52 protein-coding genes and 1 tRNA gene (1 of these 53 running past the window's edge) are annotated in these 57671 nt (G+C 65.9%); 47 read left to right on the forward strand and 6 right to left on the reverse strand.

Going from position 1 to position 57671, the window contains the following annotated elements:
- Window positions 1–153: 153 nt before the first annotated feature.
- Window positions 154–1146, forward strand: coding sequence for an LLM class flavin-dependent oxidoreductase (locus QMX83_RS00005; protein ID WP_282294676.1), 993 nt, complete (start codon window positions 154–156; stop codon window positions 1144–1146).
- A gap of 67 nt (window positions 1147–1213) precedes the next feature.
- Complete coding sequence (locus tag QMX83_RS00010) at window positions 1214–1714, forward strand: pyridoxamine 5'-phosphate oxidase family protein (protein WP_282294677.1); 501 nt, start codon at window positions 1214–1216, stop codon at window positions 1712–1714.
- Here the strand turns inward: QMX83_RS00010 and QMX83_RS00015 are convergent, their stop codons facing one another.
- Together QMX83_RS00015 and QMX83_RS00020 are read right to left on the reverse strand one after the other, a co-directional pair.
- Entirely contained in the window at window positions 1715–2368 is a 654-nt protein-coding gene (locus QMX83_RS00015; protein WP_282294678.1) for an exopolysaccharide biosynthesis protein, read from the reverse strand.
- Complete coding sequence (locus QMX83_RS00020) at window positions 2352–3695, reverse strand: hemolysin family protein (RefSeq protein ID WP_282294679.1); 1344 nt, start codon at window positions 3693–3695, stop codon at window positions 2352–2354. The genes QMX83_RS00015 and QMX83_RS00020 overlap by 17 nt, the downstream gene beginning before the upstream one ends.
- Window positions 3696–3978: 283 nt before the next feature.
- Between QMX83_RS00020 and QMX83_RS00025 the strand changes: the two genes are divergently transcribed.
- Entirely contained in the window at window positions 3979–4605 is a 627-nt protein-coding gene (locus tag QMX83_RS00025) for a DUF47 family protein (protein ID WP_282294680.1), read from the forward strand.
- A 12-nt stretch (window positions 4606–4617) separates the two neighbouring features.
- Window positions 4618–5739, forward strand: coding sequence for an inorganic phosphate transporter (locus tag QMX83_RS00030; RefSeq protein WP_282294681.1), 1122 nt, complete (start codon window positions 4618–4620; stop codon window positions 5737–5739).
- A 367-nt stretch (window positions 5740–6106) separates the two neighbouring features.
- On the opposite strand, the gene parE is transcribed toward QMX83_RS00030, so the two are convergent.
- On the reverse strand, window positions 6107–7996 hold the full coding sequence (gene parE / locus QMX83_RS00035; RefSeq protein WP_282294682.1) for a DNA topoisomerase IV subunit B: 1890 nt from the start codon (window positions 7994–7996) through the stop codon (window positions 6107–6109).
- A gap of 163 nt (window positions 7997–8159) precedes the next feature.
- Between parE and QMX83_RS00040 the strand changes: the two genes are divergently transcribed.
- The 7 genes from QMX83_RS00040 to truD all read left to right on the forward strand — a co-directional run bounded on the left by QMX83_RS00040 (window position 8160) and on the right by truD (window position 14455).
- Window positions 8160–8399 (forward strand): hypothetical protein, encoded by a 240-nt coding sequence (locus QMX83_RS00040; protein ID WP_282294683.1) that lies wholly within the window; start codon window positions 8160–8162, stop codon window positions 8397–8399.
- Between the two features lie 378 nt (window positions 8400–8777).
- A complete protein-coding gene (locus tag QMX83_RS00045) occupies window positions 8778–10418 on the forward strand; it encodes a CTP synthase (protein WP_282294684.1) in 1641 nt (546 codons plus the stop codon).
- Between the two features lie 113 nt (window positions 10419–10531).
- The gene (gene eno, locus QMX83_RS00050; RefSeq protein WP_282294685.1) at window positions 10532–11818 is read left to right on the forward strand and encodes a phosphopyruvate hydratase; all 1287 of its coding nucleotides are present in this window, start codon (window positions 10532–10534) and stop codon (window positions 11816–11818) included.
- A 4-nt stretch (window positions 11819–11822) separates the two neighbouring features.
- Window positions 11823–12167 carry a cell division protein FtsB gene (gene ftsB / locus QMX83_RS00055; RefSeq protein WP_282294686.1) on the forward strand — a complete coding sequence of 115 codons (345 nt, stop codon included), beginning with the start codon at window positions 11823–11825 and terminating at the stop codon, window positions 12165–12167.
- Entirely contained in the window at window positions 12164–12862 is a 699-nt protein-coding gene (gene ispD, locus QMX83_RS00060; protein WP_282294736.1) for a 2-C-methyl-D-erythritol 4-phosphate cytidylyltransferase, read from the forward strand. Before ftsB ends, ispD begins: the two co-directional genes overlap by 4 nt.
- 55 nt (window positions 12863–12917) lie before the next feature.
- The gene (ispF, locus tag QMX83_RS00065; RefSeq protein WP_282294687.1) at window positions 12918–13415 is read left to right on the forward strand and encodes a 2-C-methyl-D-erythritol 2,4-cyclodiphosphate synthase; all 498 of its coding nucleotides are present in this window, start codon (window positions 12918–12920) and stop codon (window positions 13413–13415) included.
- A complete protein-coding gene (gene truD / locus QMX83_RS00070) occupies window positions 13412–14455 on the forward strand; it encodes a tRNA pseudouridine(13) synthase TruD (RefSeq protein ID WP_282294688.1) in 1044 nt (347 codons plus the stop codon). Before ispF ends, truD begins: the two co-directional genes overlap by 4 nt.
- A 1-nt stretch (window position 14456) precedes the next feature.
- On the opposite strand, the gene QMX83_RS00075 is transcribed toward truD, so the two are convergent.
- Window positions 14457–14996, reverse strand: a complete 540-nt coding sequence (locus tag QMX83_RS00075) for a Smr/MutS family protein (RefSeq protein WP_282294689.1) — start codon at window positions 14994–14996, stop codon at window positions 14457–14459.
- Between the two features lie 187 nt (window positions 14997–15183).
- Between QMX83_RS00075 and surE the strand changes: the two genes are divergently transcribed.
- The 6 genes from surE to QMX83_RS00105 all read left to right on the forward strand — a co-directional run bounded on the left by surE (window position 15184) and on the right by QMX83_RS00105 (window position 20021).
- Window positions 15184–15963 (forward strand): 5'/3'-nucleotidase SurE, encoded by a 780-nt coding sequence (gene surE / locus QMX83_RS00080; protein ID WP_282294690.1) that lies wholly within the window; start codon window positions 15184–15186, stop codon window positions 15961–15963.
- Window positions 15960–16637 carry a protein-L-isoaspartate(D-aspartate) O-methyltransferase gene (locus tag QMX83_RS00085; protein ID WP_282294691.1) on the forward strand — a complete coding sequence of 226 codons (678 nt, stop codon included), beginning with the start codon at window positions 15960–15962 and terminating at the stop codon, window positions 16635–16637. Before surE ends, QMX83_RS00085 begins: the two co-directional genes overlap by 4 nt.
- A 19-nt stretch (window positions 16638–16656) precedes the next feature.
- Window positions 16657–17271, forward strand: a complete 615-nt coding sequence (locus QMX83_RS00090) for a DedA family protein (protein ID WP_282294692.1) — start codon at window positions 16657–16659, stop codon at window positions 17269–17271.
- A complete protein-coding gene (locus QMX83_RS00095) occupies window positions 17268–18056 on the forward strand; it encodes a peptidoglycan DD-metalloendopeptidase family protein (protein ID WP_282294693.1) in 789 nt (262 codons plus the stop codon). The genes QMX83_RS00090 and QMX83_RS00095 overlap by 4 nt, the downstream gene beginning before the upstream one ends.
- Before the next feature lie 219 nt (window positions 18057–18275).
- Window positions 18276–19346 (forward strand): DUF262 domain-containing protein, encoded by a 1071-nt coding sequence (locus tag QMX83_RS00100; protein WP_282294694.1) that lies wholly within the window; start codon window positions 18276–18278, stop codon window positions 19344–19346.
- A 3-nt stretch (window positions 19347–19349) separates the two neighbouring features.
- Window positions 19350–20021: an MAE_28990/MAE_18760 family HEPN-like nuclease gene (locus tag QMX83_RS00105; protein WP_282294695.1), complete on the forward strand. Its 672-nt coding sequence runs from the start codon at window positions 19350–19352 to the stop codon at window positions 20019–20021.
- A 129-nt stretch (window positions 20022–20150) separates the two neighbouring features.
- Here QMX83_RS00105 and QMX83_RS00110 read toward each other — a convergent pair whose 3' ends face one another.
- Both QMX83_RS00110 and yhbY read right to left on the reverse strand, forming a co-directional pair.
- Window positions 20151–20528: an Mth938-like domain-containing protein gene (locus QMX83_RS00110; RefSeq protein ID WP_282294696.1), complete on the reverse strand. Its 378-nt coding sequence runs from the start codon at window positions 20526–20528 to the stop codon at window positions 20151–20153.
- Between the two features lie 7 nt (window positions 20529–20535).
- Window positions 20536–20841: a ribosome assembly RNA-binding protein YhbY gene (yhbY, locus tag QMX83_RS00115; protein WP_282294697.1), complete on the reverse strand. Its 306-nt coding sequence runs from the start codon at window positions 20839–20841 to the stop codon at window positions 20536–20538.
- A gap of 65 nt (window positions 20842–20906) precedes the next feature.
- Between yhbY and rlmE the strand changes: the two genes are divergently transcribed.
- The 30 genes from rlmE to QMX83_RS00265 all read left to right on the forward strand — a co-directional run.
- Window positions 20907–21539 carry a 23S rRNA (uridine(2552)-2'-O)-methyltransferase RlmE gene (gene rlmE, locus QMX83_RS00120; protein WP_282294698.1) on the forward strand — a complete coding sequence of 211 codons (633 nt, stop codon included), beginning with the start codon at window positions 20907–20909 and terminating at the stop codon, window positions 21537–21539.
- A 53-nt stretch (window positions 21540–21592) separates the two neighbouring features.
- Window positions 21593–23536: an ATP-dependent zinc metalloprotease FtsH gene (ftsH, locus tag QMX83_RS00125; protein ID WP_282294699.1), complete on the forward strand. Its 1944-nt coding sequence runs from the start codon at window positions 21593–21595 to the stop codon at window positions 23534–23536.
- Between the two features lie 60 nt (window positions 23537–23596).
- A complete protein-coding gene (locus QMX83_RS00130; RefSeq protein ID WP_282294700.1) occupies window positions 23597–23779 on the forward strand; it encodes a hypothetical protein in 183 nt (60 codons plus the stop codon).
- An 89-nt stretch (window positions 23780–23868) separates the two neighbouring features.
- Window positions 23869–24366, forward strand: coding sequence for a hypothetical protein (locus QMX83_RS00135; protein WP_282294701.1), 498 nt, complete (start codon window positions 23869–23871; stop codon window positions 24364–24366).
- A 57-nt stretch (window positions 24367–24423) separates the two neighbouring features.
- The gene (gene folP, locus QMX83_RS00140; protein ID WP_282294702.1) at window positions 24424–25323 is read left to right on the forward strand and encodes a dihydropteroate synthase; all 900 of its coding nucleotides are present in this window, start codon (window positions 24424–24426) and stop codon (window positions 25321–25323) included.
- Complete coding sequence (gene miaA, locus QMX83_RS00145; RefSeq protein WP_282294703.1) at window positions 25323–26276, forward strand: tRNA (adenosine(37)-N6)-dimethylallyltransferase MiaA; 954 nt, start codon at window positions 25323–25325, stop codon at window positions 26274–26276. The genes folP and miaA overlap by 1 nt, the downstream gene beginning before the upstream one ends.
- A gap of 108 nt (window positions 26277–26384) precedes the next feature.
- Window positions 26385–26669: an RNA chaperone Hfq gene (hfq, locus tag QMX83_RS00150; RefSeq protein WP_282294704.1), complete on the forward strand. Its 285-nt coding sequence runs from the start codon at window positions 26385–26387 to the stop codon at window positions 26667–26669.
- 23 nt (window positions 26670–26692) lie between these two features.
- A complete protein-coding gene (gene hflX, locus QMX83_RS00155) occupies window positions 26693–28003 on the forward strand; it encodes a ribosome rescue GTPase HflX (RefSeq protein WP_282294705.1) in 1311 nt (436 codons plus the stop codon).
- A 4-nt stretch (window positions 28004–28007) separates the two neighbouring features.
- Window positions 28008–28502: a CinA family protein gene (locus tag QMX83_RS00160; protein WP_282294706.1), complete on the forward strand. Its 495-nt coding sequence runs from the start codon at window positions 28008–28010 to the stop codon at window positions 28500–28502.
- A 36-nt stretch (window positions 28503–28538) separates the two neighbouring features.
- Complete coding sequence (gene ubiB, locus QMX83_RS00165) at window positions 28539–30209, forward strand: 2-polyprenylphenol 6-hydroxylase (RefSeq protein ID WP_282294707.1); 1671 nt, start codon at window positions 28539–28541, stop codon at window positions 30207–30209.
- Between the two features lie 71 nt (window positions 30210–30280).
- Window positions 30281–30931 carry a transcriptional repressor LexA gene (gene lexA / locus QMX83_RS00170; RefSeq protein ID WP_282294708.1) on the forward strand — a complete coding sequence of 217 codons (651 nt, stop codon included), beginning with the start codon at window positions 30281–30283 and terminating at the stop codon, window positions 30929–30931.
- Between the two features lie 202 nt (window positions 30932–31133).
- A complete protein-coding gene (gene recA / locus QMX83_RS00175; protein WP_125361455.1) occupies window positions 31134–32171 on the forward strand; it encodes a recombinase RecA in 1038 nt (345 codons plus the stop codon).
- Window positions 32172–32292: 121 nt separating this feature from the next.
- A complete protein-coding gene (gene recX / locus QMX83_RS00180; RefSeq protein WP_282294709.1) occupies window positions 32293–32787 on the forward strand; it encodes a recombination regulator RecX in 495 nt (164 codons plus the stop codon).
- Between the two features lie 118 nt (window positions 32788–32905).
- Window positions 32906–35554, forward strand: a complete 2649-nt coding sequence (gene alaS / locus QMX83_RS00185; protein WP_282294710.1) for an alanine--tRNA ligase — start codon at window positions 32906–32908, stop codon at window positions 35552–35554.
- 139 nt (window positions 35555–35693) lie between these two features.
- Window positions 35694–35897 carry a carbon storage regulator CsrA gene (gene csrA, locus QMX83_RS00190; RefSeq protein ID WP_282294711.1) on the forward strand — a complete coding sequence of 68 codons (204 nt, stop codon included), beginning with the start codon at window positions 35694–35696 and terminating at the stop codon, window positions 35895–35897.
- An 82-nt stretch (window positions 35898–35979) separates the two neighbouring features.
- Window positions 35980–36072: transfer RNA gene (locus QMX83_RS00195), tRNA-Ser, on the forward strand.
- Window positions 36073–36110: 38 nt separating this feature from the next.
- The gene (locus QMX83_RS00200) at window positions 36111–36938 is read left to right on the forward strand and encodes a TonB-dependent receptor (RefSeq protein WP_282294712.1); all 828 of its coding nucleotides are present in this window, start codon (window positions 36111–36113) and stop codon (window positions 36936–36938) included.
- A 16-nt stretch (window positions 36939–36954) separates the two neighbouring features.
- Window positions 36955–37485 (forward strand): sigma-70 family RNA polymerase sigma factor, encoded by a 531-nt coding sequence (locus QMX83_RS00205; protein ID WP_282294713.1) that lies wholly within the window; start codon window positions 36955–36957, stop codon window positions 37483–37485.
- A 71-nt stretch (window positions 37486–37556) separates the two neighbouring features.
- Window positions 37557–38534: a DUF4880 domain-containing protein gene (locus QMX83_RS00210; protein WP_282294714.1), complete on the forward strand. Its 978-nt coding sequence runs from the start codon at window positions 37557–37559 to the stop codon at window positions 38532–38534.
- A gap of 49 nt (window positions 38535–38583) precedes the next feature.
- On the forward strand, window positions 38584–39132 hold the full coding sequence (locus tag QMX83_RS00215; RefSeq protein WP_282294715.1) for a hypothetical protein: 549 nt from the start codon (window positions 38584–38586) through the stop codon (window positions 39130–39132).
- Between the two features lie 117 nt (window positions 39133–39249).
- On the forward strand, window positions 39250–39792 hold the full coding sequence (locus QMX83_RS00220) for a hypothetical protein (protein ID WP_282294716.1): 543 nt from the start codon (window positions 39250–39252) through the stop codon (window positions 39790–39792).
- 58 nt (window positions 39793–39850) lie between these two features.
- Entirely contained in the window at window positions 39851–40288 is a 438-nt protein-coding gene (gspG, locus tag QMX83_RS00225; protein ID WP_282294717.1) for a type II secretion system major pseudopilin GspG, read from the forward strand.
- Window positions 40289–40299: 11 nt separating this feature from the next.
- On the forward strand, window positions 40300–41202 hold the full coding sequence (gspK, locus tag QMX83_RS00230) for a type II secretion system minor pseudopilin GspK (protein ID WP_282294718.1): 903 nt from the start codon (window positions 40300–40302) through the stop codon (window positions 41200–41202).
- Window positions 41199–42365 (forward strand): type II secretion system protein GspL, encoded by a 1167-nt coding sequence (gene gspL, locus QMX83_RS00235; RefSeq protein WP_282294719.1) that lies wholly within the window; start codon window positions 41199–41201, stop codon window positions 42363–42365. The genes gspK and gspL overlap by 4 nt, the downstream gene beginning before the upstream one ends.
- Complete coding sequence (gene gspM / locus QMX83_RS00240) at window positions 42365–42910, forward strand: type II secretion system protein GspM (protein ID WP_282294720.1); 546 nt, start codon at window positions 42365–42367, stop codon at window positions 42908–42910. Before gspL ends, gspM begins: the two co-directional genes overlap by 1 nt.
- Before the next feature lie 5 nt (window positions 42911–42915).
- Window positions 42916–45021: a type II secretion system secretin GspD gene (gspD, locus tag QMX83_RS00245; RefSeq protein WP_336618939.1), complete on the forward strand. Its 2106-nt coding sequence runs from the start codon at window positions 42916–42918 to the stop codon at window positions 45019–45021.
- Entirely contained in the window at window positions 45018–46460 is a 1443-nt protein-coding gene (gene gspE / locus QMX83_RS00250; RefSeq protein ID WP_282294722.1) for a type II secretion system ATPase GspE, read from the forward strand. Before gspD ends, gspE begins: the two co-directional genes overlap by 4 nt.
- Before the next feature lie 10 nt (window positions 46461–46470).
- Window positions 46471–47670: a type II secretion system inner membrane protein GspF gene (gene gspF, locus QMX83_RS00255; RefSeq protein WP_282294723.1), complete on the forward strand. Its 1200-nt coding sequence runs from the start codon at window positions 46471–46473 to the stop codon at window positions 47668–47670.
- Window positions 47671–47896: 226 nt separating this feature from the next.
- A complete protein-coding gene (locus QMX83_RS00260; protein ID WP_282294724.1) occupies window positions 47897–49111 on the forward strand; it encodes a substrate-binding domain-containing protein in 1215 nt (404 codons plus the stop codon).
- 194 nt (window positions 49112–49305) lie between these two features.
- Window positions 49306–57671, forward strand: partial view of a filamentous hemagglutinin family protein gene (locus QMX83_RS00265; protein ID WP_282294725.1) — the 5' portion only. It continues 4000 nt past the right edge of the window; the window shows 8366 of its 12366 coding nt (coding positions 1–8366); the start codon lies at window positions 49306–49308; its stop codon lies beyond the right edge, outside the window.

Consider the following 57671-nt stretch of genomic DNA (forward strand, 5'->3'; position numbering starts at 1 on the left):
GCCAACGGCCGGCGCTACCGGGTCTGAAGCATTGGTAGCGCCGGCCGTTGGCCGGCCCAGGCGGTCCGCGCAGGAATCAGCATTCCGCCAGCGCCCCTGTCCCTACCCAAAACCGCCCCCATCACGGTGGAATACCCCTGATGGAACGGTTTCATGCAACTGTCGATTCTTGACCTGGCCCCGGTCTGCGAGGGCAGCGACACCACGCAGGCGTTCGCCAACATGCTCGACCTGGCCCAGCACGCCGAAGGCTGGGGCTACCACCGCTACTGGCTGGCCGAACACCACAACATGCCGGGCATCGCCAGCGCCGCCACCGCCGTGCTGATCGGCCACGTGGCCGGCGGCACCCAGCGGATCCGGGTGGGGTCGGGCGGCATCATGCTGCCCAACCATTCGCCGCTGCAGGTGGCCGAACAGTTCGGCACGCTGGCCTCGCTGTACCCGGACCGCATCGACCTGGGCCTGGGCCGTGCGCCCGGCACCGACCAGCCTACCGCCCGCGCGCTGCGCCGCTACTTCGACAGCGCCGACCAGTTCCCTCAGGACGTGCGCGAACTGCTGCATTACTTTGAACCGGCGCAGGCCGGGCAGGCGGTCCGCGCAGTGCCCGGAGCCGGCATTCCGGTGCCAGTGTGGCTGCTCGGTTCCAGTTTGTTCGGTGCGCGCCTGGCCGCCGCACTGGGCCTGCCGTATGCGTTCGCCTCGCACTTCGCGCCCGACGCGATGGACCAGGCGCTGGCGGTGTACCGCAGCGAGTTCCGCCCGTCGCCGTACCTCACCGCGCCCTATGCGGCGCTGGGCTTGAACGTGGTGGCGGCCGAGAGCGAGGCTGAAGCCAAGCGGCTGTTCACCACCCAGCAGCAGAGCTTCGTCAATCTGCGGCGGGGCAAGCCGGGCCTGATTCCGCCGCCGATCGATGACATCGAGGACTTCTGGGAGCCGCATGAAAAGATCGGCGTGCAGAGCGCGCTGGCCTGCGCGGTGGTGGGTGACCAGCGCCAGGTGCGCGAAGGACTGGAAGCGTTCGTGGCCCGGCACAAGCCGGATGAGCTCATCCTCACCGCCAACATCTATGACCACGCCGCGCGCAAGCGTTCGTTCGGCCTGGCCATGCAGGCGTGGCGCGACGCGAAGATTGCGTGACTGTGCGGTCACGCTGTCGTTGACCACCATCGGGTCTGATCAGGGCTCCCGCAACAGGAGCCCTGCCATGACCCGTCACACCCACACCGAGCAGATCGAACAGCTGGCCGAGCTGATCCGCGATGTCGACATCGCGATGTTCACCACCACCGGCGTGGATGGTCGCCTCTACAGCCGCCCACTGGGCACCCAGCAGGTCGCCTTCGATGGTGACCTGTGGTTTGCCACCTCCGCCGACAGCCCGAAGGTGGCGGAAATCTCGCTCAATCCGCAGGTCAACGTGGCCTACGCGTCGCCGTCGAAGAACACCTACGTTTCGGTGGCGGGCACCGCGCGCATCGTCGATGACCGCGCCAAAGTCGAAGAGCTGTGGTCGCCAGCGATGAAGCTGTTTTTCCCGGGCGGCAAGGATGATCCGAATCTGCGCCTGATCCACGTGCGTGCCGAATCGGCCGAGTACTGGGACGGCCCGGGCACGCTGCTGGGCAAGGCGTTGAGTTTCGTGTTGTCGGCGGTCAGTGATGAGCCGGCGGCGTTGGCCGACACCGGCAAGGTCGACCTGCGGTGATCAGAACCACTTCTGCAGCAGGTCACCGACGTACTGCACCAGCTGCCCGGAACTGAAGCCGAAGAACAACACGGCGGCGATGGCGGCGATCCAGTTGACCGCCATCAGCACGCCGTCGCGTTCCAGCAGCGCCAGCGAGAACAGCAGCAGCTGGAAGCCGAACAGGAAGTTGGTGAAGGGAATTGGCAGCGACAGCAGCAGGCCGACCAGGATCAGCAGCAGGCCGGTGAAGGCATGCGCGGGCAGGGGGATCAGCAGGGCAGAATTGCGCGGCTTGAGCAGCCGGTCCAGCCGACGCAGCGCCCCGTCGATGCGGGCCAGGAAGCGGTGCATGGTGCCGCGGCGCGGCCCGCGGTTGGCGATGAAGCCGGGCAGCCAGGGCCGGCGCATGCCGCACAGCATCTGCGCGCCGATCAGGATCACCAGCGGTCCACTGACCGCACCGCCGATGCCGGGAATGGGAATGAACGAAGGCAGGATGGCCACGAACAGGAACACGCCGAAGGCGCTCTGCTGCAGGTTCTGCAGGATCTGGCCGAGCTTGAGGTGCTCGTCCGGGTCGCCGTGGTCGAACATCGCCAGCAGGGTACGGATACCCTCGTTCTGATACTCGGGCCGGCTCTGGTCCGGCGTCGGGTCAGCCGGTGAGCTCATCGGTTTCCTCTTCGGCCAGCGTGCGCAGCAACAGCTTGTCCACGCGCGCGCCGTCCAGGTCGACGATCTCGATACGCCAGCCGGCCCAGTCGAAGTACTCGCCGGCATGCGGAATGCGGCCGAAGTAGTGGATGCACATGCCGGCCAGGGTGTAGTAATCGCCTTCCTCGGCGTCGGGCAGTTCCACATTGCCCATCAGTTCGCGCAGGTCCTCGATCGACAGCGAACCATCGACCAGGAACGAGCCGTCCTCGCGGGTCACCACCAGCGCGTCCTCGTCGACGTTCTCCACCGACTGCAGGCGGCCGACCACGGCCCCCATCAGGTCGCTGATGGTCACCAGGCCCTGGATCTCACCGTACTCGTCGACCACCAGCGCCATGGACTGCTGCTCCTCGCGGAATATCTCCAGCAGCTTCATCGCGTGGGTGGACTCGGACACATACAGCGGCTCGCGCAGCTGCTGGAACAGCGACTGGTCGGCGCGCGCCAGGCGGGTGACCAGGCTCTTCACTTCCAGCACGCCGACGATGTCCTGGTCGTTGTCGCGGTACACCGGATAGCGCGAGAACTCATGCTCGCGCATGGCGGCCAGGTTCTTCTCGGCGCTGGCCGCGGTGTCCAGCCAGGCAATGCGGTTGCGCGGGGTCATCAGGCTGTCGGCGGTGCGGTCGCCCAAGCGCATCACGCGGTTCATCATGTCGCGTTCGTGGGCGTCGATGACCCCGGCCTCGTGGCTTTCGGCCACCAGCATGCGGATTTCTTCTTCGGTGACCTGGGCGGCTTCGTCCTTGCCCAGCCCCAGCAGGCGCAGCACCAGACGCGTGGAATGCGAAAGCAGCCACACGAACGGGAAGGCGATACGGGCCAAGCCGCTCATGGGCAGGGCGACCAGACCGGCGATGTCCTCCGACCGGGTGATAGCGAGGCGCTTGGGTACCAGTTCGCCGAAGATCAGCGTCAAAAACGTGATCAGGGCGACGGCGAGGGTCTTGCCGATCACCTCCGACCAGGGCTGAGGGTCGTTGAACAGCGGGAAATTGGCCGACAGCGCCGGGAACATGTTCTGCAGGTGCTGGGCGATGGCGCTGCCGATGGCATCGCCGCCGTACACACCGGTCAGGATGCCGATCAGGGTGATGCCGATCTGCACCGTGGACAGGAAGGCCTCGGGCTTCTCGGACAGCTCCAGGGCCTTGGCGGCGCGCTTGGAGGTGGAGGCCATCTGCTTGAGGCGGCTCTTGCGCGACGTCATGACCGACATTTCGGACATGGCGAAGAAGCCGTTGAGCAGGATCAGGGCCAGGACAATAAAAAGTTCAAACACGGGCGTCGTCCCCGGTTGGTGGCAGGGAGGGCGTGTTCAAGCTGGAGCGGCTACCGGAGGGCGCGCAGGCGCGGCGGTGCGGCGGGGGGTAAGGGTCGTCGTCCATAGAGTGCACCCGAGGGTGCCTGCGCATCTTAACAAAAAGGCCGGGGGAGGGGTGTAGACAGGGTCGTTCAGGAGCCCCGGAGCCGGCGTGAAGATGACGGGAGTACCCGGAATGGACATCAAACCGTCATAATTCCGCCCGGTGCCGTCCTTCCTCGACGGCGAATCAGGTTTCCCCATGTTCTCTCTGCAGACCATTTTTGGCTCCGGCAAGCAGTTCTACACCCTGCTCGACGAGGCCGCCCAGGCCGCTTCTGACAGCGCCAAAGCCCTCCACGCCATGCTGCGCGCCGCTGACCGCCAGCCGGCGCTGGACGCCTTCAAGCTGGCCCGCCTGCGCGAACGCGCGGCCTCGGACAAGATCAGCCAGGCGCTGGTGGACAGCTTCATGACCCCGATCGAGCGCGAGGACATCGAAGCGCTGGGTTCGGCGCTGTACAAGATTCCGAAGCAGATCGAGAAGTTCGCGGATCGCTACTCGCTGGCGACCACGCACCTGGAGCACATCGACTTCGCGCCGCGCGCGGCGATGCTGGAGCAGGCCGCCAACGTGGTGGTGGAGATGGTGGCCGACCTGCGCCACATGAACCTGGACCGGATGACCGCGCTCAATGAGAAGCTGCGTTCGCTGGAAAACGAAGCCGACCGCCTGATGCTCGAGCTGTACCGCGACATCTACTCCGGTCGCCTGGACAACCTGCAGATGTTCCTGCTCAAGGAATTCTTCGAGATCCTGGAAAAGGCCATCGACCGCTGCCGCGAAGCCGGCGTGGTGGCTTACCAGATCGTGCTCAAGAACAGCTGACGGGCCTCCAGCATGCTGACCCTCGTTCTGGTCGTGATCCTGGCTGCGCTCGTCTTCGAGTTCATCAACGGCTTCCACGACACTGCCAACTCCATTGCCACGGTGGTGGCGACCAAAGTGCTCTCGCCCGGCTGGGCGGTGATGCTGGCCGCCTTCATGAACCTCATCGGCGCGCTGACCGGCACGGCGGTGGCGTTGACCATCGCCTCGGGCCTGCTCAACACCAACGTGGTCGACGTGACCCCGCAGGTGATCCTGTGCGCGCTGCTGGGCGGCATCATCTGGAACCTGATCACCTGGTGGAAGGGCCTGCCGTCTTCGTCCTCGCACGCGCTGATCGGCGGCCTGTGCGGTGCCGGCCTCGCGGCCGCGCACAACAACTGGGACGCGCTGATCTGGTCCGAGCGCATCGGCACCTGGGCCCAGAACAAGGGCCTGCTGTGGAAGGTGTTCCTGCCGATGATCACCTCGCCGATCGCCGGCTTCCTGCTGGGCATCGTGGTGATGATGCTGCTGTGGGCGATCATCGCCGGCATGGCCAAGGTGGGCGGCTGGCTGGGTCGTCTGGCCCGTCCGCGCATCGTCAATGCGTTCTTCGGCAAGGCGCAGATTGTCTCGGCGGCCTACATGGGCTTCGCCCACGGTCACAATGACGCGCAGAAGACCATGGGCATCATCGCGATGACCCTGATCGGTGCTGAAGCCACGGGCGCATTGAACGACCTGCCGTCGTGGCTGGCCTTCCTGCACCCCGACGCGAGCGCAGGCGAGGGCATCGCGATGTGGATCGTGCTGACCTGTGCGGTGGTGATGGCTGCCGGTACCGCCTCGGGCGGCTGGAAGATCATCAAGACGCTGGGCCACAAGATGGTGAAGCTGCACCCGATCCACGGCTTCGCGGCGGAAACCAGCTCGGCGACGATCCTGACGCTTGCCGCACACTTCGGCATGCCGGTCTCGACCACGCACAGCATCTCGACCGCGATCATGGGCGTGGGCTACGCCAAGAACCCGCGTTCGCTGCGTTTCGGCGTGATCGAACGCATCATCTGGGCCTGGATCCTGACCATCCCGGCGGCCGGTGGCTGCGCCTACCTCATCCTCAAGCTGTTCGAGCTGGTCGGCTGGGCGTGATCGCCGCGTAGAGCCGGGCTTGCCCGGCTGCTGTTGGATTCATGCAAAAAACCCGGCTCCGGCCGGGTTTTTTGTTGGCTGCGGAAATGTCGGGGGCCATGGAAAATGCCAAATCAACGGCGATGCCGATCCCGGGTCATGCGTTACCGGATGTTGGGTGTTTCACTGCAGTCGACCAACGGTCGACTCTACCGGGGATACGTGCTTTTGATTTCCGATGGCCGCCAACACAGGGAGCCGATGAACACCGGCTGTTCGCCCAAATCCAACAGCAGCCGGGCAAGCCCGGCTCTACGCAGCCTGTCGAATGCCGACGCAATCGCGCAGGCAAGAAAAACCCCGCCGGAGCGGGGTTTTTTGCGAGAACTCAGACCTCTAGCGAGGCCAGATCGCCCTTGTTTTCCAGCCATTGCTTGCGGTCGCCCGCGCGCTTCTTGGCCAGCAGCATGTCCATCAGTGCGCTCGTCTGCTCGTCGTCGTCCACAGTCAGCTGCACCAGGCGGCGCGTGTCCGGATGGATGGTCGACTCGCGCAGCTGTTCCGGGTTCATTTCGCCCAGACCCTTGAAGCGGGTCACGCTGACCTGGCCCTTGATCTTCTCGCGCTCGATCTTGTCCAGTAGCGAGCGCTTTTCTTCTTCGTCCAGCGCGTAGAACACCTGCTTGCCCACGTCCACGCGGAACAGCGGCGGCATCGCCACGAATACGTGGCCGGCCGCTACCAGTGCCGGGAAGTGCTTCAGGAACAGCGCCGTCAGCAGCGTCGCGATGTGCAGGCCGTCGGAGTCCGCGTCGGCCAGGATCACCACCTTGCCGTAACGCAGACCGCTGATGTCGTCCTTGCCCGGGTCGCAGCCGATGGCAATCGCCAGGTTGTGCACTTCCTCCGAGGCCAGCACGCTGCCCGAGGCCACTTCCCAGGTGTTCAGGATCTTGCCGCGCAGCGGCATGATCGCCTGGAAGTCCTTGTCGCGTGCCTGCTTGGCACTGCCGCCGGCCGAGTCGCCTTCCACCAGGAACAGCTCGGTGCGCGAGAGGTCCTGGCTGATGCAGTCGGCCAGCTTGCCGGGCAGGGCAGGGCCCTGGGTGATCTTCTTGCGGACCACCAGCTTTTCGGTCTTCAGGCGCGCACTCGCGCGCTCGATCGCCAGCTGCGCGATCTGCTCGCCCAGCGCCACGTTCTGGTTCAGTAGCAGGCTGAAAGCGTCATGTGCCGCGCCTTCGACGAAGCCTGCGGCCTGGCGGGAAGACAGTCGCTCCTTGGTCTGGCCGCTGAACTGCGGGTCGGTCATTTTCAGCGACAGCACGAACGACACGCGGTCCCACACGTCTTCCGGTGCCAGCTTGACGCCGCGCGGCAGCAGGTTGCGGAAGTCGCAGAACTCGCGCAGCGCCTCGGTCAGGCCGGTGCGCAGGCCGTTGGCATGGGTGCCGTGCTGTGCGGTCGGAATCAGGTTGACGTAGCTTTCCTGCACCAGCTCGCCGTCCGGCAGCCAGGCCACGGCCCAGTCCACCACCTCGGTGTCCTTCTTCAGCGAACCCACGAACAGGTTCGCCGGCAGCATTTCGCGTTCGCCCAGCTCGACCTTCAGGTAGTCGCTCAGGCCGTCCTCGAAGTACCAGCTGTCCTGCTCGCCGGTGGCTTCGTCGAGCAGCTTGACGGTCAGGCCCGGGCAGAGCACGGCCTTGGCACGCAGCAGGTGGCGCAGTGCCCGCAGGTTGTACTTGGGTGTGTCGAAGTACTTCGGGTCGGCCCAGAAGCGCACGCGGGTACCGGTGTTCTTCTTGCCGACGCTGCCCACCACTTCCAGCGGCGTGGCGCGGTCGCCATTGCGGAAGGTGATGCGGTGTTCGCTGCCTTCGCGCTTGATGTGCACTTCCACCAGCGTGGACAGCGCATTCACCACGCTCACGCCCACGCCGTGCAGGCCGCCGGAGAAGGTGTAGTTCTTGTTGCTGAACTTGCCGCCCGCGTGCAGGCGGGTCAGGATCAGCTCCACGCCCGGGATCTTCTCTTCCGGGTGGATGTCCACCGGCATGCCACGGCCGTCGTCGCTGACCTCGCAGCTGCCATCCTTGTACAGGGTGACTTCGATGGTGTGGGCGTGACCGGCCAGGGCCTCGTCGACGGCGTTGTCGATGACTTCCTGGGCCAGATGGTTCGGGCGCGCAGTGTCGGTGTACATGCCGGGACGGCGCTTGACCGGGTCCAGGCCGGACAGGACTTCAATATCGGCGGCGTTATAGCGGGCGTTCATCTGTCTTCATAAAGCGCAAAGCGACGGCGAAGTGTGCGGTCTGGGCAGGTTTTTTGCACGCCATACGTTCAGGGGGCGGCCGAAATCGGCGCGATACACTGTGCACGGTGGATTTCCGGGTGTTCCGGAAGCCCCGAACCGAGCCATATCGCGAGGAGACCCCATGAAGAAGTTGCTGACCATCGTTGCCATTGCCGCCGCCGTCGTGGCCGTGCCGCTGGCACTGGCCCAGAACGCCGGACAGGGCCAGCCCGCACCGCAGCAGGGCGAGCAGGCCGACCGGGCGCAGGCTGAAGCCGACGCCAAGGCCAAGCGCCGCGCGGCTGCCACCGCCGAAATGAAGGCCAAGGGCCAGCAGGCCCCGCAGAAGGAAGAAGAAGAGGAAGCGCGCAAGAAGAAGTAAGCGCTCCGCTTCGTTGTCACCGAGCCCCGGCCCCTGGCCGGGGCTCTTTTTTGTGTGAAGGCCACACGCCCCCCTTGGGCTGGAGGCCTTCAATCTGTAAACTATGGCTTTCCGGGAGTAGTGTGTGTCCTCGATCAGCGAATCGGCTGGGTCGGCCCTGTGCGGCCACCAGTCAGGCAGCCAGGAGGTGACGGTCCGTATGACCGGCACGGCGGCCCCGACCTCGCTGTGGACATGCCCTCCGGTGCCGGCTCCGCGCCTGCGCACCACCTCCCTCGCTTCCTCGGCGAACCGGAAAACCCCCTTCCTGCCCACCACCCGCCTTCCGGGATGGGGTGGTGCGGCCGTTTTCCATTTCCAGACAGGATGCTTGCAGCCATGACTCCCTTGATTTTCGTAACCGGCGGCGTGGTGTCCTCGCTCGGCAAAGGCATTGCCGCCGCGTCACTGGCCTCCATTCTTGAAGCCCGTGGCCTGCGGGTCACGATGATGAAGCTCGATCCGTACATCAACGTCGACCCGGGCACCATGAGCCCGTTCCAGCACGGCGAGGTGTACGTCACCGACGATGGTGCCGAGACCGACCTCGACCTGGGGCATTACGAGCGTTTCGTGCGCACCCGCCTGAGCCGCAAGAACTCGGTCACCACCGGTCGCATCTACGAGAACGTCATCCGCAAGGAGCGCCGTGGTGACTACCTCGGTGCCACCGTGCAGGTCATTCCGCACATCACCGATGAGATCCGCCACTGCATGGACGAGGCCACCGAAGGCTTCGACGTGGCCCTGGTCGAAATCGGCGGCACCGTCGGTGACATCGAGTCGCTGCCGTTCCTGGAAGCCATCCGCCAGGTGCGCACCGAGCGTGGCCCGGAAAAGGCGCTGTTCATGCACCTCACCCTGGTGCCGTACATCGCCGCGGCCGGTGAACTGAAAACCAAGCCGACCCAGCACTCGGTCAAGGAACTGCGTTCGATCGGCATCCAGCCCGACGTGCTGCTGTGCCGTTCGGAACAGCCGGTGCCGGACTCGGAGCGCCGCAAGATCGCGCAGTTCACCAACGTCTCCGAACGTGCCGTGATCAGCGTGCCGGACGTCGACGTGCTGTACCGCATTCCGTTCGGCCTGCACGAGCAGGGCCTGGACGAGATCGTCATCAACCAGCTCAAGCTGGGTGACAAGGCCGGCCCGGCCGACCTGCACGAATGGCAGGCCGCGCTGGATGCCACCCTCAATCCGCAGGACGAAGTCACCATCGCCGTGGTCGGCAAGTACGTGGACCACCAGGACGCCTACAAGTCGGTCGGTGAGGCGCTCAAGCACGGCGGCCTGCGCCAGCGCACCAAGGTCAACCTGAAGTGGCTGGAAGCGCAGGATCTGGAAGGCACCGACATGGCCGCCCTGCGGGACGTGGACGGCATCCTGGTGCCCGGCGGCTTCGGCGACCGTGGCTTTGAAGGCAAGGTGCTGACCTCGAAGTTCGCCCGCGAGCAGCAGGTGCCGTACTTCGGCATCTGCTATGGCATGCAGGCCGCGGTGGTCGACTACGCCCGTCACGTGGCCGGGCTGGAAGGGGCCAACAGCACCGAAAACGACCGCCAGTCGCCGAACCCGGTGATCGGCCTGATCACCGAATGGCGCACCGCCACCGGCGATGTGGAAAAGCGCGACGACAAGAGCGACCTCGGCGGCACCATGCGCCTGGGCCTGCAGGAGCAGCGTCTCAAGCCCGGCACGCTGGCCCGCGAGCTGTACGGCAAGGACGTGGTCGCCGAGCGTCACCGCCACCGTTACGAGTTCAACAACCGCTACCGCACCCAGCTGGAAGACGCCGGGCTGGTCATCGCCGGCAAGTCGATGGACGACACCCTGGTCGAAGTGGTCGAGCTGCCGAAGGACCAGCACCCGTGGTTCCTGGCCTGCCAGGCCCACCCGGAGTTCCTGTCCACCCCGCGCGACGGCCACCCGCTGTTCATCGGTTTCATCAGCGCTGCCCGCCAGCGCAAAGCCGCGCGCTGAAGCGCTGCCACGCCGTGCGTGGCTTCGCGCGCGCGGCTGGGTAATAATCACGCGGACGTTTCACGCGCCACCTCCGGTGGCGCTCTCCCTTTCTGACTGGAATTTGGCCCGCCATGACCGCGATCCGCAGCATCCATGCCCGTGAAATCCTCGACAGCCGTGGCAATCCCACGCTGGAAGCCGAAGTCACCCTGGAGGACGGTTCGTTCGGCCGCGCCGCCGTGCCGTCGGGTGCCTCGACCGGCACCAAGGAAGCCGTGGAGCTGCGTGACGGCGACAAGACCCGCTATCTCGGCAAGGGCGTGCGCAATGCCGTCGGCAACGTCAACACCACCATCGCCAGTGCGCTGAAGGGCTTCGACGCCGCCGACCAGGAAGGCCTGGACCGTCGCCTGATCGATCTCGACGGCACCGAGAACAAGGGCCGCCTGGGTGCCAACGCGCTGCTCGGGGTCTCCATGGCCAACGCCCACGCGGTGGCTGCGTCGAAGAAGCAGGCGCTGTGGCAGTACCTGGCCCAGGGCCGCGATGTGACCCTGCCGGTGCCGATGATGAACATCATCAACGGCGGCGCACATGCCGACAACAACGTCGACTTCCAGGAATTCATGGTGCTGCCGGTCGGCTTCACCTCGTTCTCCGAGGCGCTGCGCGCCGGCACCGAGATCTTCCATTCGCTGAAGTCGGTGCTGAAGGGCCATGGCCTGAGCACCGCGGTGGGCGACGAGGGCGGCTTCGCTCCGGACTTCCGCAGCAACGTCGAGGCCCTGGACACCATCCTCGAAGCGATCGGCAAGGCCGGCTACACCGCCGGTGAAGACGTGCTGCTGGGCCTGGACGTGGCCTCCAGCGAGTTCTACGAGAACGGCAAGTACAACCTGGTCGGCGAGAACAAGCGCCTGACCTCCGAGCAGTTCGTCGACTTCCTCGCCGACTGGGCCGCGCAGTACCCGATCATCACCATCGAAGACGGCCTGGCCGAGAACGACTGGGCGGGCTGGAAGCTGCTGACCGACCGCGTCGGCAACAAGGTGCAGCTGGTCGGCGACGACCTGTTCGTGACCAACCCGAAGATCTTCAAGGAAGGCATCGAGTCGGGCACCGCCAACGCCATCCTGATCAAGGTCAACCAGATCGGCACCTTGACCGAGACCCTGGAAGCGATCGCCATGGCCCACAACGCCAATTACGCGGCCGTGGTCTCGCACCGCTCGGGCGAAACCGAAGACACCACCATCGCCGACATCGCCGTGGCCACCACCGCCACCCAGATCAAGACCGGCTCGCTGTGCCGCAGCGATCGCGTGGCCAAGTACAACCAGCTGCTGCGCATCGAGGAAGCCTTGGGTGCCGGCGCGCGTTACGCCGGGCGTGACGCGTTCGTTTCGCTGAAGCGCTGATCCCATGCGCAACTGGCGCTGGCTGCTGCTGGTGCTCGCGGTACTGCTGGCATGGCTGCAGTACCGCTTCTGGTTCGGCCCGGGCAATTCGGGTGAAGTGATGGTGCTCGAGGCCCAGGTTGAAAGCCAGCGACGCGACAATGAAGGTCTGCAGCAGCGCAATGATGCGCTCGCTGCCGAGGTCAAGGATCTCAAGGAAGGCGAGGCCGCCATCGAAGAGCGCGCGCGCAGCGAGCTGGGCATGATCCGACCGGGCGAGAAGTTCTACCGCGTGGTGGAGAACGCGCCGGTCGCGGCCCCACGTGCGCCTGCCGTGGTCCATGCCGACACCGCGCCGGAGGTGCCCTGATGGGCGGCATCTGGGCAGTGGTGCCGGCGGCGGGTCGTGGCACCCGCTTTGGCGGTGCCACGCCCAAGCAGTATCTGGTGGCCGGCGACCGCGTGTTGCTGGCGCATACTTTGGAAGCGCTGCTGTCGCACCCGGCGGTCGCCGGGGCGATGGTGGTGATCGCCGAGAACGACGCCGACTGGCCGGGTTGGACGACGCTGGCCGACAAACCCCTGCTGACCTGCGTCGGCGGTGCCACCCGCGCCGAATCCGTGCTGGCCGGGCTGCAGGCGCTGCCTGACGACGTGCGCGCCGATGAATTCGTGCTGGTGCACGACGCGGCGCGTCCGAACCTGGCCGCTGCCGACCTGGGCCGCCTGCTGGAAGTGGGGCGCAACGACCCGGTGGGGGCGATCCTCGCCGCGCCGGTGCGCGACACCCTCAAGCGTGCCGGCGACGACGGCGGCATCGACGGCACCGAACCACGCGCGCGCCTGTGGCGTGCACTGACCCCGCAGCTGTTCCGCCGCCATCAGCTGGCGCGCGCGCTGCAGGAGGCCGCCGCGGCCGGGGTGGAAATCACCGACGAGGCCATGGCCATGGAGCGGCAGGGCCTGCGCCCGCTGCTGGTGGAGGGCAACGAAGACAACTTCAAGGTCACCACGCCGGCCGATCTGTCCCGTTTTGAATTCGAGCTGTCGCGCCGCGAAGCGTGAGCGGTTTCCACATCGCAAGGCCGGGCAGCGCCCGGCGCAACATTAGGTTTACGCAATGAATACGCCCGCATTTCCGCCTGTCCGCATCGGCCAGGGGTACGACGTCCACGCCTTTGGCGAGGGTGACCACATCATGCTCGGCGGCGTGCGCGTGCCGCACGACCGCGGCGTACTGGCGCACAGCGACGGCGATGTGATCCTGCACGCGCTGTGCGATGCCATGCTCGGTGCGCTGGCGCTGGGTGACATCGGCCAGCACTTCCCGCCCTCGGACATGCGCTGGAAAGATGCCGACAGCAGCCAGTTCCTGCAGCACTGCAACACGCTGCTGCGCGAGCGGGGCTGGCAGGTCGGCAATACCGACATCACAGTGATCTGCGAGCGCCCCAAGGTCGGCCCACATGCGCTGGCCATGCGCGAACGCATCGCCGCGCTGCTCGGTACCGCACTGGACACGGTCAGCGTCAAGGCCACCACCTCCGAGAAGCTGGGCTTCACGGGACGCAGTGAAGGCATTGCCGCGCAGGCCGTCGTGCTGCTGGTGGCGCTGTGATTCCGTTGCCGCTGGCGTTTGGCGCGCCGCTGCTGACCGCGAAGATCCGCACCGTCCCGGAGGATTTCCAGGTCGACGAGCTGCCCGCGTTTGAGCCGAGCGGGGAGGGCGAGCACCTGCTGCTGACCGTGCGCAAGCGCGGGGCCAACACCGTGCATGTGGCGAAACAGATCGCGCGCTGGGCGGGCCTGCCGGAAATGGGGGTCAGCTATGCAGGCATGAAGGACCGTCATGCGGTGACCACCCAGCGCTTCAGCGTGCACCTGCCCAAGCGGGTCGCGCCGGACCCGGCGCAGCTCAACGACGCCGAGATCGAGGTGCTGGAGTCGACCTGGCACAACCGCAAGCTGCAGCGCGGTGCGCTGGCGGGAAACCGTTTCAAACTGGTGCTGCGCGACGTGCAGGGCGACGCCGGCCTGATCGACGCGCGTCTGGCCCAGATCGCCACGCGTGGGCTGCCCAACTGGTTCGGTGAGCAGCGCTTCGGCCGCGATGGTGGCAACGTCCCGGCCGCGCTGGCGATGTTCCAGGGCCGGCGCATGCGCAAGGACCAGCGCTCGCTGCTGTTGTCGGCGGCGCGCTCGGCGCTGTTCAACCAGGTGCTGGCCGCGCGGGTCGAGCAGGGCAATTGGGACACCGCGCTGGACGGCGAAGTGTGGATGCTGGATGGCAGCCGCAGTGTGTTCGGTCCGGAAGCGTGGAGCGACGCGTTGGCCGAGCGCCTGGCGCGATTCGACATCCACCCCAGTGGGCCGTTGTGGGGCGAGGGTGAGCTGCGCAGCACCGGCGATGCCGCCGCGCTGGAGCTGGGCGCGATCAGCGACGAACAGTCGTTGCAGCTGCGTGCGGGCCTGGAAGATGCGCGTTTGAAGCAGGAGCGGCGTGCGCTGCGCCTGCGTCCGGCGCTGATGCAGCACCAATGGCTGCAGCCGGACGTGCTGGAGTTGTCCTTCGCGCTGCTGCCGGGGTGCTATGCCACCGCCGTGCTGCACGAACTGGGCCCGGTGCAGGACGTGGGCGGCGTTGCATCGGGCGATTGACCTACCGGTTCGCCAACAACACCAACACCGCCCCGGTCCCACCTTGGCCGGGCGGTGCCGAATGAAACGCCAGCACGTCATTGCGTTGCCGCAGCAGCCGGTCCACCAGGTTCTTGAGCACCGGCGCGCCGCCATCGGACTGCAATCCCTTGCCATGGATGATGCGCACGCAGCCATGGTCGTGCGCGTGCGCGTCGGCCAGGAACTGGCGCAGCAGGTTTTCGGCCTGCGCCGCCGTCGCGCCGTGCAGGTCCAGTTCGTCCTGTACCGAATACTGGCCACGTTTGAGCCGCTGGAACATCCGTGCCGGCAGGTTCTCGCGCCGGTAGCTGGCGGTGTCGCCAGCTTCCAGCGGCGTGCTGTCGCGCAGCAGGCGTGCGAACTCGCCACGCACCTCCTGATCGTCCTGTTCAGCCATGCGCGCACGCGGCTTGGGCCGCGGCGTGGCAGGCGGGGCGGCGACCGGCTTGCGCAGCGGCTTCACTTCGCCGATGGCGGCACGGAACAGGGCAGCCGGATCTTCGTCTTCAGGATGTGACATGCGTACAGCCTAATGTGCTGAATCGACGCTGCCTACCTCCCGGCGGGGTAGGACGATCTGTCCGCATGCGGCACAATAGCTGGCGCACTTGCGTGGCCGTCGCACCCGGGAGAGGGGCGCGACGACCCCGCCAACGCAGCAGAGTGATGGAATCGAAGTCTTGAAAAATCAAGCGGTTAAATCGGAGATGCGGATCCTGGTCAGCAACGACGACGGCGTCGATGCACCGGGCATCCGGATGCTCGCCAGCGTGTTGCGCGAGGCGGGGCATGAAGTGATGGTGGTCGCACCTGACCGCGACCGTTCCGGGGCCAGCAATTCGCTCACCCTCGACCTGCCGATCCGCACCAAGCGCATCGACCACTACACCTGCTCGGTGGCCGGTACGCCTACCGACTGTGTGCACCTGGCGCTGACCGGCATGCTCGATTACGAGCCGGACATCGTGGTGTCAGGCATCAACAACGCCGCCAACCTGGGCGATGACGTCATCTACTCCGGCACCGTGTCGGCGGCGATGGAAGGGCGCTTTCTCGGCCTGCCGGCGGTGGCGGTCTCGCTGGTGACGCACAACCACGATCCGAAGCATTTTGAAACCGCCGCTCGCGCTGCCGTGGAGATCGTGACCCGGCTCAAGGCCGACCCGCTGCCCGCCGACACCATCCTCAATGTCAACGTGCCCGACCTGCCATGGGAGCAGGTGCGTGGCTTCGAGGTCACCCGGCTCGGCAACCGTCATCGGGCCGAAGGCTGCATTCCGCAGCGCGATCCGCGTGGCAATGAAGTGTTCTGGATCGGACCGGCCGGTCGCGAGCAGGATTCCGGTCCCGGCACTGACTTCCACGCCGTACGCAGCGGGCACATCTCGATCACCCCGATCCAGGTGGACCTGACCCGCTACCAGGCCCTGGAAAAGGTCGCCAGCTGGGTCGGCGGGCTGACCGCTGCGCTGGACCGTCCGGCATGAGCCAGCGTCTGCGCCTGCAACCTGAAGCGGTCGGCATCGGCATGACCTCACAGCGCGTGCGCGACCGCCTGGTCGACCGCCTGCGCGAAAGCGGCATCACCGACGAAGCCACTCTCAACGCCATCCGCGTCGTGCCGCGCCATCTGTTCATCGATGAGGCGCTGGCCTCGCGCGCCTATGAAGACACCGCGCTGCCGATCGGCCACGGCCAGACCATTTCCCAGCCGTGGGTCGTAGCCCGCATGACCGAGGCGGTGCTGCAGAGCGCGCCGAAGAAGGTGCTGGAAGTGGGCACCGGCTCGGGCTACCAGGCGGCCGTACTGGGCGCGTTGGGCCTGGAGGTCTACACCGTCGAGCGCATTGGCGACCTGCTGCGCCAGGCACGCAAACGCTTCCGCGCACTCGGCATGAACATCCGCAGCAAGCATGACGATGGTCGTATCGGCTGGGCCGAGCATGGCCCGTTCGATGCCATCGTGGTCACCGCCGCCGCGCCGGCGCTGGTGGATGCGCTGGTCGAGCAGCTGGCCGTGGGCGGGCGTCTGGTCGCCCCGGTGGGCGGGCCCGGTGCGCAGTCACTGGTCCAGTTGACCCGTCGCGAAGATGGCAGCGTGGCGCACGAGGTATTGGCGCCGGTCACGTTCGTACCCCTGCTGTCTGGCATGCTGGACTGAACCCAAGGAGCTGCGCTTCATGAAGATTTTCGGCCCGCTGTACGAGCGGGCGATGAAGTGGGCCGCACATGAGCGTGCCCCGACCTATCTCACCGTTCTCAGCTTCATCGAGGCGATCATCTTCCCGGTGATGCCCGAAGTGATGCTCGCACCGATGTGCGTGGCCCAGCCCAAGCGTGGCTGGTGGTTCGCCACGCTCAGCCTGGCCGGCTCCATGGCCGGTGCACTGGTGGGCTATGCGCTGGGCCATTATGCGTTCGAAGCGGTCAAGCCGCTGTTCGCGGCGTTGGGCATGTTGCCCAGCATCGAAGGTGGCATCGCCATCGTCCAGGAAAAAATGGCCGAATCGCCCTGGGCGGTGTTCACCTTCCTGGTGCTGGGCGGTTTCATGCCGATCCCGATGAAGGTCTTCACCTGGGCCTCGGGTATTGTCGGTGTACCCATGCCGCAGTACCTGCTCAGCATGCTGATCGGGCGCGGCAAGCGGGTGTACGTGCTGGCCGCGGTGATCCGCATCGGTGGCGCGCGAGCCGAAGCGGCGTTACGACGTTGGATTGAACCGCTGGGCTGGATTGCCACCGCGCTGGTGGTGGTGCTGATTGGCTGGCTTGTCTGGAGGGCGAAGTTCGCATGAGTGCACAGCGTTGGAATAGCGGGTTGAAGCTGGCCGCAGCCGTGGCGATGGCCGTCACCCTGAGTGCCTGCGGCACAGCGACCGTGGTCAAGTCATCCGGCAGCCGGGGCGGGCACACCACGCCGCAGACCTCGGTCGCCAAGCCCGGCCAGACCGCCACCGTGCGCAAGGGCGACACGCTGTACGCGCTGGCCCGCATCCACAACATCACCCCGCGTGACCTGGCGGCATGGAATGGCCTGAGCGAGCCGTACACCATCTATCCGGGTCAGCAGATCCGCCTGTACCCGGGTGGCAGCGCCGGTGGCACGCCGGGTCGTGCCCCGACCACCGTGGTCACCGCGCCGCGCCCGGGCACCAGCACACCGGCACCCACGCCGGCCCCGGTACCGACCAACACCCCGATCAAGAACAACATCAGCTGGCGCTGGCCGGCCGATGGCGCGCTGGTCGGCCGTTACGTGGCGGCTGATGTGACCAAGCAGGGCATCGATATTGCCGGCACCAGCGGGCAGCCGGTACGTGCGACCGCCCCGGGCGTGGTGGTGTATTCGGGTGCAGGCCTGGTCGGCTTTGGTGAGCTGATCATCATCAAGCACAACGAGCAGTGGCTGTCCGCCTATGGGCACAACCGCAAGCGACTGGTGAATGAAGGCCAGAACGTGAAGGCGGGCGAGCAGATTGCGGAAATGGGCCGGACCGGCACCACCCGCGACATGCTGCACTTCGAGATCCGTTACAACGGCAAGCCGGTCGACCCGCAGCAGTACCTGCCGGCGCGTTGACCGACCTGGGATCTGGATGGACACGCCATGCGTGTCCTCGGGTAAGTAATTCCCCTGAGGTTTCAGTGTTGCTTGGGTCGCGCTGTGGGCAACGGGCGGCAAAGGCGGTGTGTTGCTGCCTCGGCACTACCACTAGGTGGCCCTCCCTGCATCCGCTATAGTCAACAGACCTGCATCTGCGTGCAGGACCAATCCCTATGGCTGCTCGGAGCACTCACAATGGACGTGGTTGAAGTTATAGACAAAAAAATCGGCGAAGTTCGGACCGAAAGCCTAGATATTTCAATTGGCGAGCTGGTTTCTCTTCACGAGAACAAAGAGCTAATTATCAGGCCGGACTTTCAGAGATTGTTTCGATGGAGCACAGAGCAGCGATCCCGATTGATCGAATCCATGCTGTTGGAATTGCCAATTCCTTCAATATTCGTGATTGAACGTGAGGACGGTGTCTTTGAGCTTATTGACGGACTGCAGAGAACTAGTTCACTGATTCAGTTCGTCAGCGCTAACGCAATCCAGCTTGATCCATTGGTCCTGGAAGGTTGTGACTTAGTTCCAGAGCTGAATGGAGCTCGTTTTGATGATTTGCCATTAACGCTGAGGCTTCGCCTCAAACGATCGAGTTTGCGCACGGTTGTCATCAAAAGGCAGAGTAGCCAGTTCTTGCGTTACGAGATGTTCAAGCGTTTGAACACGGGAGGCACCAAGCTCTCTGAACAAGATATTCGAAACGTGAACGCTAGGATGATTGGTGACGTCGGTACCGCATTCTATGATTTCATTGAGCAGTGCTCGGAGGACGTCAACTTCTTGGGCTGTACGGAACTGCTTTCGGCTGCTGCCGTAGAGGCACGCGCGAGAGAGGAATTGGTGCTTCGGTTCTTTGCAGTAAAAAACTTCAGGCAGGGGTTTAAAGGGAGTATCACGGATTGGCTCGACCACTTTATGGAGACCATATTGATAGAAGGGGCTCCGTTTGACTTTGTTGCTGAAAGGGCGGTGTTCGACGGCACTTTCGAGCTATTGAATGAGAAGTTTGGTCCCTACGCATTTGTGAAGTATCGTGCTGGAAAGCCGATGGGCGGCGTGGCACCTGCTTACTTTGAGGCGGTTACAATGGGGGCATACGAGAATTCCCTTGCGCTGTCCGCATTGTCGAACGATGAGGCCGTCGCTCGACTGTCGGCGGCAGTTGCCTCAGATCCGTTCCGGGCAGCGACTGGGCCGGGTGCTAATTCATTGCCGAAGCTCAATCAACGAATTGAACTTATCCGACAGGCGTTCGAGTGAGCCATGGCAGGCATCGTCACTCTGGTTAGTTCTCGCCTGACCACGGACCTTGATTGGCGCGAAGCTGAGCTTGCGATTATGCGCAAGAATCTGCATGGAACCACTGAGGGTAGTGCTCAAGAGGCAGCGCTTCTGCGTGCAAATCTCGCCATGCTTTATGCTCACTATGAGGGGTTCTGCAAGTACGCGATCGAGTTGTATATCGATTCGGTCGAGCGATTGAAGATTCGTCGCGGTGACCTCTGTTGGCCTTTGCTCACTTACTCGTTAGCTGCCTTTCAATCCACTCTCAATAGTGAGCCTGAAAGAAAAGCCTTTTTTTCGACTATTCTCAACGATTTCAATGGGTTGCTGGATGATGTGGCAACTTACGAGCGGCCCGGCCAAATATCGAACTTGTGGCCTGATCTTCTACTTGAGTGGCTGGCTAGGCTGGGTTTAGAAGACGCCGAAGTACTAGAGCAGCAGGTATTGCTTGCTTCTTTGGTCTCAAATCGCAACTTGATCGCTCATGGAAAGAGGGTTCAGATAGACGATCGAAAGCAGTTCGAGAAGTACTACCGGGCCGCGACAAACGCTATGCATGGTGTAGCAATCGGGGTTGTCGATAGTTTCGATAAAGGAGCATACAAGCGCAGGGCACCGCTGTCCGTGACAATAAATGCTCATCCCTAGCTCGCAGCCTGATTATCGTTCTGAAGCGAGACGATTTCAGATGCAGCGTGCGCAACGAAGCTGGGCGCGCCGGCGGATGTCGATTGAGCCGTGACCGATGACCAAGATTGGACTATTGGCTGACCGGATTCACTTTTCCGCCAACATGAACGCGGCGGCGACCTTGCGACCTTCGGCCGCCAGCAGGTTGAAGGTCCGCGCGGCGGCCTGGTTGTTCATCACTTCCAGGCCGATGCCGCGGCTCAGGCAGCGGCCGAGCACCTCGGCTGACGGAAACACCTGGGTGTCGCCGGTGCCCAGCACGATCAGTTCCGGCTCCAGTGCCAGCACCGGCTCCAGGTCGGCCACGGTCAAGGCCGCGCCGACCGCCACTGGCCAGTTCTCCACCAGGCGATCCGGGGCGACGATGAAGCTCGCCCCCAGCACCTTGTCGTTCACCGTGGCGCTGTGGCCACTGGCCGCGCGCAGGGTATAGGCGTAATCGGGCAGTTCGTGGCTGAGCTGCATGGCCGGATCAGCCGCGCGGCAGCACGATCTTGCGCTGTTCCTTGCTGGGGCGGTACAGCACGGCGGTGTGGCCGATACGCTGCACCAGCGCGCTGCCGGTTGCCTCGGTCAGCTCGGCGATCATGCCGTCGCGGGTGTCGCGGTCGTCCGCGCCCACCTTCACCTTCACCAGTTCATGGCGCTCCAGCACCTCCTCCAGCTCAGCCAGGAAGGCGGGGGTGATCCCCTTTCCGCCGATCTGCAGCAGGGCTTTCAGATCGTGGGCTTGGCCGCGGAGGAAGCGGGTCTGGGCGGAGGTGAGGGCAGTAGACATTCAGGAACGGACGGTTAATCAGGGCGATCAGGGTATCATGACCATCCCAAAAGGCCCCCTGTCCCATGGCAACGCGCAGCAAAAGCAGTCAACGTTGGTTGAAAGAGCACTTTTCCGACCCCTTCGTGAAGAAGGCCCAGGCAGAGGGCATGCGCTCGCGCGCGGCCTACAAGCTGGAGGAGCTGCTCGAACGTGACCGGCTGCTGAAGCCGCATATGGTGGTGGTCGACCTGGGCGCGGCCCCCGGCGGCTGGTCCCAGCAGGTCCGCCGCCAGATCGGCGACACCGGCCGGGTCCTGGCCCTGGACATCCTGGAGATGCCGCCGCTGGCCGGGGTCGAGTTTCTTCACGGCGACTTCAGGGAGCAGGCCGTCCTATCCCAGTTCGAGGCCATGCTGGGCGACCAGCCGGTAGACCTTGTGCTTTCGGACATGGCCCCCAATAAGAGTGGCATGGACGCGGTGGACCAGCCGCGGATGATGCACCTGGCCGAGCTGGCGTTGGATTTTGCCGACAACCACCTCAAGCCCGGTGGCGCGTTCCTGATCAAGCTGTTCCAGGGCGTGGGCTTTGACGACTACGTGCGTGAAATGCGCCGGCGGTACGACAAGGTGGTCATCCGCAAGCCTGAAGCCTCGCGTAAGCGCTCGCCCGAGGTCTATGCCCTGGGGCAGGGCAAACGCACCCAGATCAAGTAAGCTCGACCATACCAATCGCGTCAGGCATTAGAGGAACCACGGAGCCAATGAGGATGAACGACTTGACCAAGAACCTCCTGCTATGGGTGGTCGTGGCCGTGGTGCTGATGGTCGTGTTCCAGAGCTTCTCGCCCAAGACCAGCGGTGCGGGTGCCCAGGGGAGCACGTATTCCCAGTTCCTGGACCAGGTGGACAGCGGCAACGTCCAGAAGGTGACCTTCGGCGGCGAAGTCCGCGGTGGCACCAGCCAGATCTCCTACACCACGCGTGGCGGCCAGTCGGCCACCATCACCGCCCCCTACGACCGCGACCTGATCAACGTGCTCCGCGGCAAGAACGTGGAAATCGTCCAGGAAGAGCCCTCCAGCGGCATCTCGCTGGGTGCCATCCTGATGAACTTCCTGCCGGTCATCCTGATCATCGGCTTCTGGCTGTTCATCATGCGCCAGATGCAGGGCGGTGGCGGCGGAGCCAAGGGCGCGATGTCCTTCGGCAAGTCGCGCGCCAAGCTGCAGGGCGAAGACCAGATCAAGGTCACCTTCGCCGATGTGGCCGGTTGCGACGAGGCCAAGGAAGAAGTGGGCGAGCTCGTCGACTTCCTGCGCGACCCGAGCAAGTTCACCAAGCTGGGCGGCAAGATTCCGCGCGGCGTGCTGATGGTCGGTCCGCCCGGTACCGGCAAGACCCTGCTGGCCCGTGCCATTGCGGGTGAGGCCAAGGTCCCGTTCTTCTCGATCTCCGGTTCGGACTTCGTGGAAATGTTCGTCGGTGTCGGTGCCAGCCGCGTGCGCGACATGTTCGAGCAGGCCAAGAAGCAGGCTCCGTGCATCATCTTCATTGACGAAATCGACGCGGTCGGTCGCCACCGTGGTGCTGGCCTGGGCGGCGGTCATGACGAGCGCGAGCAGACCCTGAACCAGCTGCTGGTGGAAATGGACGGCTTTGAAGGGGGTGAAGGCGTCATCGTCATCGCCGCCACCAACCGTCCCGACGTGCTGGATCCGGCGCTGCTGCGCCCGGGCCGTTTCGACCGCCAGGTCGTGGTCGGTCTGGCCGACGTCAAGGGCCGTGAGCAGATCCTGCGTGTGCACATGCGCAAGCTGCCGCTGGCCGATGATGTCGAGCCGATGGTCATTGCCCGCGGTACGCCCGGTTTCTCCGGTGCGGACCTGGCCAACCTCTGCAACGAGGCGGCCCTGTTCGCGGCGCGTGGCAACGAGAAGGAAGTCCGCATGGACCACTTCGACCGTGCCCGCGACAAGATCCTGATGGGTGCCGAGCGCCGTTCGATGGCCATGAGCGAAGAGGAAAAGACCCTCACCGCCTACCACGAAGCCGGCCACGCCATCGTCGGCCGTCTGGTGCCCGAGCACGACCCAGTCTACAAGGTCACCATCATTCCGCGCGGCCGCGCGCTGGGTGTGACCATGTACCTGCCGGAAGGTGACAAGTACTCGATGAACCGCGTGGCGATCGAATCGCAGCTGTGCTCGCTGTACGGCGGCCGCGTCGCCGAAGAGCTGATCTTCGGTGCCGACAAGGTCACCACCGGTGCCTCCAACGACATCGAGCGCGCCACCAAGATGGCCCGCAACATGGTCACCAAGTGGGGTCTGTCTGACGAGCTGGGCCCGATCGCCTATGGCGAAGAAGACGATGAAGTCTTCCTCGGCCGTTCGGTCACGCAGCACAAGAGCGTCTCCGACGACACCGCCCGCCGCATCGACGAAGTGGTGCGCAGCATCCTGGACAAGGCCTATGCCCGGACCACCGAGCTGATGACCGCCAACCTGGACAAGCTGCATGCGATGTCGCAGCTGCTGCTGCAGTACGAAACCATCGACGCGCCGCAGATCGACGCCATCATGGAAGGTCGCGATCCGCCGCCGCCGGCGGGCTGGGGCAAGTCCAACAACAAGAGCGAAGGTGGCAACAACGACAAGGGTGGCGACGCCCGTCCGGTGCCGCCGATTGCCGGCCCCGCCGAGCAGCACTAAACATCACGTCGTGACTCACGAAGGCCGGGGCAACCCGGCCTTCTTCATCTGGAATTTTCAATGTCGACCCCGCCGCCCCCGATCTCGCACACCACCGAAATGGTGATCGCCACCGTCGTCGGTGCCGCCATCGGCCTGAGCACGGAAAACTACCTGCTCGGCATCGGCATCGGTGTCGCCCTCGGCATCGGCCTGAGCGTGGCCAAGACCCTGTATCTGGACCACAAGCGCCGTAAAGGCTGAATCTCCCTTGCGCGCAGGTGTCGCAATCGGCACGATGCACGGGCACGGTCGCATGACGCGGTCGTTGCCATCTTTTCAGGGGGAACACCATGCGTCATCCGATCCGCGCGGCCGCTGCCGCGCTGCTGTGCTGTGCCTCGCCCGCGTTCGCCGCCACCGTCCAGGTGCAGGACCCGGTGCCGTTCTCGGACTCGGCCTACATCGCCGACAACATCAAGGCTGAGTGCCGCATGGGCGCGCAATTGGCGACTGCGCTGGGCAGCAACGCCGGCAAGTTCGGCAACACCATTGAATTCAGCGCCGAACCGGGTGAGCAGGGGCGGGTGCTGAAGCTGGAGCTGGTGGAGGCGCAGAGCGCGGGTAATGCCTTCTCTGGTCACTTCAAGTCGGCCACCGTGCGTGGCGTGTTGCTGGACGACGGGCAGAAGGTGGCTACCGTCACCGCCCGCCGTGTTTCCCGCGGCGGTGCCTTTGGTGGCTTCAAGGGTTCCTGCGACGTGCTCGAGCGCGTGGTCACCGCCATCGGCAGCGATCTCGCCGAGTGGCTGGCCAACCCAACCGACAACGCCAAGCTCGGCGATTTCTGACGGTCAACCGTGGGGCGCCGGCGTAAACTACGCGCCGGCGTACTTTCTGGATGGCCCATGTTTGACACTTCTCCCCAGCTGGACTGCGGCGGTCGCGTACTGCGGCTGGATCGCCCGCGTGTGATGGGCATCGTCAACGTGACCCCGGACTCGTTCTCCGACGGTGGCGCGCATGACACCACCGAAGCGGCGGTGGCGCATGGCCTGCAGCTGGTGGCCGAAGGGGCCGACCTGCTCGACATCGGCGGCGAATCCACCCGCCCCGGTGCCGCGCCGGTGTCAGTCGAAGAGGAACTCCGCCGGGTAGTGCCGGTGATCCAGGCGCTGGCCGAACGCACCCAGGTGCCACTCAGCGTGGATACCTTCAAGCCCGAGGTGATGCGTGCGGCCGTGGCTGCCGGTGCCGGCATGATCAACGACATCCACGCGCTGCGTCAGGACGGCGCGCTCGCTGCCGCCGCCGACCTGGGCGTGCCGGTGGTGCTGATGCACATGCAGGGTGAGCCGGGCAGCATGCAGGACACCCCGCAGTACGACGACGTCGTCGCCGAGGTGCACCGCTTCCTGGCCGAACGCATGTTCTCGGCCGAAATGGCCGGCATTGCCAAGAAGAATCTGATCATCGACCTGGGCTTCGGCTTCGGCAAAACCACCGAACACAACATGACCCTGCTGGCACGCTCCGAGCGCTTCCTGGAACTGGGCGTGCCGATGCTCGCCGGGCTCTCCCGCAAGCGCAGCATTGGTGAGCTGACCGGTCGCCAGGAACCGCGCGAGCGGGTGGCCGGCTCGGTGGCGGCTCACCTGATCGCGGCCCAGCGCGGGGCCACGATCCTGCGGGTGCATGACGTGGCCGCCACCGTCGATGCGCTCAAGGTGTGGGCGGCGGTGGACGCCGTGCCTGCGCCGCGGGTGGCTGCCGCCCCGGCAATGCCACGTTGGCCGGACGAGGACTGATGGGCATCGACCAGCGACCGCTGGCGATCGCGCTGATGGGCCCGACCGCGTCGGGCAAGACCGCGGCGGCGATCGCGCTGGCCCGCCAGTTGGGCGGCGAGATCGTCAGCGTCGATTCGGCGCTCGTGTATCGCGGCCTGGACATCGGCTCGGCCAAGCCCGATGCCGCCGAGCGCGCCCAGGCCCCGCATCATCTGCTGGATCTGCGTGACCCGTGGCAGACCTATTCGGCCGCCGAGTTCGCTGCGGATGCGGCGCGTGTAGTGGCCGATATTGTCGCGCGCGGCCGCGTGCCGATCCTGGCCGGGGGCACCGGTCTGTATTTCCGTGCGCTGCTGCAGGGGCTGTCACCGATGCCGGCCGCCGACCCGGCATTGCGGGCGCGGATCACTGCGGATGGCGAAGCACGCGGCTGGGCCGCGCTGCATGCCGAGCTGGCGCAGGTCGATCCCGCTGCTGCCGCGCGCATTCATGCCACCGACCCGCAGCGCATCCAGCGTGCGCTGGAGGTGTACCAGCTGACCGGTACCCCGATCAGCGAATGGCAGAAGCGTCCCGGCGTGGACCGGCTGCCGGTGCGCTGCCTCAAGCTGGTGCTGGCCCCGCGCGAACGCAGCACCCTGCATCAGCGCATCGAGGCCCGTTTCGACGCCATGCTGGCGCAGGGGTTTTTGGACGAGGTGCGCGCCTTGCGTGCATTGCCGCAGATGGCGGCGGCGGCCGCTCCGCTGGACCTGCCGGCGGTGCGCGCGGTGGGCTACCGCCAGGCCTGGGAATTCCTGGACGGGCAGGGCACGGCGGCCGAGTTCCGCGACCGCGGAATCTACGCCACCCGGCAACTGGCCAAGCGCCAGCTCACGTGGCTGCGTGGCGAGCTTGATGTGCGGTGGTTCGACCCCCATCTGGATGCGGCTGCCCTGGCCGATGCGGTCAGTGCATTTACTGCGACCTGAACCATGTCTTCACGCCCTCCGGGCGGTGTACCATCAATGATTCCGGTGGGCGACGGGGCCGTGACCGCCGCCGGGCAACCCAATAAGAACAATAATGAGGAGTGTGCAATGTCCAAGGGGCAATCGCTGCAGGATCCGTTTCTGAATGCACTTCGGCGCGAACGCGTGCCGGTTTCGGTGTATCTGGTCAACGGCATCAAACTGCAGGGCACGATTGAATCGTTCGACCAGTTCGTGGTCCTGCTGCGCAATACGGTCAGCCAGATGGTGTACAAGCACGCCATTTCGACCGTGGTGCCGGCGCGCAACGTACGGGTCGGTCCCGGTGGCGGCTATGTACAGTCCAATGACGGTGGCACCGACGGTGCCCAGGGCGATGACGACGTTGAATGAAACAGGCAAGACCGGAGTGATGCGTGTTTGACCGTTCCAAGCGGGGCGAACACGCGCTCCTGATCCAGCCCCATGCGGGAAAGCTGGAAGAAGACGTGCTGGAAGAGTTCACCGACCTGGCCCGCTCGGCCGGGGCCAGTATTGCAGCCACGTTGACCGCGCGGATCGACCGGCCCAATCCGTCGATCCTGATCGGCAGCGGCAAGCTTGATGAAGTGAAGGCCGCCGCCGATGCGACCGGAGCCGACCTGATCCTGGTCAATCATTCGCTGAGCCCGGTGCAGGAACGCAACCTGGAGCGCTTTCTCGAGCGCCGGGTGATCGACCGTACCGGCCTGATCCTGGACATCTTCGCGCAGCGGGCGCACAGCCATGAAGGCAAGCTGCAGGTCGAACTGGCGCAGCTGCGCCACCTGGCCACGCGGCTGGTCCGCGGCTGGACCCACCTGGAGCGCCAGCGCGGTGGTGCCATCGGTCTGCGCGGCCCGGGTGAAACCCAGCTGGAAACCGACCGCCGCCTGCTGCAGAAGCGGGTCGAGCAGCTGCAGAAGCGGCTGGAAAAGGTGGAAGTGCAGCGCACCCAGATGCGTCGCGCACGCGTGCGCAGCGAACTGCCCCGCGTGGCCCTGGTCGGCTATACCAATGCCGGCAAGTCGACTCTGTTTAATGCGCTGACCGGAGCCGAGGCCTACGCGGCCGACCAGCTGTTTGCCACCCTGGACCCGACCGTACGGCGCATCGCCATTCCCGGCGGCAACGTGGTGCTGGCCGACACCGTCGGTTTCGTACGCGACCTGCCGCACGAGCTGGTGGCTGCGTTCCGCTCGACGCTGTCGGAAGCCCGCGAAGCGGACTTCCTCCTGCATGTGGTCGATGCCGCTGATCCGCACCGCGAGGAGCGCATCGCGCAGGTGGACGAGGTGCTGGCCGCGGTAGGTGCGGGTGACCTGCCGCAGCTGCTGGTGTTCAACAAGATCGACCGCATCGACGGAGCCGCGCCGCGTCACGATGCGCAGGACGGCATTCCCGATCCGGCGCGGCGCGAACGCGTGTGGATGTCGGCCCGCGATGGCACCGGTCTGGAGCTGCTGCAGAGCGTGCTCGGCAAGCGTCTGGGCCTGCAGCACATCACCGGGCAGCTGCGCCTGCCGCCCAGCGCGGGCCGCCTGCGGTCGCGCCTGCACCAGCTGGAAGTGGTGCGTGGCGAGCAGGTCGACGAAGAGGGCTGGCTGCTGGAGGTGGACCTGCCCATCGCCGAGGCCGAGAAGCTTGCGGCCAGCGCCGACGGCGCGCCGATCAAGGCGATGCTGCCGGAGAAGGTTCCGGAGTGGTAATGCCATGACCGTCCCCACTGACACCGAGCTGGCCGAGCTGGCCCGCACCACCGGCCAGCGCCTGCAGCAGGCCAGTCTGCAACTGGTCACGGCCGAAAGCTGCAGTGGCGGCTGGATCGCCAAGGCGATGACCGATATCGCCGGTTCTTCGGCGTTCTTCGACTGCGGCATGGTGGTCTACAGTTACGAAGCCAAGCAGCGTCTGCTCGGCGTGCGCGCACAGACCCTGGAGCAGTTCGGCGCTGTCAGTCGCGAAACCGTGATGGAAATGGTGTCCGGTGCCCTGGTCAATTCCGGTGCCGGCGTCGCCGTGGCGGTGACCGGCATTGCCGGACCCGGCGGCGGCAGTGCTGACAAGCCGGTCGGCAGTGTCTGGATCGCCTGGAAGCAGCGTGGCGGCTACGCACGTGCGCAGTTGTTCCACTTCGATGGCGACCGCGACGCCATCCGTCGCCAGACCGTGCAGCAGGCGCTTACCGGAATCTTCGCGCCGGTGTGACATGCTGGGCGGGTGTAGGCAACGGAGCGCTTGGCGATGTGGGAAACACTGGGAACCGTCCGTGACCTGGGGCGATTGCAGGAAATTGCCTCGGTCCTGATCCGCTATGGCTTCGGCGACCTGGTGCGCCGCATCGGCTTGGCGGACGTGCTGGAACGCGCCGGCCGGCTGCTGCACTGGAATGACACCCAGCACATGCTGCGCATGACCGCGCCGGTACGGGTGCGCCGGGCCATGGAAGACCTCGGCCCGACCTTCGTCAAGCTCGGTCAGGTGCTGGCCACCCGCGTGGACCTGTTCCCGCCGGACTGGATCGCCGAGTTCTCCGAACTGCAGAACGCGGTGCCGGCGCTGCCGTTCGAGCAGGTGCGTGGGCAGCTGGAAGCCGATCTCGGTGCGCCGCCCGAACAGGTGTTTGCCTGGTTGGACGTGATGCCGATGGCCGCCGCCTCGCTCGCCCAGGCCCACCGTGCGCGGCTGCATGACGGCAGCGAGGTGGTGCTGAAGATCCGCCGCCCCGGCATCCGCGACGTGATCGAAGCGGACCTGCGCCTGCTGGCGCGGCTGGCCGAGATCGTCGAAGCGCGACTACCCGACCTGCAGCGGTACCGCCCGGCTGAAGTGGTGCAGCAGTTCCAGGTGTCGCTGCGCCGAGAGCTGGATTTTGCGGCCGAGTGCCGTAACGCCGAGCGCATCGCGCGCAACTTCCAGGGGCGTCAGGACATCCTCATTCCACGGGTGCACTGGCAGTGGACCTGCGAAAGCCTCAACGTGCAGGACTTCGTCGACGGCATTCCGGGTCGCGACCTCACCGCCGTGGACGCGGCCGGGCTGGACCGGGTGCAGCTGGCCCGTACCGGTGCGCACATCGTGCTGAAGATGGTGCTGGAGGACGGCTGTTTCCACGCCGACCCGCACCCCGGCAACATCATTTATCTGGTTGACGGCCGCATCGGGGTGATCGACTTCGGCATGGTCGGTGCGATTTCCGAGCAGCGTCGCTTCCAGGTCGCGCAGTTGTTGCACGGGCTGGTCAACCAGGAGCCGGAAGCGGTGGCGGACATCCTGCTGGACTGGGCCGGTGGCGTGGACGTGGACGAATCGCGCCTGCAGCAGGACATCAGCGTATTCGTCGACCAGTACCGGGGCGTGCCGCTCAAGGACCTGCACATGGGGTTGATGCTGGGCAACATCACCCAGCTGCTGCGCCAGTATTCGTTGACCCTGCCGGCCGACCTGGCGTTGATGATCAAGACCTTCCTCACTCTGGAAGGCATGGGCCGTCAGCTGGACCCGCAGTTCGACATGGCCAGTGCCGCGCGGCCCTACCTGGAGCGGGTGATGCTGCAGCGCTATGCGCCATCAGCGCTGCTCAAGCGCGGCCGGCGCAGCCTGATGGGCGCGCTGGACCTGGTCGGCGACCTGCCGCGCGACGTGCGGCGGCTGCTGCAGATGGCCCGGCGCGGGCGCTTGCAGCTGAAGGTGGAGACCACCGCCCTGCAGGGCTTTGGCGAGCAGGTGAACCGTGCCGCCAACCGGCTGGTGGTCGGGATCGTGACCGCCGCGCTGATCATCGGCTCGTCGATCGTCATGCACAGCGTCGGCGGGGTCTCCAGCCGCTGGCTGCTGGCGCTGGGCGTGGCCGGGTTCATCGGGGCCGGGTTCTGCGGGGTGTGGATTCTGGTGTCGATCTGGCGGAACCGGTAACGCCGTTCGCTTTTCGCTTTTTTGTTCCGGAGCCTTGCATGTGTCGGGTGTTAGTAGTAATACTACTAACCATGGAACTGACCGACACCCAGCAGGCGATCCTGCAGTTGATCGCCGAGCGTATCGAGACCGACGGCGCGCCGCCGTCGCAGACGGAAATCGCCCGTGCCTTCGGCTTCAAGGGCGTGCGCGCCGCGCAGTACCACCTGGAGGCGCTGGAGCAGGCCGGGGCGATCCGTCGCATTCCCGGGCAAGCCCGCGGCATCCGGCTGGTCCAGGCTCCGGCGCTGCAGGAGGGGCTGCCCGATTCGCTGCCGACCCCGGCCTTGCCGGACGGCGTGCTGCGGCTGCCGGTGCTGGGCCGGGTCGCCGCCGGTCTGCCCATCGGTGCGGACATCGGTTCCGACGATTTCGTGGTGCTGGACCGGGTGTTCTTCTCGCCTGCGCCGGACTACCTGCTGAAAGTGCAGGGCGACTCGATGATCGACGAAGGCATCTTCGACGGTGACCTGATCGGTGTGCACCGCACCCGCGACGCCCGCTCCGGGCAGATCGTGGTCGCCCGCATCGACGACGAAATCACCGTGAAGCTGCTGAAGATGGGCAAGGACCGTATCCGGCTGCTGCCCCGCAACCCCGACTACAAACCGATCGAAGTCCTGCCTGACCAGGATTTCGCCATTGAAGGGCTGTACTGCGGCCTGTTACGGCCCAATCGCTGATCCCTTCAATGCTCCAAACGCGCGGTCTTTTGTGGCGATTCTCTGATTTGGCTGAGGTTGGTACGGATGTCCGATAATTTTTTTCCGAACGCCGGGCAGAATCTCAGCCTGTGCGATACGCCAACCTTAAAGTGACCCCGTGGCCAAGAAATCAACTAAAGACACCCCTTCCAACGACATGACCTCTGCAAGGACCACTCCGATGGACGAGAACAAAAAGCGCGCCCTTACTGCCGCCCTGAGCCAGATCGAAAAGCAGTTCGGCAAGGGCTCGGTGATGCGCATGGGCGACCGCGTCATCGAAGCCGTGGAAGCCATCCCGACCGGCTCGCTGATGCTGGATATCGCACTGGGCATCGGCGGTCTGCCCAAGGGCCGTGTCGTTGAAATCTACGGCCCGGAGTCCTCCGGCAAGACCACCCTGACCCTGCAGGCCATTGCCGAGTGCCAGAAGAAGGGGGGCACTGCCGCCTTCATCGACGCCGAGCACGCGCTGGACCCGATCTACGCCGCCAAGCTGGGCGTGAACGTGGACGAACTGCTGCTGTCGCAGCCGGACACCGGTGAGCAGGCGCTGGAAATCGCCGACATGCTGGTCCGCTCCGGCTCGATCGACATCGTCGTCATCGACTCGGTCGCCGCACTGACCCCGAAGGCCGAAATCGAAGGCGAAATGGGCGACCAGCTGCCGGGCCTGCAGGCCCGTCTGATGAGCCAGGCGCTGCGCAAGCTCACCGGCAACATCAAGCGCTCCAACACCCTGGTGGTCTTCATCAACCAGCTGCGCATGAAGATCGGCGTGATGATGCCGGGCCAGAGCCCGGAAACCACCACCGGTGGCAACGCGCTGAAGTTCTATGCCTCGGTCCGTCTCGACATCCGCCGCATCGGCGCGATCAAGAAGGGCGATGAAATCATCGGCAACCAGACCAAGATCAAGGTCGTCAAGAACAAGCTGGCTCCTCCGTTCAAGCAGGTCATCACCGAGATCCTGTACGGCGAAGGCATCAGCCGCGAAGGCGAACTGATCGACATGGGCGTGGAAGCCAAGCTGGTCGAGAAGGCCGGTGCCTGGTACAGCTACGGTGAAGAACGCATCGGCCAGGGCAAGGACAACGCCCGCGGCTACCTGCGCGACAACCCGCAGGTCGCCCAGCGCCTGGAAGCCGAGCTGCGCGAGAAGTTCCAGCCGGCCGAAGCCGCCCGCGAGGAAGGCGACGACGACGGCGACGACGAGTAAGTTTTCCTGCGGGGCAGGGCGGCGCCGTCAGTGACGCAGGCGCTGCCCCGCAGTTTCCCCCTTTGGAACCCATCCCCCGGACGGGGGCGCGCCAAGGACGGCGCACACCTGCGAGACCGCAATGCACGATGCCGACAGCCCGGAAGGCGGCCGCAAGAAGCGCCGCGTTCGCGAACAGACCCCCGTCCAGCGGGCACTGGGGCTGCTGGTCCGCCGTGAGCATTCACGCAAGGAGCTGACCCGCAAGCTCACTGCCCGCGGCATTGAAACCGACGACGCCGAAGCGGCGGTCAGCAAGCTGACCGAGGCGGGCTGGCAGGACGACACCCGGTTTGCCGAGAATCTGGTGCGGATGCGTGCCAATACGGGCTATGGCCCGATTCACATCCGCGCTGAGCTGGGTACCCACGGGTTGGACAGCGCTCAGATCGCCACGGCCCTGGACACCTTTGAGGGGGACTGGACCGAGAATGCCCGCGATCTGGTCCGCCGCCGGTTCGGCGAGGCCGGTCCGCAGGATCTGCTGCAGCGGCGCAAGGCGGCCGACCTGCTGGCCCGGCGCGGGTTCGACGGGGATTCGATCCGGCGGGCTACCCGGTACGACATCGAGGATTGAGGGGCGGGCGGTGACACGCAGGGCGTGTCACTACGGGCCTCGGGCCTGATACCCTTGGTGGTTTCGGCGGTCCTGCAGTTGCCAGGGACCGACCGGCCCGCACACAGCCAGCCCCACCATGACCGCATCCGCCAAAATCACCACCTCCCAAATCCGCAGCGACTTCCTTGAATTCTTCAAGGGCAAGGGCCACACCATCGTGCCGTCGGCCCCGCTGGTGCCGGGCAACGACCCGACCCTGATGTTCACCAATTCCGGCATGGTGCAGTTCAAGGACGTGTTCCTTGGCGCGGAAAAGCGCAGCTATGTGCGCGCGGCCGACGTACAGCGCTGCCTGCGCGCCGGCGGGAAGCACAACGACCTGGACCAGGTCGGCTATACCGCCCGCCACCACACCTTCTTTGAAATGCTGGGCAACTGGTCGTTCGGCGACTACTTCAAGAAGGACGCCATCGCCTGGGCCTGGGAGCTGCTGACCCAGGTCTGGAAGCTGCCAGCCGAGCGTCTGCTGGTGACCGTGTACCACACCGACGACGAAGCCTACGCGCTGTGGCGCGACATGGTCGGCATCCCCGAAGAGCGCATTGTGCGCATCGGCGACAACAAGGGTGCGCCGTTCGCGTCGGACAACTTCTGGCAGATGGCCGAGACCGGCCCGTGCGGTCCGTGCACCGAAATCTTCTACGACCACGGTGAGCACATCGCTGGCGGCCCCCCGGGCTCGCCGGATGAAGACGGCGATCGCTTCATCGAGATCTGGAACCTGGTGTTCATGCAGTTCGACCGCCAGCCCGACAGCACGCTGGTGCCGCTGCCGGCACCGTGCGTCGACACCGGCATGGGCCTGGAGCGTCTCACCGCGATCCTGCAGCACGTGCACACCAACTATGAGATCGACCTGTTCCAGGCGCTGATCCGCAAGGCCAGCGAACTGACCGGCATGGCCGATCTGGAAAACAAGTCGCTGCGCGTCATCGCCGACCACATCCGCGCCTGCTCGTTCCTGATCGTGGACGGCGTGCTGCCCTCCAACGAGGGCCGCGGCTATGTGCTGCGCCGGATCATCCGTCGCGCGCTGCGCCACGGCTGGATGCTGGGCGTGCGCCAGCCGTTCTTCAGCAAGCTGGTGCCGACCCTGGTCGAGCAAATGGGCGAAGCCTATCCGGACCTGCCGCCCCAGGCCGACACCGTCATGCGCGCCCTGCAGGCTGAGGAAGAGCGCTTTGCGCAGACCCTCGACTCGGGCATGAAGATCTTCGACGAGGTCGCTGCACAGGTGACCGACGGCATCATTCCCGGTGCAGACGCCTTCCGACTGTACGACACCTATGGGTTCCCGCTCGACCTCACCCAGGACATCGCGCGCGAGCGCGACCTGGTGGTGGATACGGTTGGCTTCGATGCCGCGATGGAGAAGCAGCGCGAGGCAGGCCGCACCGGCGGCAAGGGCGGCGGCGGCGTGGTTCTCTCTGCCGAACTGGTCGCCACCCTCAAGCCCACGGTGTTCCTGGGCTACGACCGTCTGCAGGCCGAAGGCCTCACTGTGGTTGCTCTGCTGAAGGACGGTCGTCCGGTGCAGAGTGCACAGAACGGTGATTCGGTGATCGTCCTCACCGACCAGACCCCGTTCTATGCGGAATCCGGCGGCCAGGTCGGTGATATCGGCACGCTCACCGGCAACGGTGTGCAGTTGGCCATCAGCGACACCCAGAAGTTCGCTGGCCAGTTCCATGGCCATGTCGGCCAGATTTCCAGTGGCAGCCTGAAGGTCGGCGACGTGCTCAGCGGTCAGGTCGACGCGGCACGCCGTGGGGCCACCATCCTGAATCACTCCGCGACCCACCTGCTGCACGCCGCCCTGCGCGAAGTGCTGGGCACCCATGTGCAGCAGAAGGGCTCGCTGGTCGCGCCGGACCGCCTGCGCTTCGACTTCTCGCACTTCGCCCCGATCAGCGCCGACGACCTGGCCGTGATCGAGCGCAAGGTCAACGAGCAGGTCCGCGTCAACAATGCGGTTGAAGTGCACAACATGGCCATGCAGGAAGCGCTGGACTTCGGCGCGATGGCACTGTTCGGCGAGAAGTACGGCGAAAACGTGCGCGTGCTGAAGATGGGCGACTACTCCACCGAACTGTGTGGTGGCACCCACGTCAGCCGCACTGGCGACATCGGTCTGTTCAAGATCACCTCCGAAAGCGGCATCCAGTCCGGCGTGCGCCGCATTGAAGCGGTGACCGGGCAGGGCGCGCTGGACTACGTCAGCCATGAAGAGGCGCAGCTGGCCGAAGCGGCCGCGCTGCTGGGCGGTGCGGCCAGCGACGTGGTCGAGAAGATCCGCCAGCTGGGCGAACGCCAGAAGAAGCTGGAACGCGAACTGGAATCCCTGAAGGCCAAGCAGGCCGCCGGTGCCACCGCCGACCTCGGCGGCTCGGCCGTGGAGGTGAACGGTGTGAAGATCCTGGCCGTGCGCCTGGAGGGCTTCGACGCCAAGGCCCTGCGCGATGCGATGGACCGCCTGAAGCAGCAACTGGTCAATACCGTCATCGTGTTGGCCGGTGCCCAGGACGGCAAGGTCTCACTTGTTGCCGGTGTGAACGGCAGCGCAATGGGCAAGGTCAAGGCCGGGGAACTGTTGTCCCATATCGCCGGTCAGATCGGGGGCAAGGGCGGCGGCCGCCCGGACCTCGCCCAGGGTGGTGGTGAGGACGGGCCCGCCCTTGCCTCGGCCCTTGCCGGGGTCGTTGACTGGGTAACCCCCCGTATCTGAACATTCTGAAGCCTCCGCTCCTTGATGGGGCGGGAGGCCAGACGGTAATATGGCTAATCCTTTTCCCTTTGTCGTGGCGTTCCTTGGCTGGACGTCAAACCGGTGGGAAAAACCACCGGTTCTTGGAGACTAAAAAACAATGTTGATCCTGACTCGCCGTGTTGGCGAAACCCTGAAGATCGGCGATGACGTCAGCGTCACCGTGCTCGGCGTCAAGGGCAATCAGGTGCGTATCGGTATCACCGCTCCGAAGGATGTGGCCGTGCACCGCGAAGAAATCTACGAGCGCATCCAGCGCGGCGACCAGCCGAATGTATCCGGCGGCGAAGATTCTTCGAATTAAGGCTTTACCTCGGGGTGTGATTAACGTTATTCTTCACGCCCCCGCTGAGACGTAACACCGCAGCGAGGTAAGCCAGATTTCTGGAGTGGTGCCCGAGTGGCTGAAGGGGCTCCCCTGCTAAGGGAGTATAGGGCCAAAAACTCTATCGAGGGTTCGAATCCCTCCCACTCCGCCAGAGTTACAGAAAAGCCCCTGGAAACAGGGGCTTTTTTGTTGCCTGCGATTTTTGCGCGCGTTGCGGGCCTGTACCACGCAGGGCGTGGTACCTACGGGTATGCCATCAGCGCTCCGGTCATCACGCTGAAATCTTCCCTGCCTAATGTTCCAGACTGCCTGCCGATCAAAGGCCCAGGCATTACCGAGGATCATGTGCTTACGTTCAGGGGGCTTGATGGACGCCATGCTGTCCTGTGCATCGTGCTGCTCTGTGCGTGGCTGGGGCCCGTGCAGGCGTTCGCGCGTGCCCTCGAGCGCGACTTCGATCTGCCCGAACAATCGTTGGAACGCGCGCTGGAACAGTTCAGCGTGGTCTCGGGGTGGTCGGTGATGTATCCCGCCTCCCTCGCCGATGGGCGTACCAGCCGGGCGGTGCGCGGGGTGATGTTGCCTGCGCTGGCCCTTCAGCAATTGCTGGAAGACACTGGGTTGGAGGCACAGACCGTGGCGGATGACCGGGTGGTGCTGCGCGAACGCGCGGGCACCCCGCTTGCGGCGGCCCCTGGCCCGGCCTCCGACGATCGCCGCCGGCGTTTTGGCCAGGTCCAGCACGCCCTGCGTCGCGCGTTCTGTGACGATCCCCTGCTGCGGCCCGGCGATTACCGGGCGGAGCTGGCGTTCCACGTCACCGCCGATGGCCGCGTGGATCAGCCCGAGCTGCGGACGGGGACCGGCGAGGCCCGCCGCGACCAGCGCCTGCTCCAGACCATCGGCGACCTGCAACTGCCCGCGGCCGCGGCGGACCTCCCGCAGCCGATCCGTCTTCACATTCAACCCGTGCCGGAGGGCCGCGACTGCGGCTCGTCACGGCAACCCTCTCCGTGACGCCAAGGACCTGATCATGAATGACAGTACGGCCGGAACCGTTGACCTCAGGGACTATCTGCTGGGCACCTACGACGAACTCAAGCGCCGGCTGGTACGCCGTCTGGGCTCGGACGATCTGGCGGGCGACGCGCTGCAGGACACCTGGATGCGGCTGGATGCGCGCCGTGACCGCCTCGACCCGGTGCAGAATCCGGCCGCTTACCTGCTGCGCATGGCCATGAACACCGTCGTCGACCGTCAGCGTGCCGACCACCGGCTGATGCAACTGGACGAAGTGAGCGCCCTGATGGAGCTGGCCGACCCGGCCCCGGGCCCGGCGCAGAATGCCGAGAACGACTTCGCGGTGCAGGACATGCTGGCGCTGCTTCAGCGCATGCCCGAGCGCCGCCGCCGCATCCTTCTGGCGATCCGGGTGGAAGGCCTGCAGCAGCGCGATGTGGCGGATCGCCTGGGCGTATCGCTGCGGCTGGTGCAGCGCGAGCTCAAGGCCGCCCAGGAATATCTGGCTGCACGCAGCGCCGATGGTCGGCCTGTGCGGTTCTGAGCGGCGGCGTCCGTCTACACTTTGACGCCACCTTCGGAACCCTGCACCGCGCAGGGATGGCCTGACCTGCGATGGATGCTGACCCCACGCCGCACCGTGACATCGACGCTGTCGAGCGCCAGGCGCAGGCCTGGCTGGTGCAGCTCACCTCCGGTGAGCTGACGGCCGCGCAAGGCGAGCAGTTCCGGCAATGGTGCCAGGACCCCGTGCACCGCGACGCCTTTGCGCGTGCGCGCCGTCAATGGGACCAGATTGCCGAGGCCGGAAAGCTGCTGCAGCCCGGTCCACTGCAACGTACCCCCGCTGATGACCGTCGGCGTTGGAGCCGACGCGCGTTTCTGGGCGCGGCGATGGCCGCGCCGGCCAGCCTTGCCGTGGTGGCCGCGCTGCATCCGCCGCTGGGCCTGTGGCCCTCGGTGAACGCCCTGGCGGCCGATTTCCACACCGGCACCGGCGAGCGCCAGCGGGTGCAGCCGCTGCCGCATGTGCAGATGGACATGGACACGCGCACCAGCGTGCGGCGTCGCCCGGATGCGGGCACCCCTGTGCTGGAACTGGTGGAAGGCCAGATCGCGCTGCAGAGCAGCGGCGGTACCGGGCTCACCCTGATGGCCGGTTCCGGAAAGATCCTCGCCGATGCGCGTCCGGCTTCTTTCGACGTGCGCTGCATTGACGGCCAGGTCCGCGTGACCTGCCTCAGCGGCATGCTGCGCATCGAACACCCGCAGGGGCGCATGCAACTGCAGAACGGACAGCAGGTCCGCTACGACACGCAGATGAGTGGTGTGGTGTCAGATGCCGTGGTCTCCGAAGTGTCGGCGTGGACCAGTGGCATGCTGGTGTTCCGGCGCGCGCCACTGTCGGACGTGGTGGACGAGATCAATCGCTATCGGCGTGGCCGGGTGGTACTGCGCGGCGAGCGGCTGGCACGCGAGCCGGTCAGCGGACGCTTCGGCATTGATGACCCGGACGCCGCGCTGGAGCAGCTCCGGCTCAGCCTGTCGCTGGACATCCAGCGGTTCCCGGGCGGCATCGTGGTACTGGGGTAGGGCAGGGCAACCTGTCCGGTGGCATCAATCTGCAAGGACGGAGTCATGGATGCGGAATGAGTCGGTCGGACTGGTCGATCTGCGGCGTAACCTGTCGGCATTGCTGGAGACCACGCGTCTTCAGCCGCTGATGGTGCATCGCTACGGTACGCCATGGGCGTACGTGGTGTCCGATGCGCAGTGGCGGCAGCATCGGGTGCAGCTGGAGTTCGACCCCAGCGGTCATCCGCTGGCCCGGCTGCAACAGCTGCAGCGCGACCTGCTGCCGTTGCCCGAAGGCGGTGGTCTGTCGCCGGCAGCCTGCGCGCGTGCGTTGATCCTGCAGGCCATCTACGGCTTCGACGACATCGGCGAGCTGCACGAACACCTCTGCTTCGACCGCCTGCTGCACTGGTTTGTCGATGGCGGCGGTGCTGGAGCCGAGCCGTGGCAGGTGCCCGAGCTGCGCCAGGCCATTGCCACATTCATGGACGACACACCGGCGATGGCCGCGTTGTTCCGGTTGCTCGGTCGCGATGACGTCGTCGCCATTGCGGTGGCCTGCGGTGGGCAGCGTCGCGAGACGGGTGCAGTTTTCAAGGCGATGACCGGCCCGTGACGCGTTCGTGGGTTGCCGCTGTGCGTCACGGATCGGCATCTTGCCTGTCGTAATTCGTCGTTGACCGCCGTCTTGCAGTAGTACGGCATCGTGGCATGCCGGCGGCGGAGACGTGCGATGGTGCCTGAAGGACGCAAGGTCAGCATGTTGGATCTGGACCGTCATCTGAGCCAGGTTCTTGAACAGGCGCGGGACGCGCCGGTGTGCGTGCAGCGCTACGGCCACCCCTGGGTGTGGCTGCTGTCCTCCGATGCCTGGTTCCAGGCCACGCGCTGGGCGGCACTGGACACCCGCGAACATCCGCTGATGCGGCTGCGCGACGCAGTTGACCCGCTGCTGGGCAGCTGGCCCTCGCACGCCATGCCCGCGCCGGATCGAGGCCTGCGTCAATGGCAGCGCGCTGCGTTGCTGGTGCAGCTGCGCGCGCTGGACGACCTGCAGCGCCTGCACGACGGACTTCGCTTCAACGTGTTGTACCGCGACTTCGTTGGCATCGATGAGGCCAGTGCGTGGTCGCTGGCTGAATGCCGTGCCTTGCTTGAATCGCTTCAACAGCCCGCATTGCAGCACTGCGTTGACGCTGCTTTGGGCGTGGCCCCCGCCATTCTGGTGAATGCGGCGCGCTGTCGCCGCGGTATCCGCCAATGTTTATCGAACTGACACATGCAGGACCGACGATGGTGGCGCGGTCTCTTCCAGGAAGATTGAGGACGACATGATGGGCAGCAGGGTTCGCAACCGCAGCAAACGCCAGCACGGCTTCAGCCTGCTGGAGATCATGGTGGTCGTGGTGATCATCGGCATTCTGGCCGCGCTGATCGTGCCGCGCCTGATGGACCGGCCCGACCAGGCCCGTGTGGTCGCCGCGCGCCAGGACATCGCCGCGTTGATGCAGGCGTTGAAGCTGTATCGCCTGGACAACGGCCGTTACCCCAGTGGCGAACAAGGGCTGCAGGCCTTGATGAAGCCGCCGGGCAACACCGGTGGCATGCCGGTGGGCCCGTATCTGGAACGTCTGCCCAACGACCCGTGGGGTGCACCTTACCAGTACGCGAATCCGGGCCAGCACGGTGAGATCGACGTGTTCTCGTTCGGTGCGGACGGCAAGGCGGATGGCGATGCAGGTGACAGCGACATCGGCTCCTGGCAGCTCTGAGGCCATCCTCCATGCGCGCAGCACGACAACGTGCAGGCCGTTCCCCACGCCACCAACGCGGCATGGCGGTGATCGTGGCCATGCTGGTGGTAGCGATCGTGGCGGTGATCGCCGCGGGACTGATCCTGCGCCAGTCCACCGCGTTGCGCACGCTGCGCGGCGAACAACTGCGCGCGCAGGTCAGCCTGGCGGTGGACGCCGCGACCGAACGCGCGTCGCAGCAGCTGCGCGAGGATGCAGCCGAGCAGATCACCACCGTGGCGGGCGGGCTCTGGTCGCGGCCGATCGCATTGCAGTCCCCCTTGCCGGTGCAGCTGCAGCTGCGTGATGCACAGGCGCTGTTCAACCTGCACAACCTGGTGCGCAACGGTCGCCCGGATGCGCACGCCCAAGCTGTGCTGGAACGCGTCTGTGCACAGCAGGGCATCGCCCCGGCAACGTGCGCACAGGTACGCGACTTCATGCTGGCGCGCATCGGTGGCGGCGCGCCGCTGCCGCGCGATGTACATGGCGTGTTGGCGCTGGCCGTGCCCGAGGGCGACCCGGGGCAGATGCAGGCACTGGCCCAGGTGGTCACTCTGCTGCCCCGCGACACCCTGCTCAACGCCAACACCAGCACGGCCGCATTGCTGGCCACCGAGCTGCCCGACACCGACGTGTCGCGTTTGCAGGCCTTGCTGGGCGAACGCGACGCCGGCCGCTACTTCCTCAATCGAGGCGACATCGAGTTCCGGTTGAAGGTCCCGCAGGCACAGATGGTGGAAACGCAGGTGGGCATTCACAGCGAATGGTTCCTCGCCGAAGGCAGCGTGCAGGCCGATACAGCAAGCGTGCCCTTCCAGGCGCTGATCTGGCGCGAACATCGCGACCCCGGCGTACGCGTGCAACGCATGTGGACAAGGATTGGATCATGAAGGGCGAACTGCGTCTGCGACTTCCCCCGTTGTCCGCGCTGCATGCGCAGTCCGACGTGGACTGGGCGTGGTGGCAGCAGGGTACGGTGACTTCTTATGGACGCGGCGCGCTGGCGGTGCTGGCCGTCCGCTATCCCGCTGCGATCACCCGTGCCTGCCTGGATGTACAGGACCTGATCCTGCTCGACCTGCTGCTGCCGCCACTGAGCGGCCGCCGGCTGGAGGTAGCGATGCAGGCCGAGATCGAGTCCCTGTTGCTGGAGGACATGGCCGAGGTCGCCTTCGCGCACGGCCCGCAGGACCGCGATGGTCGCGTCGCGGTGGCGTGGCTGGGGCGCGAAGCGGTACAGCAGGTCGCAGTGCTGTTCCACTCGCTGGGTCTGAAACTGCAGGGGCTGTATCCCACGCCGTTGCTGCTGCCGCTGCAGGACAACCGGCCGACCTTGCAGGTCTGCGGCGATCATCTGCTGGTGCGCACCTCGCGTGACCGTGGATGGGTGCAGTGGCTGGGCCAGGGTCAGCACGGCGCAGCGGCACAGCAGTTTCGTGCGCGTCTGGGCGACGACGATCAGACCGCATGGCACTGGCTCGGCGCGGCAGCCGGCGGTTGGCCGGTGGATGAGGCGGCACCGGTGTTGGCGCACGAACAGCAGTGGAGTGGCCCATTGCCCAGCTGGTCGCTGCCGCTGCCGACCCAGGCAAAGCGCACGCCCTGGCTGGCGATCGGGCTGGGCGTGGCCGCCGCCGTTCTGGTTGGGCTGGGACTGCAGGTCCAGACATGGCAATGGGCCGCGCAGGCGCAGACCCTGCAGCAGGACATGCAGCAGCAGACCAGGCAGCGCCTGCCCGATGTGGGCGAGGTGGTGGATCCGGTGCTGCAGGCGCGTCGCGCGGTGGAGGCCGGCAGTGCCAAGCCGATCAGCGCACCCGACGTGCAGCGCCTGGCCGCGACCACCCTGCAGGCGGTGCCCGAGTGGGCCGGTGCCGTGGCGCATATGGAGTATCACCCCGGCGAACTGCAGCTGCAGCTGGATCCTGCACGTGGTCCGCCTGCTGATACGCCGCGCCTGGAGCGCTGGCAGCAGGCGCTGCAGGCGCACGGATTGACCCTGACCGACCGCGGCAACGGCCGCCTGCGGGTCAGCGCGAACGGACCGGGTTGATGGCGCGCGCGCTCGCCAAGGCTCCCGCCACAGCGGGCCGGCCCGGCTTCGCTTCTGCTCTGCTGCAGCGCTGGAGCCGTCTGGCCGCGCGCGAGCGCGGCATGCTGCTGCTCATGCTGGTGGCCATCGTTGGTGCGGGGTTGTGGGTGGGCTGGTGGGAGCCGCTGCAGAAGCAGCGCACCCATTGGCAGGGTGAGCTGCCCCGACTGCGCGCGCAGCAGCAGGAACTGCAGGGCCTGCTGAGCACCGCGCAACGCCAGCAACAGGCCGCCGTGCTCGACACCGCCGCACTGCGCGCGCAGCTGCGGGCCAGTGGACTGAGTCGCTACATCACCTTGGATGACGCGCACGGGCGCTGGCAGCTGGCCGTGCGCGATGCGCCGGCGGACGCCCTATGGAACTGGCTGCTGCCGGTGCTGGCCGACCCGGCTGCGCCGCTGCAGGAACTGAAACTGGAACGCACGGGAGATCCGAACATGGCGGTGGCACGGGTGTCTGGCACGATCGTGATGGGGCAGGACGCTGGCGGCGGTGGCACGCAATGAGCCACCTGCGCGCAGGGAAGTGGGTGGCGATCACGCTGGCGGTCGCGCTGCTGCAGGCGCAGCCGATGGCCAGTGCCCAGAATGCGGCGGCCACGGCGGCCGATGAGCGGGTGCAGCTGAATCTGGTCGACACCGACATCGGCGGCGTGCTGCGCATGGCCGCCCGCTTCACCGGACGGCAGTTCCTGGTCGATCCCAAAGTGACCGGCAAGATGACCGTGGTTTCCGACGGCCCCGTGGACCGCGCGCAGGCCTACCAGCTGCTGGTCAGTGCACTGCGGATGCGGGGCTTCGCGGTAGTGGAAGGCAAGGGCGTTACCCGCGTGGTGCCGCAGGCCGATGCCAAGCTGCTCGGCGGGCCGGTGGGCGGCAGTGGCGCGGGTGGCGAAGTGGTCACCCGCACCTTCACCCTGCGCTTTGAAAATGCTACTGCGCTGGTGCCAGTGCTGCGACCGATGATCGCCGCCGACAATCCCATTACCGCGTCGGCGGCCAGCAACAGCCTGGTCATCACCGACTACGCCGACAACCTCGACCGCATCGCGCGCATCATCGCCAGTCTGGACACGCCGGCCAACCTGGACACCGACGTGGTCAAGCTGCAGCAGGGCATCGCCGTGGACGTGGCCGCGATGGTCGGCCCGCTGCTGGACGCGCAGGGCAATGAAGCCACCCAGAAGGTGGTGGTGATGGCCGACCCACGCAGCAACAGCGTGCTGCTGCGCTCCAGCAGCCCGGCCCGCACCCGCCTGGCCCGGCAGCTGGTGGAAAAGCTGGACCGTGCACAGGATGAAAGCGGCAACCTGCACGTGGTCTACCTGCGCAATGCACAAGCCACCGCGCTGTCCAAGGTGCTGCGCGGCGTGGTCGCCGGACAGACCGACGCGCCGCGCGCCGGCGACCCGCTGGCTATTACCCCTGCCGCAGGCAGCCCCGTTTCGTCAGGTGCGACGCAGAGCACCAGCACTCAGCAGAGCACGGCGCAGAACGGCAGCGCCGCCAATGGACTGCCGGGATCGCAGCGGTTGGATGCCGCTGGTAATGGTCAGGAAGAGGGTACCGGCTTCAGCCACAACGGCATCTCGGTGCAGCCGGACCCCACAACCAATACGCTGCTGATCTCGGCACCGGAACCGGTGTACCGCAACCTGCGCAAGGTGATCGACCAGCTCGACCAGCGCCGCGCCCAGGTGCTGGTGGAAAGCCTGATCGTGGAGGTCACCGCCACTGACGCGGCCGAACTGGGCGTGCAGTGGATGCTGGGCAACGGGCGTACCTTCGGCGGCACCCGCTTTGGCGGCAGTGGCCTCAACACCGGGGCCACCACCACGCTGGACGCGCTGGCCAAGGACGGGCTGAACATCGGCGTGATCGACGGCACCATCAACCTGCCGGGCGTTGGCGAAATCCTCAATCTGAAAGCGCTGGCCAACGCGCTGCAGAGCAAGGGCGGAGCCAACATCCTGTCCACGCCCAATCTGATGACGCTGGACAACGAGAAGGCCAGCATCATGGTCGGCCAGACCGTGCCGTTCGTCAGCGGCCGCTATGTCACCGATGGCGGTGGCGGCAGCAACAACCCGTTCCAGACCATCGAGCGTGAGGACATCGGCCTGAAACTGCAGGTGCGCCCACAGATCTCCGAAGGTGGCACGGTCAAACTGGACATCTACCAGGAAGTCAGCAGCATCGATAACCAGCGCTCCAACGAGAGCATCGGCATTGTCACCAACAAGCGTGCGCTGGATACCAGTGTCCTGCTCGACGACGGTCAGATCATGGTGCTGGGCGGCCTGCTGGAAGACAGCGTCAGCCATGGTCGCGATGCGGTACCTGGGCTGGGCCGCATCCCGCTGCTGGGCGCGCTGTTCCGAAGCGACACCCGCAACCGCACCAAGACCAACCTGATGGTGTTCCTGCGCCCACACGTCGTACGTGATCCCGCCGCGGGCCAGCGTCTTACCCGCGACCGTTACGACTACATGCGCAATGCCCAGGCCGGCGCGCAGCCTGCATCCAGCTGGGCGTTGCCGGACATGCAGGCACCCCAATTGCCGCAGGAACTGCCCGACGGCCTGAGCCATCCGACGGAGCCGGTGACGAAGCCATGAGCGCCGCGCCAATGCTGCCGCCGCTGCCATTTGCCTGGGCTCGCGCGCAGCAGGTGCTGCTGGCGCAGCATGGCGAGGAGTGGAGCCTGCTCGGCACCGCCGCCACCCCCGCCTGGGCGGTGGCGGAACTGCGCCGGCGCTATGGTCCGTTGCGCTTCGATGTCATCGACGACGCGCCTTGGCAGCAGCAACTGGGCGAGCGCTACCGCGACGGCGGTGATGCGGCCGCGCTGGTTGGTGCCGCAGAAAGCGAGGTCGATCTCGACCGGCTGATGCAGGACATGCCCGAGATTACCGACCTGCTCGACGCGCAGGACGACGCCCCGGTGATCCGCATGATCAACGCGTTGTTGGCGCAGGCCGCGCGCGACGGGGCCAGCGACCTGCATATCGAGCCGTTCGAAACCCATTCGGTGGTGCGCTACCGCGTGGATGGCACCCTGCGCGACATGGTGCAGCCGCGTCGCGCGCTGCATGCCGCACTGGTCTCGCGCATCAAGATCATGGCGCACCTGGACATCGCCGAAAAGCGCCTGCCGCAGGACGGACGCATCGCCATCCGCGTCGGTGGCCGGCCGTTGGACATCCGCGTTTCCACCGTGCCCACCGGGCATGGCGAGCGTGCGGTGCTGCGCCTGCTGGAAAAAGACGCCGGGCGGCTGCAGCTGAAGCGCCTGGGCATGGCCGAGGATACTTTGGCCACCTTCACCGGGTTGATCCGCCAGCCGCATGGCATCGTGCTGGTCACCGGCCCCACCGGCAGTGGCAAGACCACCTCGCTGTACGCCGCGCTTGGCCAGCTGGACAGCAGCACCGCCAACATCCTCACCGTCGAAGACCCGGTCGAGTACGATTTTGCCGGCATCGGCCAGATCCAGGTCAATGCACGCATCGGGATGACTTTCGCCACCGCGCTGCGCGCCATCCTGCGTCAGGACCCGGACACGATCATGATCGGTGAGATCCGCGATCTGGAGACCGCGCAGATCGCCGTGCAGTCCTCGCTCACCGGTCATGGTGTGCTGGCGTCGCTGCATACCAACGACGCCATCTCGGCGGTGACGCGTCTGGCCGACATGGGTGTGGAGCCGTTCCTGCTGGCGTCATCCTTGCGCGGTGTGTTGGCGCAGCGGTTGGTACGTCGTCTGTGTGTACAGTGCCGAAAACAGGGCGTGGATGTGCATGGGCAGCCGGAATGGCGCGCGGTGGGGTGTCCTGCCTGCGCCAACAGTGGTTACAAGGGGCGCACCGGCATCCACGAACTGTTCGTGGTGGATGATCGCGTGCGGGCGCTCATCCACGAAGGGCAGGGCGAACCCGCCCTGCGCGAAGCGGCGCGTGTGGCCGGCATGCGCACGCTGCGCGAGGACGGCATGCGCTGGGTGGCGCAGGGCATCACCACGCGCGAGGAGATCCTGCGCGTGACCGGCGACGACTGAGGCAGCCGCCATGCCTCAGTTCGACTACCGGGCGCTCACCGCCAGCGGCAATACCGAAAAGGGACGGCTGGATGCCGACAGCGCCAAGGGCGCACGCCAGGCACTGAAAGGCCGTGGACTGACCCCGGTTGAACTGCGCCCGGTCAATGCCAACGCAGGCAACTGGCGGCGGCGCGCACTCAGCGCGACCGAACTGGCGTGGGCGACACGCCAGCTCTCCAGCCTACTGGCCGCACGCCTGCCGCTGGAGGCCGCGCTCAGTGCGGTGATCGAGCAGGTCGAGCAGGCGCATGTGGTGCAGGCGCTTACTGCGGTACGCACAGACGTACGCGCAGGCCAGCGCCTGACCGTGGCCTTGGCCGCACGTCCGCGCGATTTCCCGCCCATCTATCGCGCGCTGGTGGGCGCGGGCGAGGACTCCGGTGATCTCGGCCGGGTGATGGAGCGCCTGGCCGACTACATCGAAGAGCGCAACGCGCTGCAGGCCAAGGTCATCACCGCGTTCATCTATCCCGGTGCGATCAGCCTGGTGTCGGTGGCGATTGTGATCTTTCTGCTCAGCTACGTGGTGCCGCAGGTGGTCACCGCATTCGTGCAGGCGCGGCAGACCTTGCCGTTGCTGACGCGGGTGATGCTGGAGGCCAGCGCCTTCACCCGCGAGTGGGGCATCTGGGTCGGTTTGGGCGCGGCTGCGCTGGTGGTGGCATGGCGCATGGCACTGCGCCGGCCGGAACTGCGCCTGCGCTGGGACGCAGCTCTGCTGCGCATGCCGATGGTGGGTCGCTTCCTCATCGGCGTGAACAGCGCACGTTTTGCGTCCACGCTGGCCATTTTGATCGATGCCGGCGTGCCACTGCTGCGCGCATTGGATGCAGCACGGCAGACCATGAGCAATGCTTTTCTTGCCAAGGCAGCAGACGACGTCGCTTCGCGTGTGCGCGAAGGCGCGCCACTGGGTGCCGCATTGAAAGTGCAGAAGGTGTTTCCTCCCATCCTGGTGCACCTGGTTGCGAGCGGTGAAAAAACCGGCGCATTGGCCCCATTGCTCGAGCGCGCCGCACAGACCATCTCGCGCGAGATCGAACGTCGTGCGATGACGCTGACGGCATTGCTGGAGCCAGCGATGATTCTGGTGATGGGTGGCGTGGTACTCACCATCGTGCTGGCGGTGCTGATGCCGATCATGGAAATGAATCAGCTCGTCAACTGAATGCTGCGAAGCGTGATGAAAGTTCCCGTTCAATAGAAACTCCACACAGTTCTCCAGACTATTACAGCGAGTTCCACACCTTTTTAAAGCGCACTGTCATCCACGAAGCCCAGCATCACTCCCGTCGCCGCAGCGCGGACTGGGAGGTCCCCGGGCGGCAGCAGGTGCAGTAGTTGTTCCTCCCTCGGTGTTTCAACTTCGTAGTAGAACCCTTCTGGAGAAGACCATGAACAAGTACAAGATCATCGCCGCGGTGGTTGCCACCGCTCTGATGTCGGTGGCGGGCGTTGCCTCGGCCCAGGTGGCCGTCAACGGCGGCGGCGCGTCGTTGCCGGCCGACCTGTACAAGGGCTCGACCGACAGCATCCTGCCGGCCAACTTCAACTACGCCGTGACCGGCTCGGGCACCGGCAAGTCGACCTTCCTGGGTTCCGGCAGCTTTGCTGGCCAGACCACCGTTGCGCACTTCATCGGCAGCGATTCCGTCCTCAGCGGCGGCCCGGACCTGGTTCCGACCGCCGGCAGCGAGCGCGCCATCTACAATGCCACCTACAACACCCCGGGCCTGGCCACCTACTACGGTCCGCTGCTGCAGTTCCCGTCGGTTGCCACCTCGGTCACCATTCCGTTCAACAAGGCCGGTGCCGCGCTGAACATCTCCGATGCTGATCTGTGCCGCATCTTCGCCGGTGCCGTCAGCGACTGGTCGCAGGTGTCGGGCAGCGGCCGTTCGGGCGAGCTGAAGATCGTGTATCGCGACGAGAGCAGCGGCACCAGCGAACTGCTGACCCGCTTCCTGACCACCGTCTGCCCGCTGCAGCCGGGTCTGGACCTGTCCGGCACCGCGCTGAAGAACGGTGCCTTCTCGGTCCAGTCGACCTTCAAGAACCTGTTCAACGGCAACGCCGCGCCGAGCGCTCGTTTCGTTCCGGCCACCGCGACCGGCGGCACCGCGCTGTACAACACCGTGTTCTCGACCGAAGGCTACGTCGGCTACGTCGGTCCGGACGTGATCCCGAGCCTGGACGATGCCACCCGTATCGCACAGTTGCGTGGTTATTCGCCGAACGAAGTGAACGTTTCGGCCACGCTGGGCAGCATCGCTCCGCCTTCCACCCCTGAAGAACTGGCCAATCCGTCGCGCTGGGCACCGGTGTTCACCAACCCGACTACGGGCTACCCGATCGCGGGCTACACCAACTTCGTGATCGGCCAGTGCTACAAGAACGCTGCGGTCGCCACGCAGATCCGCCTGTTCCTGAACCGCCACTACGGCACTGCTGGTGCAACTGATCAGGCCGTTCGCGATCACGGGTTCATCCCGCTGACCGCTGCCTGGAAGACCGCAGTGCGTGAGCAGATTGCCACCGTGACCGCTCCGAACGGTCTGCAGAACGCCAGCGTCTGCGGTAGCGGTGCCACCCTCATTGGCCGTCCGTAACGGCGAGTGGGTGTAAGGCAATGCATGAGGGTGCCGGCGGAAACGCCGGCACCCTTTTTCTTTGCAATGCCAGACTCGTTTGTCGGCTTTGTCCCTTGGTCCCCGTCTATCAGGTGCAAGGGCCGCACTCGGTAGGGGCCCTACCCATTCAGTATCCGCCCGCCCGGGCGTACCTTCCGGTTGACGAGGTTTCAATGTCGCACCTGCATTCGACTGCCCTGCGCGGTACCGCCGCGTCCCGCCGTACCCTCGGCAACCACCCGATGGCCTGGGCCATCGCCGTGGCACTGGGCTCCATGGCCGTACCTGCAGGTGCGCAGCAGGCCTTCAGCCCGGCCTGGTTCGCCGACAAGGGCGCGGCCCATAACGCGGCGGCGCAGAGCGGGCGCATGCCCAACGGTGCGCCGGTCAACTTCGGGCAACCCACCCAGCAGCAGGATGCGGCGCGGCAGAAGCTGCAGCAGTCAATCGACAACCTCGGCAGTGCGGCGCAGGCGATCGCACTGCAGCAGCGCATGCAGGAACAGGCGCGGCAGAATCTGCGCAATGCCGGCTACATCGTCGCGGACGGTCTGGGCAAGGGCGGATTGAAGGTGGATGAGAATCCGCTCACCCGCGGCTGGATCAACGCGCGTGACGCGGTCCAGAAGACCGGTGCTGATGGCAAGGTGGAAGTCAGCATCGAGCAGACTGCAGACAAAGCGATATTGAACTGGGAGACGTTCAATGTCGGGGCCAACACCGTGCTCAGCTTCGGCCAGAACGCGGACTGGGCAGTACTGAACCGGGTCAATGATCCCAACGCCCGGCCCAGCCAGATCCTGGGCCAGATCAAGGCACCGGGCAGCGTGTTCATTGCCAACCGCAACGGCGTGGTGTTTGGCAACAACAGCCAGATCAACGTCCGGAACCTGGTGGCGGCGGCGGCCCGGATCAGCGACGCGCAGTTCAACGACAACGGCCTGTTCGGGGCCGATGCCACGATGGCGTCGCTCACTGATGCTGCGGGCGATGTGTTGGTCGAACGCGGCGCACGCATCACCACGCACGTGCCGGGCACCGCCACCCGCAGTGGCGGCTACGTGCTGCTGGCAGGCCAGAACGTGGAGAACGCCGGCCAGATCGAAACAGTGAAAGGGCAGGCCCAGCTGGCGGCCGGTGATTCCTTCATCATCCGCCGTGGCGTGGGAACCGCGCAGAACACGGCTTCCACCACCCGTGGCAACGAAATTGCCCCGCAGTTGGCTGCCGGAAGCACGGCAGGCACGGTCACCAACTCGGGCCTGATCCAGGCGCGCGAGGGCGACATCACCCTGGCCGGGCGCACGGTGGAACAGGCGGGTGTGGCGGTGGCCACCACCACGGTCAACCAGCGCGGCACGGTGCACCTGCTCAACTCGCTGGCTGATCGGACGGGTTCGGTCACCTTGGCGGAGGGCTCCACCACGGCCGTGCTGATTGAGGACGACGGCAAGACCACCGCGCTGGACAGCCAGCGGGATGCCCTGATCGCCGAGTCGTCCGCGCAGAACATCGTGCGTGCCACCAGCAATACGGGTACGTTCGACAATCTGTCGCGCATGCAGGACCGGCGCGATCAGTCGCGCATCGAGATCGTATCCGGCGGCAATGTGGCTTTCGAAGGTCAGTCGCTGACCCTGGCCACAGGCGGACAGGTGGTCGTCGACGCAGCCGGGCGCAGTGCGCTGGCCGATGGCGCACGCGTGGACGTATCCGGTGCGGTCGGGGTCAAGGTCTCGATGGAAAGCAACAACGTCAAGATCAACGTGCAGGGTAACGAACTGCGCGATTCCCCGGACAACCGCGACAGCGGCAAACTCAACAGTCTCAACAACAATGAGGCGTGGATTGATCGCCGCCAGCTGATTCATGTCGCGGCGGGCACCGGTGGCTATGAGGCCGAACGCTGGTACGCGGCCGGTGGCCTGCTGGAGGTCGGCGGCTATCTGGGCACGCAGGGACACTCGGTCAGCGAATGGGCCGCGCAGGGCGGCAGTGTGCTGCTGGGCGGCAACGAGGTGATCACCCAGGCCGGTTCTAGGATCAACCTGGCCGGTGGCAGCCTGGATGTGGCCAGTGGCACCATCCAGCAGACCTGGCTGCGCGGCACCGATGGGCAGTTGTATCGACTGGATGACGCGCCGGCGGCCATGCTGTTCGCAGGTTTGTATCGTGGCTTTGAAAGCAGTCATGAACGCTGGGGCGTCACCGAGAATTTCCGCAATCCGCTGATCGCCAGCGAGCGACGGGTGGAGAACGGATACACCGTGGGCCGCGATGCGGGCCAGCTGGTGATTTCCGCTCCCACTGCGGTGCTGGACGGTGATATCGATACCCGCACCTTCCAGGGCGTACGTCAGGATCGCGGCCCCGATGCAGGCAAGGACGGCTACACGCAGGCGCAGACCGCCGTGGCGCGCAATGCCGCGCTGCTGCTCGGCCAGTACGGTGCGCGCGGCCGCGAGGGCGGGTTCGCCACCGACGTGCGCCTGGGCGATACGGTTGGGCTGCCAGCGCTGGCGGATCTACAGGCTCCGCTGGATACGAGCCGCGGCAACACCTTCTGGATGGACGCCGACACCCTGAGCGCCCAGCAATGGGGAAGCCTGGACCTGCTGACCCGCGGCACCCTGCACACGGAAGGCAGCCTGCGCCTGCAGGACGGAGCGGCGCTGGTGTTTACCGCTGCTGTTGTCCAGATCGACGGCGACATTACCGCGCATGGCGGCTCGCTGAGCGCCAGCAATCTGCAGACACTGCCCAATGGCAATCTGCAGGCAATCCTGCTGGAGGGTCGCGGCAGCGTGGGTCTTGGCGATGGGGCGCGCATCGACCTGAGTGGGACATGGACCAACCGCCTGATGCAGCCCGAACGTGACAGTCAGGCGGCGTGGGTGAATGGTGGCCAGCTGGACCTGCAGAACAGCCACGACGTGCAGATGGGCGCGGGCAGCGAGGTGATCGTCGACGCGGGCGGCCGGGTGGACGTGCAGGGCGACATCATGGTTGGCAACGCCGGCAGCGTGGCGTTGCGCGCCGACGTGGCGGACGTGCCCAGTGACGGCTCCGGTCGCGTGCACCTGGGGGACGGCGCACGATTCAGTGCGCTGGGCCTCAACCGGAGTGGCGCGTTCCTGCTGGAGACAGGGGGGCAGGTCCAGATCGGCGGCGCGCCCGTCGATGATGCGCTTACGCTTGAAACGAGCATGTTCGCCAGCGGATTTTCCTCCTACGACATCAACGGGCATGCGGGCGTGGTGGTGCCAGAAGGCGTCCAGCTGCACGTGCTGCGGCCCAGCGTGAGGCCAACGACAGGTGCGCTTTCAGCAGTTGATCACAAGGCAGCGCTGGAAACCTGGCAGGCCCCGCTTTACCAGGTGGATCCTGGCAGCGGTGCGGTCACCCGTCGTGAGGGAGCGGACCTGACCCTGCGCTCCGAGCGACTGTTTGCGGGCGGCAGTGTAAGCGTGGGCGAGGGCGCACTGGTGGAGGTCGACAGCGGGAACGGCATCCTGCTGCGCGCTGCAGAGAACATCACAGTGGACGGCACACTGCGCGCACGCAGCGGCCGGATTGCGCTCGAAGGTGTCCGTTACACGCCGGGGGCGTATCCATCAATGCCTGGAACGCGCACGTGGCGGTTGGGCGACACGGCCGTGCTTGACGCCAGTGCCGACAGTTTCGTTGCGGTCGACGCGTCCGGCCGCCGCCAGGGCATCGTCAACGCCGGTGGTCGCATCACCCTCGGTGGTGATCTCGACTGGGAGACGCGCAACGCGGTGGCCGATTCGGTGGATGCATTCGTGGTGGTGGACGCAGGAGCCCGATTGCTGGCCTCGGGCACCAGCGAGCGGCTGGACGTACAGGGGCAGGGCGTGCAGCAGGTGGACACCGACGGTGGCCGCATCGTCATCCGATCGGCCAACGCGCTGTACCTGCAAGGCGCGCTGGAGGCGGCGGCGGGCGGTGTCAGCGCCGAGGGTGGCACCTTGGGCGTTGCCTTCGGGGGGAGCGTATATGGCCCCACTGCCGTGGACGCGGTGCTGGTTCCGCGTGAGCTCGCGTTGGGACAGGATCGCGAACAAGGGCTCAACAACGACGCGCCGGTCTACGGTCATGGCTATCTGAGCCTGGAACAGATCGCGCAGGGCGGCTTCGACCATCTGTCACTGTTCGGCGACGTCCGTACAGACGGAGCGCTGTCGCTGGCGATGGACGGAAGCCTGCGCCTGCTGGGCAGCATCGGCTTCCGACCGAGTGCAGCCGCCGGTACCCTGGCTCTCTCGGCACCGTACCTGAGCTTCGCGCAGGGTAACTGGCGCACTGTCACCGGCGAAAACATGAAACGACCCGCACCGCCGACATTGGCGCAGGGCGCGGGGAACCAGCTCACCGCATCCGCCGAGCTGATCGATGTGCGTGACGCCGTCAGTTTTACCGGCTTCGACAAGGTGGACCTGCGCAGCACTGGCGATCTTCGATTGCTTCGAGGCAACAACGTTGTCGGCAGCGGCTTCACCCAGTTGGCTGCACCATCGGCACTGGATATCACCGCGGCTCAGATCTACCCGACGACGGGTACGTATGCGGCAATTGCAGTTGGCCTGGCACCCGAGCAGATCGGTCAGGAGGTTGAAGTCTGGCAGAACGCAGACGCGCTTCTGCGGATTTTCCGCTCCGACGGCGATACGCCGGCTCCAGCTCCCTCGGTGTTTGGCAGCATCAGCCTGGTAGGGGCCAACGTAGAGCAGGGCGGCGTGGTACGCGCACCCCTCGGCAAGGTGCTCATCGGTGGGGTGAGCAACCAGGCCGAAGGCGCACAGGTGCGCCTGCTTGACGGCAGCATCACCTCCACCAGCGCCGCAGGGCTTTCGCTGCCGTACGGCGGTACCGTGGACGGGTTGCAGTGGTACCTTGACGGTACTGCGGTCGAGCCGCAGGAAGTGGGTGGCCGGATTGCCGGGACGAATCCGATCGGCATCACCTTCAAGGCGCGGCAGACCAAGGTGGATTTCGGCGCGTTGCTGGACATGTCCGGTGGCGGCGAGCTGACGGGTGCGGCCTATGTCAGTGGTCGTGGCGGTTCGGTGGATATCCTGCGCAACGCGCTCGCTGATGCCAATCCGGCTTACGCGTTCAGTGCCTCGGGGAATCCCGTTTACGCGATCCTGCCCGGCTACGGCGGCAGCGTGGCACCGGCTGGCCTGTCCCAGGGCAGCGCCGACCCGGCACTGGGCCAGCGCATCGTGGTGCCGGAGGGCGTGCCCGGTTTGGCTGCCGGTACGTACACCCTGTTGCCTGCGTCGTTCGCCTTGCAGCCGGGTGCGTTCCGTGTGGAACTGGGCAGCACGGGCGTCAATGGCGTCGCCGGTGCGATCGCCACCGGCACCGGCTCCTGGCGTGTCGCGGGCCGACAGGGACGTGGGCTGGGCACGGACATTTCGCCGCTGCTGACGGACATGCTGATCACGCCGGCGGCCATGGTGCGGCGCCACTCCGGCTACGACGAGACGTCCTACAACACGTTCGTCGCCCGTGATGCGGAACGGCGGGGCCTGCCGCGCGGACTACAGACCGTGGATGCCGGTCGCCTCAAGCTGGATCTCAGCCCGGATGCCAGTCGCGATGGCACCTCGGCGTTGAAGGTCGCCGGCCAGACTCGTCTGGGGGCCGCGGCAGGAAGCGCCGGCTTCGCCGGCAGCGTGGTTGTCTCCACCACCGGCGGTCCGCTGGACATCATCGCGGCCGCCACGTCCGCACCGGAAGGGCACGGTGCCGTGCTGGAGGCGGAAGCATTGAATGCGCTGGCACCTGCTCGCATGGTTCTGGGCGGCGATTTCGATGTGGGGGCGTACACATCCCCCACCGCGGTTGTAAACGCATTGGCACCTACAGTACGCGTCCATGACGGGGCAGCGCTTTACGCGCCCGAGATCATCCTGACCGCCAAGCAGGGCGGCGCGGGAATCGTCGTCGAACAGGGGGCCACGCTCAGCACCCTTGGCCAGGGAGCCGCTTCCTACGACGCCAGCGACGGCTTCTTCTATCAGGGTCAAAATGGGGCTGCGGTGTTTGCCGTGTCCAACGGCGACATCAACCTGTTGCCGAATGGCAGTGTGGCCGACGTTGATATCAACATCGGTGCCTGTCTGAAAACCACGTGCGCGGGGCAGGCACTGGTGGTGTCCGAAGGCAGCATCACCGCCGCGACCGAAGGTCGCCTGCAGATTGGAGAGAACGCAAGCTACGGAACGCGCCGGTTGGGCCTGGCGGTCTCGGCGATCAATCTGGGCCAGGCCGATGCGATTGCTGCATTCGCGGCGAATGGCGGTCTGCCGGCCGGTCTCACGCTCAACCAGGACATGCTGCAGAATCTGCTGAAAGGCAACACCGCGATCCAGGCCCCGGCACTTGAAACGCTCAGCCTGAGCGCACGTGATGCCATCAACGTGATCGGCAGCGTGGAGCTGGACACCCGTGACGCAGTCACCGGCAAGAGCCAACTCAAGCAACTGATGCTGGGTGCCCCCGCGATCCATGGCTACGGCAACGCGGATGACCGCGCCCGGATCGTAGCCGACACGCTGCTGTGGGACGGAGCCATGGCGTCACCCCAGGCCGCCATCGGCAGCGGTGCGACCACGCCGCAGGGCGCGGCCATGGTCGACCGCCTCGGTGCGGGGCGGTTGGACATCGTGGCCTCCACGCTGGAGCTGGGCTCGCCCGCGTCCACCCGACGCAACTCGGAATCCAGTGCCAACCGTCAACTGCTGGGGTTCTCCTCGGTCAATCTGCAAGCCAGTGACCGCGTGCTGTTTTCCGGCAAGGGAACGCTGGATGTCTACCAGCAGCAGGGCGACTACGTGGCGGGACAGGGCTGGACCTACACCGGGGGTGAGCTGGACATCACCACACCGTTGTTCACCGGTGCCGATGCCGCGAAGCTGGCAGTACGCACCGGTGGCATGCTGACCATGCACGGCAATGGCAGCGCGGCCGGCGACAACGCCGCGTTGGGGGCCGAGCTGTCGCTGCAGGCGCGCGACATCGTCCTCGACAGCACCCTGAAGCTGGCGTCCGGTCGCCTGAGCGCCAAGGCCGATGGCGGCATTACGCTGGGCGGCAATGCCGACCTCGACCTGGCCGGGCGCACCGTTACTCTGCTGGACGTCGACAAGTACAGCTGGGGCGGCGACATTGAATTGAGCGCGGCGTCGGGCGACATACTTGCCGATGCAGGCTCACGCATCGATGTCTCGGCCCGTAACAACCGCGGTGGACGTCTCACCGTCAATGCCAGCGGGGCAGGGGCCGGGCGCGTGTCGTTGGCCGGCACATTGCTCGGCGGGGCCAGCGGTACCACCGATGCCGGCGGCAGCCTCGTACCCTGGGACGGCGGCGAACTGGTGCTGCATGCGCGCCAACTGGAGGACTTCCAGGGATTGAACCAGCGGCTCACCGCCGGTGGCATCACCGGTGCACGCACCTTCCAGCTGGATGAAGGCGATCTGGTGATTGGCGATGAAGTGAAGGCCCGCAAGGTCGACATCAGCGTTGACGGTGGCAGCCTGCAGGTGAATGGACGCGTTGACGCCAGCGGCGTGCAGGTAGGCAGCATCCGCCTGGCCGCGCGCGACCTGCTGCAGGTGAACGGCACGCTGGATGCGCACGGTACTGGCCTGCGCGTGGACAGCTACGGCAAGATCATCGACAGCCCCAACCGCGCGGATATCGAACTGACCAGCAGCCAGGGCCGTGTGGCCCTGGGCAGTGCGGCACAACTGGACCTCCGCAGCGGCACCGACCTGGCAGTGGGCACGGCCGCTGGCCAGAATGACGGCGCGCCCCGCGGCATGCTGCGCCTCAACGTGCCGCGTGTCGGCAGCAACGACGCCGGCATTGATGTGGCCAGCGGCGTCAGCATCGACGGCGCGCGCGAGATCCAGCTGAACGGGTTCCGCCGATACTCCGATGCGCCGCTGGCGAGCGCTGACGATGTGCACGGCAACCGCCCGCAGCTTGTCACCCAGACCTGGCTGGACGAGGTGGTGGATCCGGACAACCGCGCGTGGTTCGATGCCGCCTTCGCCAACACCGACCTGCAGCAGCGCGTTGCCGCGTTGGGCAGCTACCGCCTGCGTCCCGGCGTGGAGATCGTTGCCTACGCCGGCGGAGCCAACAGCCGCGGCGACCTGGTGATGTCCGGGGATATTGATCTCTCCGGCTACCGCTATGGTCCCCAGGCAGACCGCAATGACCCGTCGCGGCGCGGCTTCGGTGAATCCGGTTCGCTGGTGCTGCGCGCCGAGGGTGACATCAACCTCTACGGCAGCATCAACGACGGTTTCGCGCCGCCGCCGAGCAATCCCGACGAAGGCGGCTGGTTGCTGATGCCCGGCGCCAGCGGTGACGCGCGGACACCGTACGGTGCCGACATCATTGTGCCGATCGGTGGCGTGCGCCTGCAGGCAAACACCCGCTTCTCGGCCGGCACCACCTTGAACTACGCCATTCCCTTCCGCGCCATGACGCTGCCGGC

The sequence above is a fragment of the Stenotrophomonas sp. PS02289 genome, assembly GCF_029960115.1.
In the GTDB taxonomy this organism is placed as follows: domain Bacteria; phylum Pseudomonadota; class Gammaproteobacteria; order Xanthomonadales; family Xanthomonadaceae; genus Stenotrophomonas.

Bases quoted from the DNA above. Each gene is read 5' to 3' on its own strand.
- QMX83_RS00005 (WP_282294676.1), top strand. From the start codon at position 154: ATGCAACTGTCGATTCTTGACCTGGCCCCGGTCTGCGAGGGCAGCGAC.
- QMX83_RS00010 (WP_282294677.1), top strand. From the start codon at position 1,214: ATGACCCGTCACACCCACACCGAGCAGATCGAACAGCTGGCCGAGCTG.
- QMX83_RS00015 (WP_282294678.1), bottom strand. From the start codon at position 2,368: ATGAGCTCACCGGCTGACCCGACGCCGGACCAGAGCCGGCCCGAGTAT.
- QMX83_RS00025 (WP_282294680.1), top strand. From the start codon at position 3,979: ATGTTCTCTCTGCAGACCATTTTTGGCTCCGGCAAGCAGTTCTACACC.
- QMX83_RS00030 (WP_282294681.1), top strand. From the start codon at position 4,618: ATGCTGACCCTCGTTCTGGTCGTGATCCTGGCTGCGCTCGTCTTCGAG.
- parE (WP_282294682.1), bottom strand. From the start codon at position 7,996: ATGAACGCCCGCTATAACGCCGCCGATATTGAAGTCCTGTCCGGCCTG.
- QMX83_RS00040 (WP_282294683.1), top strand. From the start codon at position 8,160: ATGAAGAAGTTGCTGACCATCGTTGCCATTGCCGCCGCCGTCGTGGCC.
- QMX83_RS00045 (WP_282294684.1), top strand. From the start codon at position 8,778: ATGACTCCCTTGATTTTCGTAACCGGCGGCGTGGTGTCCTCGCTCGGC.
- eno (WP_282294685.1), top strand. From the start codon at position 10,532: ATGACCGCGATCCGCAGCATCCATGCCCGTGAAATCCTCGACAGCCGT.
- ftsB (WP_282294686.1), top strand. From the start codon at position 11,823: ATGCGCAACTGGCGCTGGCTGCTGCTGGTGCTCGCGGTACTGCTGGCA.
- ispF (WP_282294687.1), top strand. From the start codon at position 12,918: ATGAATACGCCCGCATTTCCGCCTGTCCGCATCGGCCAGGGGTACGAC.
- QMX83_RS00075 (WP_282294689.1), bottom strand. From the start codon at position 14,996: ATGTCACATCCTGAAGACGAAGATCCGGCTGCCCTGTTCCGTGCCGCC.
- surE (WP_282294690.1), top strand. From the start codon at position 15,184: ATGCGGATCCTGGTCAGCAACGACGACGGCGTCGATGCACCGGGCATC.
- QMX83_RS00085 (WP_282294691.1), top strand. From the start codon at position 15,960: ATGAGCCAGCGTCTGCGCCTGCAACCTGAAGCGGTCGGCATCGGCATG.
- QMX83_RS00090 (WP_282294692.1), top strand. From the start codon at position 16,657: ATGAAGATTTTCGGCCCGCTGTACGAGCGGGCGATGAAGTGGGCCGCA.
- QMX83_RS00095 (WP_282294693.1), top strand. From the start codon at position 17,268: ATGAGTGCACAGCGTTGGAATAGCGGGTTGAAGCTGGCCGCAGCCGTG.
- QMX83_RS00100 (WP_282294694.1), top strand. From the start codon at position 18,276: ATGGACGTGGTTGAAGTTATAGACAAAAAAATCGGCGAAGTTCGGACC.
- QMX83_RS00105 (WP_282294695.1), top strand. From the start codon at position 19,350: ATGGCAGGCATCGTCACTCTGGTTAGTTCTCGCCTGACCACGGACCTT.
- QMX83_RS00110 (WP_282294696.1), bottom strand. From the start codon at position 20,528: ATGCAGCTCAGCCACGAACTGCCCGATTACGCCTATACCCTGCGCGCG.
- yhbY (WP_282294697.1), bottom strand. From the start codon at position 20,841: ATGTCTACTGCCCTCACCTCCGCCCAGACCCGCTTCCTCCGCGGCCAA.
- rlmE (WP_282294698.1), top strand. From the start codon at position 20,907: ATGGCAACGCGCAGCAAAAGCAGTCAACGTTGGTTGAAAGAGCACTTT.
- ftsH (WP_282294699.1), top strand. From the start codon at position 21,593: ATGAACGACTTGACCAAGAACCTCCTGCTATGGGTGGTCGTGGCCGTG.
- QMX83_RS00130 (WP_282294700.1), top strand. From the start codon at position 23,597: ATGTCGACCCCGCCGCCCCCGATCTCGCACACCACCGAAATGGTGATC.
- QMX83_RS00135 (WP_282294701.1), top strand. From the start codon at position 23,869: ATGCGTCATCCGATCCGCGCGGCCGCTGCCGCGCTGCTGTGCTGTGCC.
- folP (WP_282294702.1), top strand. From the start codon at position 24,424: ATGTTTGACACTTCTCCCCAGCTGGACTGCGGCGGTCGCGTACTGCGG.
- miaA (WP_282294703.1), top strand. From the start codon at position 25,323: ATGGGCATCGACCAGCGACCGCTGGCGATCGCGCTGATGGGCCCGACC.
- hfq (WP_282294704.1), top strand. From the start codon at position 26,385: ATGTCCAAGGGGCAATCGCTGCAGGATCCGTTTCTGAATGCACTTCGG.
- QMX83_RS00160 (WP_282294706.1), top strand. From the start codon at position 28,008: ATGACCGTCCCCACTGACACCGAGCTGGCCGAGCTGGCCCGCACCACC.
- ubiB (WP_282294707.1), top strand. From the start codon at position 28,539: ATGTGGGAAACACTGGGAACCGTCCGTGACCTGGGGCGATTGCAGGAA.
- lexA (WP_282294708.1), top strand. From the start codon at position 30,281: ATGGAACTGACCGACACCCAGCAGGCGATCCTGCAGTTGATCGCCGAG.
- recA (WP_125361455.1), top strand. From the start codon at position 31,134: ATGGACGAGAACAAAAAGCGCGCCCTTACTGCCGCCCTGAGCCAGATC.
- recX (WP_282294709.1), top strand. From the start codon at position 32,293: ATGCACGATGCCGACAGCCCGGAAGGCGGCCGCAAGAAGCGCCGCGTT.
- alaS (WP_282294710.1), top strand. From the start codon at position 32,906: ATGACCGCATCCGCCAAAATCACCACCTCCCAAATCCGCAGCGACTTC.
- csrA (WP_282294711.1), top strand. From the start codon at position 35,694: ATGTTGATCCTGACTCGCCGTGTTGGCGAAACCCTGAAGATCGGCGAT.
- QMX83_RS00205 (WP_282294713.1), top strand. From the start codon at position 36,955: ATGAATGACAGTACGGCCGGAACCGTTGACCTCAGGGACTATCTGCTG.
- QMX83_RS00210 (WP_282294714.1), top strand. From the start codon at position 37,557: ATGGATGCTGACCCCACGCCGCACCGTGACATCGACGCTGTCGAGCGC.
- QMX83_RS00215 (WP_282294715.1), top strand. From the start codon at position 38,584: ATGCGGAATGAGTCGGTCGGACTGGTCGATCTGCGGCGTAACCTGTCG.
- QMX83_RS00220 (WP_282294716.1), top strand. From the start codon at position 39,250: ATGGTGCCTGAAGGACGCAAGGTCAGCATGTTGGATCTGGACCGTCAT.
- gspG (WP_282294717.1), top strand. From the start codon at position 39,851: ATGGGCAGCAGGGTTCGCAACCGCAGCAAACGCCAGCACGGCTTCAGC.
- gspK (WP_282294718.1), top strand. From the start codon at position 40,300: ATGCGCGCAGCACGACAACGTGCAGGCCGTTCCCCACGCCACCAACGC.
- gspL (WP_282294719.1), top strand. From the start codon at position 41,199: ATGAAGGGCGAACTGCGTCTGCGACTTCCCCCGTTGTCCGCGCTGCAT.
- gspM (WP_282294720.1), top strand. From the start codon at position 42,365: ATGGCGCGCGCGCTCGCCAAGGCTCCCGCCACAGCGGGCCGGCCCGGC.
- gspE (WP_282294722.1), top strand. From the start codon at position 45,018: ATGAGCGCCGCGCCAATGCTGCCGCCGCTGCCATTTGCCTGGGCTCGC.
- gspF (WP_282294723.1), top strand. From the start codon at position 46,471: ATGCCTCAGTTCGACTACCGGGCGCTCACCGCCAGCGGCAATACCGAA.
- QMX83_RS00260 (WP_282294724.1), top strand. From the start codon at position 47,897: ATGAACAAGTACAAGATCATCGCCGCGGTGGTTGCCACCGCTCTGATG.